This window comes from Methanoculleus sp. SDB, assembly GCA_001412355.1.
Taxonomy (GTDB): Archaea; Halobacteriota; Methanomicrobia; order Methanomicrobiales; family Methanomicrobiaceae; genus LKUD01.
Window position 1 is genome coordinate 1 of the sequence record LKUD01000031.1, and the last position, 56520, is coordinate 56520.

The following is a 56520-nucleotide window of genomic DNA, read 5'->3' on the forward strand; positions in this document are numbered from 1 at the left end:
AAACATTCCTTTTTTACTTATTATTCTACATTTAATATAGATTTAAAATAATACATCGGGAAACGCACTGTACGTGGAGAAATGGTGCCTGCGAACACACGGATGCCCGGAAAGGATAACCGGGCTGTTCGCACCGGGATGATTTCCGGCCACCGGAAAGCGTACAAGTGAAACCCCTTTTCGTATTTTTTGACCGGCCGTCTTCACTGGACTGCCGCTCCCGCCCCCGTCGCAACCCTCATCACTCCTGCCATCCGAATCACTCCCCGATTACCATGGAGTCTGCCATCGCCGACGCCGACCAGCTCTCCTGCCTCGTCCACCTCATCGCATACCCGAGCGGCTCCCTCGAGGCTGCCTACTGCCCGACCGGGGCCGCCGCGTGCCACTCCATCGGCATCTGCGCCTACCGGGAGGCCGCTTCCGATGACCCGAGGGGCGTGATCGGCATGACCGACATTTCGGCCCGGCTCAATGTCCGGAGCATGCTCGGGAGCGATCTCCTCACCTTTGCCGTCCCATGGACGGTCTTCCTTCGTGGAGAGTGACGTGGAGGGGAGTTTTATGAGGGGACCGCTCATGGAACGGCTTTTTCCGGAGTGACGGGACCGGACGATGCAAAACAGGCACCCCGACGGCACTCCGGGGGAGGTCCCCCGACACCCTGAACGGGGATGACGTACGTTCATCACCCGGCGTGACCCGGAGAGAGCAGACATGCCGGCAAACCTCCGCCATCGCCCGGGTTCCCGAAATAGTATTCATAATTCCATGCCACCGGTGGATTTTAATGCGATTGTCATCCCAATATATTTCCATGAATATGCGCCGAATCCTATATACCATAGTGATTCTGAGCTTTCTTTTCTGCACGGTTCAGGCGATAACCCTTGAGATTACCGTGCGTGACGACGACGACAACTCCCGTATTGCCTATGCCTACGTTTATATCGATGACGATTATGTGGGAAAGACCGATAGTTACGGTGAATTTACCTACAGCCATTCGGAAGACGACCCGTTTCTTCTTGAAGTGGTGAAATCCGGATACGACGACTGGAGCGAGACGGTTGACGAAGACGAAACGTCGGTGAATGTCTACATGACACCCGACAGCGCCACGCTTCTTGTCTATGTCTTTGATGCCGATACCATCGAACCGGTCAGGGATGCCCGGGTGAAGGTGATCGCGGAGAGCACCGATGAGAGCGAGTCCGAATGGGCAGACAACAGCGGCGAAGCGGAGTTTGACCTGACCCCGGACGAAACCTATGATCTTGAGATCACGGCATCAGGGTATGAGACGGTTTCAAGGACGATCGAGATGGACTCGGGCGAAACGACGCTCCGGTACTGGCTCATCAGCACCGACAGGTTCTCCTTCAGGGTACTGGATGCGGACGATCAGACTCCCGTCCTGAATGCGTCCGTATACATCGACGGATCCCTCGCAGGGACAACCGGAAATGCAGGTGTCTTCACAACACAGCTTTTGAGGGAAAGAACTCATGATATCAGGGTTGAATCCCCGGGATACAGTTCCTTTCAGCAGAATGCCTACATAGACAGTGACGAGATCCTCATGGATATCAGCCTCTCCCTCTCCGTGCATCCGGTATCTGTCGTCGTGTACGACGAAGCGGAGGTGCCGGTGGAGAATGCCGCGGTGCATATCGACGGATCGGCGGCAGGAGTGACCGATCGGTACGGAAAGTTCACCCTCGCAGATATCGTGGAGGGGGCCCACACCGTCACCGTGACGAAGGAGGGCTACAGTACCTGGGAGGAGACCCGCACGATCCGGCAGGATGATGCGGGGATTTCCGTCGAACTGGAACGTGAAACCACCGAAGTCTCCATTCTTGTAGAAAACACCGATCATCAGGTCGTTTCCGGCGCCCTCATATACGTCAACGGAGAGGCGATGGGATTCACCGACGAAAAGGGCCGGGTACGGGAGGATGTTTCGTCATCCGGCGTCTACAATTTCACCGCATTGCTCGAAGGCTACCGCCCGGCTTCGGTCGAAGAAACCATCCCGTTGGGTACGGGAGCGGCGTTCGTCACCATCACACTGGAAAAAGAATATGACATCGGATCGCTGGGGGTATTCGCCATAGCAATCGCCTGTGTCGTTCTCCTCGTGCTCGGGATCCGGTGGTATACAGGGAGGCAGTACCTGCCTCCGCGGCGAAGAGGGGGAGCGCTGTAGGAGCCCGCCCCCTTCGTCCCCTTTTTCACGTGTCCGACCGGCCGGGCGTACATCCGTATTCTTTTTCCGCCTCTCCCCCCCCGGCGTGATTAAACCGCAACATCTATCCTTCGGAGTTTGAAAACGGTGAGATACTTTCCCGGTTATGACATCCGCACGCCGTATTTACGTCTGGTACGGGCTTCTCGCCGCCCTCCTCTTCGGAGCGGGATCTCAGTTCTCCAAGCTGATGCTGACAACGGTGCCGCCCATTACGATGGCCGGGCTTCTCTATGCCGGGAGCGGGGCCGGGTTGCTGCTCGTCACGGCGGGAGGTTTCGTCATCGGGAAAAAAAGGAAGGCATACGAGGCACGCCTGGCCCGCAGCGACATCCCGTGGCTGCTTGCCACGATGTTCTTCGGGACGTTTCTCGCTCCCGTCACCCTCATGTTCAGCCTGCCGCACACGCCCGCCGCAACCGCGGCCCTTCTGTTAAGCTTCGAGGCCGTGGCAACCACAATAGTGGCCGTCCTCTGGATGAAAGAGCCCGTCGGGAAAAGGATGTGGGCGGCGCTGTTTCTGATCACGCTCTCCTGTATTCTGCTCTCGTATACGCCCGATGCCGTGTTCGGGATCTCTCTCGGAGCACTCGGCGTGCTCCTGACCTGCAGTTTCTGGGGGCTTGACAATAACATCATCCAGCGCATCTCGGGCAAAGATCCGCTCCTCACCATTATGGTGAAGGGGCTTTGCATCGGAACAGCCATGCTCCTCGTCGGACGGGCGGCGGGAGAGGCGATGCCCGCTCCCGGTGCCGTACTTGCTTCCATGGCCATCGGGTTCATGGGATTCGGGGGAGTGATGAGCATCTCACTCCTGCTTGCCATCCGCGGACTCGGGTCGGCACGGGCGGCATCGCTCATCTCGCTCTCTCCCTTCTTCGGCGTCTTCTTCGCCTTTGCCCTTTTTTCCGAGATGCCGGGCGAGCTCTTTTTTATCGCCTTTCTCATCATGCTGGCAGGCACCTTCCTGCTCGTCACCGAGCGCCACACCCACGAACATACCCATCCGTCAGTGGTTCACGAACACCGGCACCGGCATGACGACCTCCACCATGATCATGCCCATGAGGACGGCGTCCCCGCGGTGAACGGATCCGGCTACCATTCCCACCTCCACGCCCACGAAGAGATCACCCACACCCATGCCCATACTCCCGATATCCACCACCGGCACCGGCACTGAACCGGTGGCGGCATGCAGTAAAAAGACAGCATTCACGCCCGATCGGGTGTCCGCACCCGGCGATTCGGGATGCCTGCCGTGACCGCGCAGGTCTCCCGGCAATGTTTTTTATGATCGCGGGACGAACAGATCAGGCACGGGGCGGCAGCACCCGGGCAAAGAGCCCGGACTGTGTGTTTCTCCCGGCGGCTGGGGCCCGTAGCTTAGTGGTGGAGCGTCCGGCTCATAACCGGACGGTCATGCGTTCGAATCGCATCGGGCCCATGTTTTCCTTCTCCTTATCCTTTGCCTTTTCCGTCTGGAAAGCGGAAGCAAGGTCGATTCTCCGGAAAACTGCGGATCCGTGCACGTCTTCACCGGCTCATAATATATAAAACCCTTTATAGACGAACCGTACCACATCCCTCTATGAAATGCCCGGTGTGCGGTGAGGACTGCGTCCAGGCCGCCCATGAACTCATCGCGCTGGAGCCCACCGTCTTTGCCCCCTGCCCCGACTGCAAGGGCAGGACGCTCGACAAGCAGGCGCCTCTCCCCGACCAGACCTATGCCTCTCCCTGCTCATGCGGCAAACGCTTCATCGACGAAGTCTATGCGCACATGTATGTCATCATGGTTGAGGAGGGGGTGCTCAGGCCCACCGAGCCCCTCATCCGGGTGGGCACACCGCTTGTGCACCCGGGTTTCGCGATGGTCAGGCCCCCTTACCTCCCCGCCAGATCCCTCGTTCTCCTCTCCCGGATCGTCACCGAACCCTGTGCACAGCGGATTTTTTCGGAGGTCCCGGAGGTCCGCGGCGTCATACGGAGCAGTGACGCGGTGCCGGGACTCTCCGACATCGATTTCGACGGCATCCCCGATACCTATGAGCTGCTGGCGGGTTGCGACGTGCGGGCGAATATCTTCACGACCCAGAACGAAAAAATTGTGATCTACAAACAGCAGTCCACGATACATATCGAATTCCCGCGGGGATTTGATCCGAAAATCATCGAGGTCGGCTCCCGGGTCCGCCATGTGAAGCCCCGGATGTTCGTCGACGCATGCAGCGGTGCGGGCACACTCGGGATTGTTGCGGGCCTGTATGACATCCCCCATGTCGTCTTGAACGATGCATGGTATGCCGCCGCCTTCTGGTCTGCATACAACCTGATGGTGAACCGGGAAAATCTCAACTTCGAAGAGCTGAAGATGTTTTTTACCTACGAAGAGATGAAAACCCGCCCCGTCGTAAAGGATGTGCTAAAAATTGCCGAAACACGGGGGGGTTCGCAGTACTTCGAGGTTTATCAGGGTGACTGCCGGCAGCTCCATACCGTTCTCCCGGACCATGTCGATCTCACGGTCATCGATCTCTTCGAAAAGAAGGAGCAGGAGAAAGTGCAGGCTGTCATCGATAACTGGAAAGCACATGTCAGCGGGGAGGTTTTTATCCCTTAAGAAACGATATATACCGGGGACTAGCCCGGGTGGCTCGGCGTCACCTGTTACCTGAAACCGCCGGTATGCAGGGGGCGAAGTCCGAGGACGGCTGTGGCGATCTGACCAAAGCCGGTATATCCCGCCTGAGAAACCTCGTCCCATGAGGTCGGCGGACAGGGATCAAGACTCCGGAGGGAGTGGCGACCTGCTGCCGCGGGGAACGGTTCAGGCCCGGAAGGGAGCAGACTTACCGTGGACGTACGGCGCCCATGGGGGTGCGGGGCGGAGAAAGGATTGCCGGGAGAAGTCAGGCACGCACTGTCTACCGAGGACGTGTCCCCACATTTTCTTATTATGGCAAAAGTAGCAATAATCGGTGCGACAGGCCATATCGGGCAATTTGCAGCGCACGCCATTACCGAAATTCCGCATGTGTCTGCAATGCTGCTCTTCGGACGTGCAGGACGCGAAGACCTGCTGGAAGGAATCGCACACGATTTTATGGATTCATTCGCTGCAAAAGGCAGGAATCTGTCGCTCTCGTGGAGCACGAATCCGGAAGACCTGCGGGGATCGGATATTATCATCATTGCGGCGGGAGTGCCGCGCCGCAAAGGTCAGGACAGAAACGACCTCGCAATCGAAAACGCACGGGTTGTTGCCGGTATAACGTCGGTGATCGGCCGAATCGCACCGGAGTCGCTCATCCTGATGGTCACCAATCCCGTCGACGTCATGACCGCCGTCGCCCTGAAATACTCGGGGATGGAACCGCGGAGGGTCTTCGGGCTCGGTACGCATCTCGACTCCATGCGCCTGAAATCACTGATTGCCAGCCATTTCAACGTCCATGTCAGCGAAGTGCATACCCGCATCATCGGTGAACACGGCGAAAGCATGGTTCCGCTCTGGTCTGCAACCACTATCGGCGGTATTGCGATTCATAATCTGCCTGCGTTTTCCAACCTGCCCGTGGATGATCTTATCGCCGACGTCAGACAGGCTGGCGAGGACATCATCCGGAAGAAAGGCTCGACGATCTATGGTCCCGGCGAGGCAATCGCGACAATCGTCCGGACGGTGCTCGGCAATGAAAACCGCATCCTTACGGTATCCAGCTACATTAAAAGCGAAGTCCATGATATCGGCGATGTCTGCATCGGCGTTCCCGCCCGAATCAACCGGAGCGGATCGTACCCGATTCCGATCCGGATCGAGAGTGCCGAAGTCACTGCATTCCAGGCATCGGTGGAGAAGATCCGCAGCATCACGACACAGGTCATGAACCAGCTTGAAGCAGATGAGTCTCCATAAGAAAAGCACATCTCAGACGCACTTTTATACGGACTCCACAATTCAAGAACCGCTCACTCCCGAGCGGTTGCGCACCAAAAATGAATGATATTTCAGGTAAGTGTCAGCGATACGATCTCCGCACTGCCGACACCCTGAAGTTCGCGAAGCGATTCCTCGACCCTGTCGGGGGCGCCTTCGCTGTCCGGTACGACGACAGCCACCTTGAGTGCTGAAAGCCCGAAGCCGATAGGCTCCACGACAAGATCCTGAACCGGGACGGTATCCCGGATCGCCGCTTTCAGCGCTTCAAGATCAATCTCGGGTGATTCGGGCATGATTTTTAAAATAATTACTACATCACCCACTATTATGGCCCCCTGAAGTCGCATTTCTTGCAGACGTACGGGAGGCTCTGCTGCCTGCACCGGTAACAACGGTAGATCATTTCTCCACACCCCGGACATATAAAGTCGGTCCAGCCTTCATCGGCGAGGGGAGCGTTACAGGAGGTACATTTCTTAAATGTCATGGTATTTTCTCCAGAGGAAGTATCTTATAATGTCTCCATCACGCCTATTAAATGTGTGGATGAACCACCGTGCCCGTGACGGGGACCCCGGCAAGTGCCGCACGGACTCTTTCCTCAATCCTGCCGTTGATTATCGTGGTCCTAATTCCGTGCCCGAGCACGTAGGGCAGGAATCCGGCATCCACCTCACTGCAGGGGACGGGCGCCTCGATGCGGGTGAGGAGCCGTGATGCTGCATGCAGGCCGTCGACTGACTTGAGGATCAGCAGATCACACCCGAGGAAACGGGCAACCCAGGCCGCTATCGTGTCCGATGTGACATCCCAGCTGTGCGGCAGCGCATCGGCGTCCCGCAAGGCACAGTACGGAAGAAATACCTCCGTCCCCTTCGGCAGCCTGAGGCGTGATACGGGAGGGACACCGTGCGAGACAAGGGACCACCCCGTCTGCTCCATCGCCGCAACGGCCATCCAGTGAGAGGCATCGTCATCCAGCTCCGTCTCCCGTACCGCGTCTGCAAACCGCCCGCCACCGGGAACAAGCAGTAAATCGCGCCCGCTCCCGATAAGAAGGGGAACGAGCGACGGGAACCGGTCGGAGAGGCTCCCCCCGATCTTTACCACGAGAGGCGCTCTCGTTCGAGAGTTCATGAATCAGGCAGATTATTATGCAGTCTACCACATAATCCTGTTCATTATGCGCCTGCTGCCCGTGCTCCTGCTCCTCTGTGTGCTCTGCCCCGCCGCGGGCGCCGTTATGATCACCGAATTCTGCCCCGACACATGGCAGACGGGAGAACAGGACGAATTTCTGGTTCTTGAGGGAGCCGGGAGCCTTGCCGGGATTCTCGTAAGCGACGGGGAAGGCAGTATCCGGTTTCCTGCGGGATCACGGATATCCGGGCAGCTCACTATCGCCCGGTATGCGACCGCATACCGGAGAACGCACGGGATCCTTCCCGACTACGAGATCTACGATACCGTTGCGGGAGTTCCGGACGTAATCAGGACCGGCGATATGCGGCTCGCAAACAGTCAGGACGAGCTCGTCCTTTCCGAAAATGGTGTTGTGGTGCAGACCGTCGCATGGCCGGCGGATGTCCGGCCCCGCGAAGGACAGGTGCATGTCTGTGAGGAGGGTATCTGGGACTGCCGGCCGTTCTTTATCGGGCAGTCACGCCTCTCGCCTGCCACGTACCATGACGTGTCACTCACTGCATTCGTCTCCCCTGACTGCGCACGAACCGTCCTGGAGCAGGCGATTGAAGACGCCGACCGGTATATATATGCGAACGTCTACGAAATGACCGATCCGTTCATTGCCGGACGCCTTGCGTCATGCGCCTCATCGGGCATCACAGTTGCCGTCCTTCTTGAAGGGGGGCCGGTCGGGGGAATACCAGACGGGGAAAGTGCGGCGGCTGCAGAACTCATCCGGAGCGGGGCGACCGTCCTGCAGATGGGAACGACCGACACGGCACACGCCCGGTACCGTTACACCCACGCGAAGTACCTGCTCACCGACGGTGATTCGGTGCTTCTCACGAGCGAGAACTTCAAGCCCGGCGGATTTCCCGGTGACGGTATCTCCGGAAACCGTGGATGGGGAGTGTATATCGAGGATCCGGGAGTAGCGCGGTATTTTGAAACGGTCTGGCACGAGGATGCCGAAGGAAACGACATAACACCCTTCGTTCCGCGGGATATGGCACCCGGTGACACGGGAGGAGGTGCATACACCGCGGGACACTCTCCCGCTTCATTCTCCGGCACCGTTGTCACGCCGGTCATATCCCCGGACACAAGCCGCTTAATCCCCGGACTGATCGACAGTGCCACCCGGACGCTCGATATCGAGCAGGCGTACATCACCCCCTGGCCGGAATCCGGAGAGAATCCGTATCTTGCGGCGGCGATCGATGCTGCCCGCAGGGGCGTCAGGGTTCGGGTGCTCCTTGATTCCTCCTGGTTCAACACCGACGGCAACAATGACAACGACGAATGCGTAGCGGCGATCAATGCGCTCGCACGTGAGGAAGGGCTTTTACTCGAGGCACGCTGCGCCGGGCTGGAGGCGCTCGGCCTCGAAAAGATACACACCAAGGGCGTCATTGTTGACGGCGAACGGGTGCTGGTCTCAAGCATCAACTGGAACGAAAATTCACCGTGCTTCAACCGCGAGGCTGGCGTTATCGTCGATCATCCGGGCGTCGGCGCCTACTTTACTGCCGTCTTTGAGGAAGACTGGACGGCTTCGGCCCCGGCAACGGGGAAAGGCGTCGACTGGACCAAATGGGCGGCCGCAGCAGGGATTGTTGCGGTGCTCGCAGTGCTCGGATACCGGCGGCACCGGCTCTGATCCACCCGAATCCCGATGGGGATGTAACCCCAAAAATACGAAAAGAGAGCGTTTGGCTGTGTCGAAGCTTCCCGTGCCCCGTCACAAAGAAGGAAGAAACGGTGTTAATCGAAGGTCCATCTGCAATTTCTCGCGCACCTGCAGACATCACAGAGCGTAATCGTGACATCGTCACGCATTACTGCGTCTGCCCAGAGATTTACCATGTCATTCAGATCCGGGGAGAGATCTCCGGGTCCCCCGCCCCGTTTTCTGCTCATGTATTGTGAGATAGCCGCTCTGCTCACACCGAGTCGCTTTGCAACCTCGCTCTGGCTGATTCCCTGGTCATTGACCAGACGGTACACCATCTCAGCACGCATTCGCGGCAGGAGATTTCTTGCGAGGGAATCGCAGACCATGATGTCGCACGGCACAGTACTCATGTTGTCGCCATACAGGTATCGGGCTTGAACTGATATATAATCTGTCGTGCATCCCTGAAGTTGAACTTCTCGATGATGAGTTTGTGTTCCTTGAGTTTCTTAAGCGCGTAGCGCACCGTACGCGGTGCAAGACGGCTTTGCGTTACGAGATCCTTGTGCGTCATCTCTCCTCCTTCTGCAAGGAGTATCAGAATTGTCTGGGATGACGGCGGAAGCCTTGCCTCAGGCATACCTAATATGTTAACACTGTTAAGTTAAAAACCTATCGACTAATATAATATTCGGGTGAATGTTATTCCATGCTCGATCCCCGGGAGCGAACAGCCGCTTTACTCCTCGCAGGCACCGTAGCCGCGCTACTGCTGATACACCTGTCTGTTCAGGCGGTCGGTCCGGAGAGTTTTGCCGCGCCGTACACGGTATCCTCGGCGGAAGGTGATTATGTAACCCTCACCGGTACCGTTGGGGGGCTCCGCACGACCACGACCGGCGGCCACCTCCTCTTCACCCTCGGAGAGACGGAGATATTCGTCCCTGAGAGTGTCGCATCAGCGGTTACGGCAGCAGAAGGGGACATGATTGAGGTCGCCGGTACCGTGCAGACATACCGCGGCACAAGGGAGATCGTCATCTCCTCACCCTCCGGCATCCGGATTCTCCGTCGTGCGGACGACTCAGGGTTTCCCTGAATCAAAAATATCGGCATCGCTGTCTATTTTAAAAGAGGGCTTCCGGAAATCCTTTTTTTTCCCCGTCTCCTCCGGCTCACCGGATGTATCCTGCCGCGATCTGACCGCCTTCTTTTTACGGCCGTCAACTCCGCTGCCCGTATCAAGATCACCCGAAATGATCCGTTCCCGTACCATATACCGGTACTATGCACTCGAGCATGATAATATACTCTCCCACCGGCCGAAATGAAAAATCAGGGAGTGGCAATGGGGGAGACCGCCCAAGCCGGAAGGTCGGGGGTAAAACCGAGCGCCCACATGATAATGGTGAACATGAATACGGTCAGGAGTGCCACCCCGATAAGATTGATGACCCAACCCGAGCGAATCATGTCATGCATGCTGATATATCCGCTCCCGTAGGCCACGGCATTCGGTGGTGTCGCCACCGGCAGCATGAATGCCATTGACGTGGCAATGGCGGCGGTTATCATGAGCATAAACGGGTGGATGGCCATCGATACGGCGGTCACGGCCATGATCGGCATCATCACCGAAGCCATCGCCGTATTCGAGGTCACCTCCGTGAGAAGTGATATCAGAAGGCCGATAATGATGATGACGATGATAATGGGGAGAGCGTGAAACGCGGAGAAATATCCCACGATAACATTTGCGAGACCACTCTTGATGAATGCCGTCGAGAGGCAGATGCCACCGCCAAAGAGGATCAGAATGCCCCACGGTATCTTCTTCGCCCATTCCCAGTTCATCGTATAGATGCCCGCACTCCGGTCGACGGGCAGGAGGAAGAGAAGAATCGCTCCGAAGATTGCAATCGTCGAGTCATGAATGCCGGGGAAGACCGTATTGAGGCCCGGAATGACCAAATCGCCTATCACCTTTTCCGTCCGGAATATCCAGGCAAAGGCGGTGAAAACAAAGACAAAGAGCGTCCATTTCTCGCCCCGGCCCATCGACCCCAGTTCCCGGAGCCGTTCGTCGATGATCTCCTTGCCATGGGCAATCATCCGGGGCATATGGCGGTACGGCCCGTACACGAGCCATGCCCACGAGAACGGGATGAAGACGCATGCCAGAGGAAGCCCGAACTTCATCCACGTGAAGAAGTCGATAGAGGGAGCGCCGGGAAAGAGCGTCTCGAGCTGGGCAATGAATATGCCGTTCGGCGGAGTCCCGATTATGGTGGCAATCCCGCCGATTGTCGCCGCATGGGCAATCGAGATGACGAGGCACTCGGAAAAGTCACGCTGTTCCTCGGTCATATCTTCAAGCGCCACCTGCGCATCGGGAAGGATCGTGGCGATTATGGCGATGGCGATGGGGATCATCATCATCGCTGTCGCGGTGTTTGAAATCCACATCGAAAGAAACGCGGTGGCGACCATGAACCCGAGCACAAGGCGCCGGGGGCTCGTGCCCATCGTCCTGATAATGTGAAGAGCGATGCGTTTATGCAGTCCCCACCGCTGCATTGACATCGCGATAATAAACCCGCCCATAAAGAGAAAGATCGTCTTGTCAGCGTAGGGAGCCGCCGCTTCCCCGGGACTCAGAACCCCGAGCAACGGGAAGAGGACAATCGGAATGAGGGCGGTGGCCTGGATCGGGATCGCCTCGGTCACCCACCAGACCACCATCAGCGTCGTTGCCGCGGCCACATACTGGGCCGGGACGGGAAATACTGCAGGGTCAAAGGGTAGCAGAATTACAATAAAAAATAAAATAACCCCAAGAATTTTCCCGATCGTTTTTTTCATCGTATATATGATTGGAATTCAGAATATAATAATATTCCATTTTTTATCCGCCGGTAATGCGTTCAGGCGTCCGGTACACCAAATCCGGATGCGGAAATGCTCCAACGGAGTAATTCCCGCACAAGGCTTTCCTCATGGGAGCGGGACAAGCTCCTCGTCGGCAGACCGCCACCGGGGATCGACGATACAGAGGAATATGAGGTCTGATGCACCGGTGTTCCTGATATGCTGGACGGCACCGGGCGGAATGTACACGAGCGTGTCCGGATAGACCCGGGCAGTTTCGTCTCCGATATACATCGTTCCCTCCCCGGCGAGAATATAGTACACTTCGGCCGAAGCAGTGAGGCGGTGAGGCAGGGTCGCTTCTCCTGCAGGAACGCGTGCCCGTGCGATACTGCAGTTCAGCTCCGGTTCCCCCTCCCGGTCGGGATGCAGGATCTCGGCAAGCAATGAGCGGTCCATCACCCGTGCATAGGGGCCGTTACGGCAGTCTTTTACATACAATCGTTCATCTCCGGGGAGTTCGCAGTACAGAACACACCCGCGCTCCATTACTCTTGCGGCGGGGGCGGAAGTACCCGGGAGCGGAATAAGACTTAACCCGGTTTGCATCCGATAGATATGAAAACCGACCGAAGCGCCCCGCTATTTTGCGGAGAGGGAGTGTTCAGGGACTATGGAATACTGGGAACTGGAAGGTATCGCACAGGGATCGCTTGCGATCATGAATCCGACGAGCGGGCCGGGAATCTGCGAAGCACTGGCACCTGCCGGCCTGTCTCCGGGGGACCGCGTGATCGATGTGGGATGCGGAACCGGAACCGTGCTGGCCCTGCTTGCCAAAGAGTACGGCATTTCCGGAACAGGAATCGATCTGCGGGAAAAATTCTGCCGGCAGGCGGAACAGAACCTGTGGAAGCAGGGGCTTGCGCACCGGGTCAGGATCCTCTGCGGGGATGCCGCCGGGTATATTCCGGACCAGACGTTTGACTGTGCCGTCTGCCTCGGTGCGTCGTTTATCTGGGGAGGCATAGAGTCGGCCATTGCGGCACTCAGGAAGATGGTGCATACGGACGGGTGGATCCTCATCGGGGACAGGTACTGGAGAAACGAGCGTGTCTCCCCCGAATTCGCACGTGAATGGCCCGATATACTCACCGAATACGAGTTCCTCTGCCTGACGAGGGCGGAGAGATGCACGCTCGCGGGAGTTGTACGGTCGGGAGAGGATGACTGGGACCGGTACGAATCGGCGATATGGCAGGCATGCCGCAGATGGCTGAACGACCATCCCGCCGATCCGCGCCGGGAGTCAGTCAGGGAGTATCTGGACCGTATTCAGGAAGAGTATCTCGGCTACGGGCGGGAGCATGTCGGATGGGCGATGTACCTCCTCGCAGCGGGAGGCGATTCGGAAACCGTGGAGTCCGGATGAAACGCTATTCATTTGTAGCCCGGATGCCTGACCGGCCGGGTGCATTGCACCGTGCCGCGGATATCATCACGGAGTTTTGCGGCAACATCAACCGGATTCACTACGACAGGCGGATTGATCCGCGAACCGTCTTCTTCGAGCTGACGGCTTTAAAAGCCGATTACGAACGGATACTCTCGGAACTTTCGGACATCGGCTATCTCCAGACATCCCTCGAAACCCTCAGCTTCCTGAAATTTCTGGTCAGCCTTCCCCACCGTCCGGGGGCACTCGACGATTTTCTCACCTATACGACACAGGCCGGGGCAAATATCTCCTCTATTGACTTTGACGAGAGGGGCAGTCATCCCGACCGCGTGACCGTAAGCCTGAATGTCGAGGAGAGCGAGGCCGCACGTGATCTCCTCGACCGGCTGAAATCGCAGTACCCTCTTGAGATCCTCGAATACGACACGACCGGTGAAAAGCTCGACAACACGGTATTTTATGTCAGGTTTGCCCAGAAACTCCGGCCACTCATGGAAAGCCCGGACGAGCCGTTCCTGCTCTCCTTCCTCCATAACATCAATCATATCGTCCAGGAGCTGACCGGCCGGGGTGAAAATCCGGTACAGGTATTCGAAAATATTCTCACGACGGGCGAAACGCTGAACCGCACGACCGGAGACGGATTTTATGCGGATGTGCAGCAGATACACGTCGCACCGGACTGTACGATCACCTGTTTCCAGCTCCCGTGCGGAGGCAGTATCTACATCATCGACACGCCGGAAGACCGGGTGATGGTCGACACCGGATATGGCATTTACTATGCCGATGTCGATCTCATGCTCCGGGAGTTCGGGCTTGGCGACCGGGAAAAGACCAGCCGTCTCATTATTACACACGCAGATGCGGACCACTGCGGTGCCGGCGGCCTTTTCGGCATACCCGCGCTGATGCATCCGGGAACTCTCGAAATCATCAGGCGGGCAAACCGTGCCTATGGCTCACGGAGCGAGAACTCCGTTCTCGAAGAGGTCTACACGACGATGATCGGGCTCTTTTCCCGTTTTGCACCTCCGCAGAAGGTCGAGCTTCTGCCGGTCGAATCGCAGGGAACCCGGGGAGTGTTTCACATCATCGACACCATCGGCATCGGCGATCTTGAATTCGAGATTCTTGAAAGTCCCGGCGGGCACCTCTACGGACAGATATTTATGTACTGCCACCGTCAGGGCATCCTCTTTACGGGAGACAGCCTGATGAACTTTGCCAGCCTGACCGGAGAACGCCGGAAATATAATTCCCTTGCAGATTTTCTGGTGACCTCGGTCAATGTCGACAGTGACCTGGCCCGCACGGAGCGCCGTGCCCTGCTGGATCTTGCAGAGGAAGCGAATCAACGGTTGCGAGCGGAAGGACGTTCATGCCTGATCTGCGGGGGGCACGGCGCGGTATCGGTGCTCCGGGACGGCAGACTTGAAGTCGCAGCGGAGACCGAACACTATACGCGGCAAAAAGGGCTCTGAATATCCGGAAAACACGGTCAGCTGGCCTCGTACGTGCCCGCATCCCCTCCTGCCATCTCGTCTGCCGATGAGACCATCCCCGTTATGGAGCCATCCGGCTCTTTGAGGAGGGTCGTATGCCAGAAGAGGGTTACTTCACTCCCGTCGCGTGCAAGTACGGGGCTCATGGAATAGGCGGGCGGAGCGGCCGCCCCTGCCATAAGCTCCGTGAAGTGTGCCCGCTGGCGGTCACGAATGCGATGAGGGACCAGCATCCCGAACCAGTCCCTGCCGATCAATTCATTTTCGGAATAGCCGAGGAGTGCGCATCCCCTGCGGTTCATACGCTCAACCCGCCCGTCCGCGGCAATAACCGCCACCATCACTCCGGCCGTGTCGAGGTATCCCTGTGCCCTGTCCCGCTCCAGACGCAGCGATTCCTGAACCCGAAGACGTGCGATGACATTGCCCGCCTGTGTCGCCACGGATTCGAGTGCGTGCATGCTCCAGGCCGGAAACGCTTCACAGGTCTTCGACGCCGCAATCATGCACGCTGTCATCACGCCATCATCGATTACAGGGATGCAGGCAACCGCTTTCAGGCCCGGCACCTCACGGTCGATCTCCAGCCAGACCGGGAGAGGGAGAGGGATTCCCGGGGGGCGGTTCGCATGCTCTGCCGCCCGGAGGCAGTGCGCGGTTATCTCGCGGCACTGGACGGCAGTGATACCCCCGGTGCCACTGAATACGGGTTCCTTTCCGGATCCCGGATCCGCCATCATCACCGCTGTGTCAATCTCCGGGACATCAAGGAGAGCGGCAAGGCAGGAAGACACCGCCTCCGCAAAACATCCGGCAGAACCGAGCGTGATGGCAAGATCCCGCTGAGCCCGGACAAGTGCCATGGAATGGCGCTGATCGCTGATATCACCGGCAATGATGAGAAGATATTTCGGGCGTCCGCGTGCGTTCCTGATCGGGATGATGCGCATGTGCAGGAAACGGTCGCCATCATCCCCCGTCTTCACCCGTATCTCCTCAATCTCCACCGGGGACAGCGTATCCAGTGCCTGCCGGTCCGCCTCCCGTATCCGGGCCCCCGTATCCGGGCCGAAAAGATCTTCCGCATGCAGTCCTGAGATGTCGGTTGCGGTCATTCGAAAGAGTTTCTCGGCCGCCGTGTTGCAGAATACAAAGGCCTCGCCCTCAAGTTCGCGAACCATGACGATGCCCGGCATATTCTGGACAATGGAGTGGAGGAAGGATTTCCACTGGGAGATGCGCTTCACTGCGGCATTGCGTTCCGTCACGTCGCGGCATACAAGACGATATCCGGAGAATTCTCCGATTTCGTCGTACATCGGCCTGCCGCTCGCCTCAAGGACCACCGGCCTTCCGTCCTGAGCCCGCATCGTACACTCGACACATGAGAAGGAACGGGGGGGAACCGGCGAGATAATCTCCGGCACTTCGCCAGGCTCCATGTATGCGGAGAAGGGGGAGCCCGTCATCTCACCGGGCAGATATCCGAGCACATCGGAAATACGGGGGCTGACAAATGTGATGCTGCCGTGCTCGTCGATATTGAGAATGACATCATTGATCTCTTCTACAAGCGTACGGTAGGTAATTTCCCGTTCACGCAGCGTCTCCTCGGCCTGCTTCTGGTCTGTTATATCCTCCAGGATGACGGTCACTCCCGGACTTCCGTCATAAAAAACCGTCGGGATGATCTTAAACCGGAAAAAACGCTCCTCGCCGACCCTGAGGATACGCAGTTCCTCGAGCACCTCCGCGCCCCCCATCGCCTCACGGAGTTTCGCCCGGATAAGGGGGTGGTCGAATGCGGCAAGGTGCGAGTCACGCACTTCGCGCCCGATTATCTCCTCCCGCGATGCTCCGGTGAATGTGCAGAGCGCATCGTTCACCTGCACAACAATGAAATCGCGGTCGAGAACCACGACAAAATCTGAGGAGAAATTCAGCATCGCAGAGATCGGGACACGCTGGGACGGGAAAAACACCTTCGCCTTGCCGTAGGTTTTCATCTCAGCCTGCCCGGAGATGAGAAGCATGTCAAGGTACCGCGAGACCGTATTCCGGTTGATCTGCAGGTCGCGAGCAATGTCCGTGACGGACATCCCACGGGGATTATCCTTTAAAATATCAATTATCCGGGAATTCTCTTCCGAAATAGGCATTGCTCCCATACAACATACCGCATATCGGGATTTATGGCTTTCGTTGTCGCACGCCATATTGCATGATTTAATGCATGGCATTGAACAAAACTTTTAAATATTTTTTTCCACAACATATGAATAACCAGAATCACGGTTCTGGTGATTTATCATAAACGCGTTCGCCTCAATACTAACCCCCTGTTTCGAAAAGAGCCCGACCGGGGAAACGGGCTCTGACCGAAACGATTCCATCATGACACAGGGCATCTCCATTATGCCGCCGATCACCTCCGCATTACACACCAGCATGTAATACTCCTCTCAACAGCACACACAGACTCCCGGGCAGGGCGAACGCGTATGCGCCCGGAATAAACATGCCCCGCACATTTCTTCGTACCCATGACCCGTACCTCCGGGACGCGCGTATCCCTCTACTGGAACAAAAGTGAATGTGTGGCCGGGGCGGTGAGCGATACTGATTAACAATAACCATAATCTCCAGCCGTTAACACTCTGAATTTCAGCTTAAATTAACAATGGAGTGGACAGAATGCGTTAACGCTGAAATATCACAAGACAAACCTCATATATATAATTCTCGAAGTACTCCGTTACTATCAACCCAGGAGACGTTTCCGTGGTCACCCCCCCATCGCACATTGAATATCGTGACATTCCTCTTTTTTTCGCAGCCTACGATACCGTAGAGATGCCCATCTGTATCAGTGACGGTGAAGGGAAGATCCGGTGGATCAACCAGGCCATGGAAGAATGGACCCGCACATCCCGTGACACCGTTGCCGGGATGGAAAATGGCATATTTTTCACTACCATCATCGCCCCTCTTCTCCATGACGGGAGCGCCTTCGCCGCGGAAATCGAAAACGCCGGTGCGCGGGCCGAAACAGTGAGGCACCGCATCTGCCATACACACGAGGACGGGGCCGAACGGCGCTGGTTTGATTTTTCCAGCGTGATCGTCCGGAATGGCACGCAGGCCAGCGGAAGGATCGATATCTTCAAGGATATCACCGTCCCGGTCAGCCTCAGGAGGGCCGAAAAACACCAGAAAGTTCTCCAGGCCCTGGTAGCGGAGATATCCGCGATGCTCGTCGCAACTCCGCTCACTGCAATCGAAGATACGATCAGGAAAGCGCTCAGGCGTCTTGGTGAGGGAACCGGAGTATCCCGGTGCCACCTCTTCCTGATGCGCGAAGACGGCAGCGGCAGAACATTCGAGTACGAATGGGATGCCCGCGCCGCATCCCCGGGTGAGGGATTGTCAGGAGTGACTGTCTTTCCGTTTCCCCGGCAGCCGGAGACCGGTGCGGGGGGACGTGTTCTTAAAACCGTAAGCATGAACGGAACCCTCCAGAGCCACGCCGTACCGCTCCACGGAAGGACACTGGGGGGTTTCCTCTGCCTTGACATGCCCGCGGGCGATCTTCCGCTGCTCACCCACAACCAGCACCTGCTCAGGATGACGGGAGACATGTTCATCAACGTGCTGGAAAGTCTCCAGACGGACGAGGGGCTGAGGCGTCACGACACACTCTGTGAATCGGTAATGAACGCATCGGGCAGCCTGCTGCGGTCGGCGGGCTGGGAGGATGATATTACCGGCGTGCTCAGTACGCTCGGAAAAGGCGCGGGCGTACACCGCGTCTATCTTTTCGAGGTGTGCCATGAGGATGAGAACGGCATGCGCCTCTTCGAGTGGCATACACCCGATTTATCTCCGGGCATTGCACCAGGGGATAATGATGTGCCGTGGAAGGCCGGCGGGATGGAGGCATGGTCCGCAGCCCTCGCTCTTGGGCATGTGATCACCGGGATCACGGCAGATTTGCCGTCCCGTATACGGAGTATCTTTTCAGAACGCCACGTAAAATCATTTGCCATCATCCCGGTTCGTACCGGGGAAGGCTGTTTCGGATATATCGGTTTCGAGGACTGCCAGACTGCCCGCTCCTGGACCCGGACTGAGATCGAGGCACTCAAAACCGCCGCCGACTCACTCGGGCTTATGATCCTGCGGAAGATGAAGGATCAGAAGGTGAAACAGTTCAATACCCAGCTGACCCTGATCAACGGAATTGTGGGCGCGGCTGCTTCGGTCAGCAGTCTTGAGGATATTATCGGGGAGACACTCCGGAGTACCATGAAGTTCCTCTCGGTTAAGGCCGGTGCGGTCTACCTCCTCTATCCTGAGAAACACGAGGGTCAACGGTTCCTGATTGAACGACAGGGCCCGAAACCCGAATTCCCGGCGAAGATAGACGCTCTGACGCCCGCGATTGCTCCGGTTCTCGCAGGCACACCGGTCTACGAGGCAGCGGCCGGCGAGGGACACCCGCGATGCGCATGGATACCCCTCGTGGGCGGCACGGCAGCTCCCGTGGGCGTCATGGCCCTTCTGCTCCGGGATGATCACCCGTTTGCAGCCTATGAAAAGCAGGCGCTCGATGCTGTGGGAAGAGAATTCGGTGCCGCGATTACACGCGGTTTCCTGCAGGAGAGACTGGAGGACTCCATCGAGAAAGCAAACCTCTACCTCGATATCATGGCGCATGACATCAAAAATGCGACAACCGTTTCGATCATGTATGCCGATATGCTCAGGGAGATGGTGCACGGAGAACCGCTGGAATTCTCAGAAAAGCTTATGGACAGCATCAGGAGGACTGTTGAGATCACCGACCACGTCTCGACCATTCGTCGCCTGCACGAAGAGGCCCCGGTGCTCAAACCCATGGATCTCGATGCAATCATCAAAAAAGAGATCACCCGGTTCCCGAAGACGACGATCCACTATTCTCCGTCGAGTTTTCTCGTATGCGCCGACGATCTCATCAGCGAGATCTTCTACAACCTCATCGGAAACAGTGTAAAATTCGGAGGTGAGGACGTTGAAGTCTTTATCAGGGTTGAAGAGCGGCAGCCGGGCTACGAGATCACGGTGGAAGATACCGGACAGGGTATCCCCGACACCTTGAAGAACGTGATCTTCGACCGGTTCCAGCGCGGAACAAAGAAGGCCGCCGGGAAAGGCCTCGGCCTGTATATCGTCAGAACCCTTGTCGAGCGATACGGCGGCACCATCTCCGTGCATGATCGGGTTCCGGGCCATGCCGGGCAGGGCGCTTCGATCCGTTTCACCCTGAAAAAGGCCGAATAAGACGATTGAGCACCCCCCGCAGAAAGAATAACACTCTTTTATTAGGAGTTACGGCATAGATTGGTATACGCTTATCCAGAACCCACCGTCTTTTTCCGGACGAGACGAAAACGTTTCATTCACCCTTTTACCCGGGCGACCCGATTATGGACCTTAGAACAAAAACTCTCATTTCATTCAACATCACGCTGATTATCATCATAGTTATCACTCTTATCCTCTCCTCAACACTCTTTCTTACCAGTTATACGCAACTTGAAGAAGAACAGATCAACAAGGACCTTGCACGGGTTCGAAACCTGATGGACATTCAGATTGAAGATATCAACCGGATTTGCGGGGATTATGCATCATGGGACGATACGTATGCCTATGTAAGCGGTGATAAGGCTGACTATGTCGCGGTGAACTTTGTTGCGGAAACCTATGAAAATCTCGGAATCAACGTGATACTCGTCAGCGATTCCCATATGCACATCATCTATGAAGGCGCCTATGATCCGGGGCTCCAGTCCTTTGTACCGGTGCCGGAAAATCTCCGTGTGTATCTGGATTATGACAGTCCGCTCTATCACGATCCATTGTCCCGGACGTACGCTGCCGGGATCATCAGTCTGCCCGAAGGGCCGATGCTGATCACCTCACGTCCCGTACTCACAAGCGATCAATCCGGCCCCCCGAACGGATTTTTTATCATGGGTGCCTACCTTGACGATACCCGCATCACCGCACTTTCCGATGCCATCGGTCTTCCCGTTTCCATCTCCGCACAAAACGATCGGAAATTCACGAAGTCCGTCGAACCACGGAACGAATGGTTTTCCACTGGATTTACCCCGTTTGAGGATATTCTCGGAAATGAGGCATTTGTTATCAGTATCGAGGAACCGCGGGATATTTATAATCAGGGAAAGAACACCCTGGCGAGCTTTATCTTCATTCTCCTTCTCTTCGGCCTGATCTCGGGCATTCTCACAGTACTGGTCATCGACCGGAGCCTCCTCTCGCGCCTCAGTCTGCTTGCAACACACGTATCCGCTATCGGTACGGACGGGGATGTGAGCCGCCGTGTCGAAAGCGCGGGAGATGATGAGCTCTCACATCTCGGGGAGGCTATAAACCGGATGCTGGCAACGATTGAGCAGATCCAGGAGACCCTGCAGGAGAGCGAGGCACGGTATCGGGGTATCGTCAACGACCAGATGGAGTTCATCTGCCGATACCGCCCTGACGGTGTGGTTACCTTTGTCAACGATATCTTTTCCGCGTATGTGGATGTTCCCGCATCATCAATCGTCGGCCGGAAATTTACCCAGACGCTCCTGTCCGATGACCTGCCCCTGTTTCAGGAGGCGCTCACGGCGGTGACGCCGGATGCGCCTGCCACCGATGTGGAATTCAGGGTTATTCATCATGACGGCGCCGTGCGCTGGCAGCGGTGGGCGGTCAGGGCGATTTTTTCGCAGACAGACCGGATATCCGAATACCAGCTGATCGGACAGGATATCACCGAGCTGAAAAATGCCGAAGAGGCGTTGCGGGAGAGTCAGCGGATGCTCTCCACACTTATGAGCAATCTGCCGGGCATGGTATACAGGGGCGCGAATGACTCTCAATGGACAATGACATTTGTCAGCGATGGCGCACGCGATCTTACGGGGTATGAGCCTGAAGAGCTGACAGGCAGCGGCCGGGTCGCATTTGAAGACCTCATTCACCCTGAGGATATCCCGGATGTCTGGAAGACCATCCGGGATGGGATTGCAGAGAGAGCGCCATTCGCCATGAATTACCGGATTATAACCCACTCAGGTAAGGAAAAATGGGTGAGAGAACTCGGACGGGGCGTATACGGGAAAGACGGCGAACTTCGTGCACTTGAAGGATTCATCATGGATATCACCGCGATCAAGAAATCCCGGGACGCCATTTCCGAAGCGAACAAAAAACTCAATCTCCTCAACAACATCACCCGCCACGACATCCTTAACCAGCTCACCGCGCTTCTCGGCTATATCGAACTCTCGCGGTCCGACATCACCGATGAGGGCGTCCGGCACTACTTTGAAAAAATGGAGAGAGCTGCACGGACAATCCACGAACAGATTCTTTTCACCCGTGATTACCAGCAGCTGGGTGTCATGGGTGCGCAGTGGTCACCCGTCAGGTCAGCCATATCCGAAGGTATGGCACGTCTCGATCTCAGTACCATCCGTCTTTCGGTTGATGTGGACGATATCCGGGTCTTTGCGGATCCGCTTCTCTTCAGAGTCTTTTATAATCTCGCCCATAACAGCCTGATCCATGGGGGACCGGGGCTGTCGGAGATCCGGATTTCCGGTCATGAGACCGAGAGAGGATACCTGCTCCTCTACGATGATGATGGCGAAGGCATATCCCGTGAGGATAAAGATAAAATATTTAACGCAGGATACGGAAAAGTCACCGGATACGGGTTATTTTTAATCAGGGAAATCCTCGCCATCACCGGAATCGGGATACGGGAGAGCGGTGAAGAGGGAGAGGGTGCGAGGTTCGAAATCCTCATCCCTCCCGGGGCGTACAGGCTTGCGGCCGGGCCGGAGCATGCGTAAACGGGAGGAATGCAGTACCGAGCATTTTTTCCATCGCGGGGAATATAACCTATCCATGCGTACCTATTTCATCGGAGCCCTTATTGTGGGTCTTCTGCTTGTATGCGGCTGCACCGGCCCGGCTGCACCGCCCGCTACGCCCGTACCGACCACGGAGCCGGCACCCCCGGTGTCCACAGAAACGGCCACTCCCACACCGACTCCCGCCCCCTATGAGGACGCTCTCGCACTGGGAAGCTCCTTCCAATACGGAACGGACGAAGAGAAGCGGGAGATTACCATCTACCGCGCATTCACCGTCCCCACCTACTGGTGGCATTCAACCGACACCGGATCGAACTGGGAGACAAAACCACTGAATGCCGAAAACAACCAGTTCCTCTTCGTATCCCTCAAAGTGAAGCATCTCGGTACGAAGAAGGAGATCGGTGCCCCACATCCTGCCAGTATCAGCGTTTTCTTTGATGGCGCGCTCTACCCCTCGTGGAGCGGTCGCGACAACGACTCCCCGTCGATCATCGATCTCGGCCTCCCGGCGGACGATTATTACGGCGGCATTCTCCGGCAGTACGAAACGCGGGACGGGTTTATCATCTTCGAAGTCCCGAAAACCCTGACACCCGATGCCGCGTACCTGCTCATCAACCTCGGCAACCAGTACGACGCCCCTGTCTGGAGACTTGGTTAATGCAGGGGGGAGTGCAGGGCGGCAGGTAATTCTTCCTTTTTTCCAACGACGACCGAGGATTCCTCAAGCATGAGGTTCACACGCTCGGCGTGACCGGCCCGCCGGAAATCGGTGCGAAGCGAAACGACCGGTATGTCGAGCGCATACGCGTATCCCATCTCCCATGAAGTCCCCGAATCAGCGTCCGCCCCGTCGATGACCGCCACCACATAATCAACCGCCCGGAGTGTCTCGAGATGCCGGGCGAAGATGGCACGGTGCTCGTCGCGGTTCCGGGTATGGCTCGTGTCGCCGACCTCCTGCGGGAGGTAGACATCAAAGCAGTGCGCTGTCAGTAGTGTGTGAATTTCACGGTTATACGCCTGCTCCGCTTCGGAAAACAGCGGCGCTGCAAGATAAAGCCGGTATGCCCCAAAGGTTTTCACATCGAGTGCCCGGATTTCCGGGAACCGCGCCAGAAACGCCCCCCTCCCCTCTTCTGCGATCCGGGTGCGGTGGGTACGGTTCACCCCGCAGGCAGGTGAGGCATCGACCCCGATGATGGCAAGCGGCGCACCCCTGCGGTCGATTATATCCCTGACGTGGCGTTCCTGCTCATCGAGTATACGGGAAAACGCTTCGGTATCGAGGCGGTCCCGGTAGCTTCCCGGCTTCCTGCCCCTGCCGAGATACTCGGTCTCCGGACAGGGCATCAGCACCATCTCGATGCCGAACCGGCGGCACCGCTCACTGCATGCTGCGAACGCGTTTATGTCCTCCTGCCGGGTAATACCCTCAGCGCGGAGGGACGGGTCCTGTACGCAGGGGCACATCAGTACATACATTGAAGAGAGATTCGCGCTCAACCGTCTTAGATGATACCGCTCTTTGCCTTTCGCGACAACTCCTGCGACCCGAAAAAATGCACGGTGAAAAAGCTGGAGCGGGCAGGGATGGTCACCGTCGTTACGAGTCCCGTAAAAATCCCTAAGTACTCCCTTATTCTCGACCCGACCGCCGTGCAGGCGATCTCCCCCGCCGACCGCGGCGTGCCGTCGATCACCGCGCTTGACTGTTCATGGGAGGTCCTCGATACGGGTATCGTCCGGCGTTTCCGTGTGCGACGGGCGCTTCCCTTTCTTGTCGCCGCAAACCCGGTGAATTTCGGGCGCCCCTTCCGCCTCACGTCAGCCGAAGCATTCGCGGCCGCACTCTGGATTCTCGGTGAACCCGAACAGGCGACGGCGGTGCTCCGCCGGTTTGGCTGGGGTGAGCGGTTTCTGGAAGTGAATGCGGAACCACTCGCCGACTATGCCGCCGCCGGGACAAGTAGCGATATCATCCGGATTCAGTCCGAATATATCGGCGGGGAGTGAGGCGGAATCCGGCAGTCAGCCGGAGGGGAATGGACCGGAAATGCTAAAATAGAAGGGGATAGCACTACGATTATGGGTCCGGCACCGCCGTGAAAGCCCGGGAGGGACGATTATGCGCAGGCAAACGATCGCCACCTGTATCTTTTTCGTACTCGTTCTCCTCGCTGCATCTGTGGGATGCACGGAGTATGCCCCCTCTGCCCCGCCCCCTCTTCCGACACCGTCCGATGTACCGATTCCCACTGCCACCCCGACACTTCCCGAACCGGTGCATACCGCGCCGGAGAGTGGTACAGGGGGGGGCAATGTTTATCAATATAGATAATCAATAGAGATTATCTGTAGGTGGTTTATGCACGGCATCATCGAAGCAGACGGACTGACAAGGACCTTCGGGGATGTGACCGCGGTGGATCACGTCACCCTCACCATTCCCCGGGGGGAACTCTTCGGCCTTCTCGGACCCAACGGCTCGGGAAAGACGACCATGAACAAACTGATGACAGGACAGATTCACCCGACGTCAGGGACCATCCGGGTGATGGATATGGATGTCGCGGAGCGTCCCCTCGATGTCCGTGCGAAAGTCGGCATCATTCCTGAACAGGAAACGCCTCCCTCGTTTCTTACTGCGGAGGAGTACCTGCATTTCGTAGGGAAAATCCGGGGCCTGACGGACATCGAAGAGCGGGCGAATTCGTGGTTTAACATACTGGAGTTCCGGGATAAAAAGGAAGTGCTCTGCAAGGATCTTTCCCGGGGAACGCGCCAGAAACTGATGGTGGCACAGGCATTTCTCCATGAACCTCCCCTTGCCTTCATCGACGAACCCCTCATAAACCTCGATCCGATCATGCAGCGGACCGTAAAGGACTTTCTGCAGGAATATGTCTTTAATGGCGGCACGATCTTCTTTTCCACCCATATTCTCGGCATCGCCGAGGAGATCTGCACCTCCTTTGCAATCCTCTCCGGAGGATCCGTTCTCCACCACGGCACCATCGATCAACTCCGTGCAGACAACCGGAAACTCGAAGGATTCTTCCTCGAACAGGTAAAAGGACCGGCATATGCGTGAACTCTTCGTCGCGATGCTGAAGGAGGAGTGGCGGATCCACTCCACGATGACCGGAAACCTCGGTTTTGCGCTCTTTCCGGTCATGATCGCGGGATTCACCTTCATGGCCGCGTGGATGCTCCCCCTCATTCCCGGGATCGTTCCCCTTGCCACCCTTGCATTCATCGTCCATGCACTGTTCGCGCTGATGGGCGTGATGGTCGGGAGCTTCGGGATCATGGGGCGGGAGTTCATGAACCGCCGTTTCGGGCAGGCCAGCCTTGTTGCCTACTCATCGCGGAGCCTTCCCGTCTCTGAAAGCCGGATATTTTCCGTTTTTATTATAAAAGACGTGGTATTCTACCTTTTCCTCTGGGTGATCCCCGCCGTGCTGGGAATCGCCGCGGCAACTCCCTTCATCGGCCTCAGCCCGAGCCTTCCTCCCCTCCTCCTGCTCACATTCACCCTCTCGTTCCTCGAGGGGCTTGCAATCGTTTTTTTCCTCTCGACAGTCTATGCCCGCTCCCCCCGGATCGCCGGGGCGCTCATCGCGGGTGCGGCCTTCGCCATCGGCTTAGCGTCTCTTGCGGGCATCGGGCCGGCTGTGCTGCTGCCACCCTATGCATTTCTTCTTGCACCCTCCTCCCTCATGCTCCTGGCTTCGCTCGCCCTGATCGCTGTTCCTGCCGCATGTTCCATCGCATGGGCGACGATCGACTATCCCGACGCCGCACGCCGGTTCCCGAACACCCTGACCGGCCTCGTCCGCAGGTTCCGGTTCTTCTCCAATCCCTGGTTCGTGGCAAAGGATGCGCTCGACCTCATCCGTAGCGAAGGAGGGGTTGCCAAGCTGATTTTTTCATTCCTGATGCCGCTCGCACTCATCTGGGTATTTCTCTCCGTTCTCTTCCGGTTCATTCCGGGGATCAGCCCGCTGATCGTCTTTGCCGTCCTCCTCGGCGTAATCTCGTCGACCACGTACAACTGGCTGACAGAATTCGAGTCGTTTTCATCGTACGCGTTTCTGCCGGTTGACGTGCGGACCGTTCTCATGAGCAAATTGCAGAGCTACGGGGTCATCAACCTCGTTTCCCTCGCCGTGCTTCTCGTCATCGCCTTCGGCACCGGTGAAGGGGAGCTCATCATTCCCGCGGTTCTCGTCTTTGTCTCGGTTTCGGCATACGCCCTTGCGGTGACCGTCCGCCTCACCGGACTGCATCCATCCGCCATGCTCTACAACGCCCGGGTGTTTTTCACCTACATCGCCGCAATCGCGCCCTTACTCCTGATACTCATCTTTTCGTCGATTGTTCACCCGTGGATCGCGGCGGCGGGAATACTACTTATCCCGGTCGCATGGATCCTGATTGCCCGCGCCTCCGTCCGGTGGACTGCCTGGGAGATGCCGAGCTACTGAATGCCGGCGGGGAGACCTCCTCTCCCCCGAACATTTTCGGGGCAGGTTTTTTGGGGCGGACCGGGCGACAGCATTATTATACGGGGAGCCGGAAACGGTTGAATGGCATATGACCTCTCCTGCCCCGTCGTCCTCTCTCCGTAACCGCTTCATCGGCATCGGTATTATCGCCGCATCCCTCCTCTTCTTCACCTGGTACGGGATGAACCTGACCTGCGGGTGCACGGTTGGGCCCGGAGAGGGGGTGCTCGAAGGACAGGTCACCATCGGCCCGCTCTGCCCGGTCGAGCCCTGCAGCGTCCCGCAGGAGACTGTTGAGGCGGCGTATGCAGCCCGAAAGGTCACCATTTATGCGCCCGACGGGACCACGGTCGTCCGGACGCTGTCCATCGATCCCGAAGAGGGATACCTCACCGCCCTGCCCCCCGGAAGATACGTCGTCGACATTGCCCGAACCGGCATCGACCGGAGCGATGACGTCCCCCGGGACGTGACGGTTCGGGCAGGGGAGACAGTGAGGGTGGATATAGCAATCGATACGGGGATCCGATAGCCTGAAAGATTTAATCCCGTGGAATAGAATACCCTCCCCGGGAGGAATGCTTATGACGAAATATCTCTGCGACGTCTGCAACGTTTACGAGTATGTTGTTGAAAACGGCGATGCCGACCTTAACATACCGGCGGGCACGCTGCCTGCCGATTTCCCGGATGACTGGGAATGCCCCGTCTGCGCCGCGGATAAAACCCACATGCAGCCGGTGTGAAAGGATTTATAATCTTTTTCTGTTTTATCCGGTTCCGGGAGAGGAAACGCATGACACGATATGTCTGTGATGTCTGCACGATCTTCGAGTACATCGTCGAAAACGGGGATGCAGAGACACATATCTCCCCGGGAACATACCCGGCCGATTTCCCCGATGACTGGAAGTGCCCCGTCTGCGGGGTGGACAAGACGCACATGCAGCCCGTTCGTGAAAAAAAGGAAGGAACCCCCGCCTGAGAGAGCGGGAGAGGTACCCGGTGAAAGAGTGGTATTTGTCTTACTCTTCGTCCGAAAATCCGCACTCCAGGTGCGTGCCGTCACAGAACGGCTTTCGGTGTGAGCGGCCGCACCGGCAGAGCGTGTAGTGCTCCGGGATGACTGGCTGTTCACCCCCCGGATTCTCCAGTGCGATGCCCCCGACTACATCATACTGGCGATCTTTCTGCACCCGGATCGCGGGTTCCCTCACCTCGTCTTTTCCGCTTTTTCCGTCGCGGGCGTACCAGAGTGCCCCCGAGGGGCATCTGCGGACGACACGCTCGACCTCATAGGCATACCCCTCGTCCGGCTTGATGCGCGGCGATTCTCCGGGCCTGAACACCAGCGGAAGATATTCGGTGCATATGCCTTCGTGGCAGCATGCCCGGCGGTTTTCATAGACCGTCACCTGTTTCCCTTCGTATGTATCGATGCGATCCGGCAGGCCGCCTTCCTCCGTATCCCCGCAGAAACCGACCTCGCGGTGGGTGCCGTCACAGAATGGTTTCTTCCGTGACTTCCCGCACCGGCAGAGCGCCATCGTCGGCTTCGTCCCGATGGCATCGCCCTCCGTGTCCAGCAGGTGTCTGCAGTTCTTCACAATCAGAGGGCCGTCCTTTACGACCTCGATGAAGGGTGCGGCAGTGTCGCTGCCGGTTTCGGATGCCTCGCTCATAGAATCACCTATACACGGGGCTGGTGATGATGCTTGTGCTGTTACGGGTGAGCCGGCGCGGCACTGCGGCAGTCAGAGTACCGAATACCGGCCTTCTCCGGCAACAAGCCTTCCGGGTGCCGTCTGCCACCCGTCCCCTGCGAGGGTGGCGATGACCGTATCATGGTAGGCATTCCCCGACCAGCCGAGAATCCACCATTCGTTCCTCCCCCCGGCGCTGACCGATACCGTAAGGGCGTCTGGGAAGGCGGCATCATACCGCGAATAGAGCAGGGTATCGTATCGTGAGCATACGAGCGGCATTGACGGGGAATGCGGAACATCACAGGCCACGGATGTCAGGTTTTGTTTCGGGAGAAGCAGCGGCTCGGTGCCGTCCGGGTGATGCGTGGCGATAGAAGAGGGCGACGGAACGGATATCGAAAGAATTATTGGAGATTCTCCTGCATTTCCGGCATTCCGGGGACCCGTTGGGCCTTCATCCCCTTCCGGGAGCGGATCGGGCGTGCGAGGCGGACGGGGAGTGATCGCCGTGGCCGAGATGCGGAGCATGCGCATCTCCCCGTCCTCAAGGACGGCCAGGTCCCATCCGGGAGGAACGCCGGCAAGCTTTCCGTCTGCGATGGCGTCGGCAACCGGTGAGATCCCGTCGCGGGCGGGAAGGGGCAGAATGATGGTTGCTTTGGTGACGGTGGTGGCGGCATCGAAGGTTGCCTCCCAGGCATACTCATGGGAGAGGGATCCCATGTACCAGTACGCACCCACTGAGGCAGCAAGGACAATAACGGCGGCGAGGCCAACCAGCATGATTCTGAGCAGATTCATTGTTCCATTCCGGTTCCACATGCAGGGGAAATCCTGCGAGATATCATCGTGCGGATGCAATAATCGTTGTGGTGGAGGGAGACATCAGTTTCACGCCGCGCACGGCTCCTCATTATACCGGACATCTGCCGTTACCCCTGATGTACCGAAAAGGTGTTGACGATGCTCGTAAAAGCCGGATACCTTCACCTCAGCAGGCAGCACGCAGAGGATTGCCACGGGTATAGTCACCGGATTGCCGAAGTCCGCATCAGGGAAAAGCGCTATGCCGTCAGGGCGGGTGAACTCTCGGCAATCCTGCGGGGATATGGAACCGCCCGCATCGAACATCTCGGACAGCGCTGGGTCGGGCACCTCGGGGGTGAAGCTGGATCCGCTTACTCTTCGCAATCCGGCCGCGGCGTGATCATCGAACTCGACAGCGGCGAACGCTACGCGCTACCGGCCGGGGGTATCCGTGCCGTTCTGACCGGATCCGCATCATACGCACAAATCTCCGAAATCGCATCCGCTCCCCCCGCCGGATGGGTGCACTCGGGAGTGCAGACGGAGCTTCCTGCCTAAATCCTCACATCCGGATGCCCGAAGGCTGAAGCTGCCGCCCCCAGCAACGGCGCGTCGCCACCGAGTGAACTGACGTGGAGCGACGGCAAGAGAAGATACCGGTCGCGATAACGCTCGATAAGGGGGAGGAGGATGGAGGAATTCTCCCGCATAACAGGCCCGTCGAATATAATGCGCTCCGGTTCATACGCAACCGTCACCCCTGAAACGCCGCGTGCATTAATCCGGCCGAGCTCATCGGCAAATGCACAGGCACACGGGTCACCCTCGCGAACGGCCTGAAACAGTGCGGCGGCAGTTGCCACATTCCTGCCACCTTCGGGATGGCACTCTTCCACCCTGCACCAGCGGTCGAAAAACGAGGGGATGCTCCGGCCGGATGCATACGCCTCCCAGTGCCCTTCATGACCGCAGCCACACGGCATGCCATATCGCGAGTCGACATACAGATGCCCGATCTCGCCTGCATTCCCGTGCAATCCGCTAAGCAGCCTGCCGTTCACAATCGCTCCCGCGCCAATGCCCGTTGAGATCGTGATATAGACGGCATTCTCGCACCCGCGCGCATTACCGAGCCATCGCTCACCCACGATACCGGCACGGGCGTCATTCATCAGGTACACGGGAACCCTCCACCGCCCGGCGAGAGGTTGTACGAGTGCAATCCTGTCAAATGCCATGTTCGGCGAAGATACCACCTCACCCCGGACGGTATCAAGCGGTCCGGCAGCACTTACGCTCACGGCATGAAAAGAGGCGGTCCCATCGGGCGGCACGATTGAAGCTATCATATCACTGATGCGGTCCGCAACAACGTCGCCCGAACGTCCCGATGACGGTGTGGCCGCCTCCGCCCGGCAGAGGATGCGCCCTCCGGCGGCAACCAGCGCAACGCGTAGCCGGGTTGCCCCGAAATCGACGGCAATTACTTTCTCCGTCGCTTCCTGATCCAGATATGCCATATCCGTACTTCCCAAGAGAGATCGGCATTCACCGGATTTAACTGCTGGTGGCCGGAATCCCGGCCTGCCGGAAGAGACGGCAGGAAGGAAACCGAGGCTTTATAGTGTCGTGAACGATACGGAGGTCATACCGTCGTGATTGCTATGGCCGAACAGAAACGCGTATCAACCGAAGAAGCAAAAAAAATCGGAGAAGCTCTGGGAATCCGTTGGGATAAATTCGATGTCGAACAGTTCAGGGTGGGAATGGATGTCGAATTCGAACACGGCACTCGGGACGCGCACACCAATGTCACCAACGATGATCTGATGACAACCGGGAAGATTGCTCTCGCTCACCTCAATGAATTTCCTGATTACTACGATCGCCTCGAAAAGATGGAAGAGGAAGCAAAAGAGTACTGGAAAAACCGGTGAAATCCCGAATCACGGGAACCGGGGCTGGCGAGGAGGGATTTTTGTCAGGAGCGACGGATCTTCCTCCCGAACCCTGCCGCCAGAACCGCGAGCGCCATACCCGTAATCAGACCGGGTTCGCCGGCTGATGCCGGCGTCGGAGCCGTTTCGGGTGCCATTTTTATCAGAAACGATGCACCTGCATCCTCAGACACACTCCTCCTGAGCCCTCCGATTATATATCCGCCATCGGGCGTCTGCTGCACCGATGTGACGACGGCATCCGGAATCATCCGCGTCCATTCGGTCTTCCCGTTCGCTGCCGTGCGCAGGATCATGAATCCGCCTGCAGAACCGGGGGATTCCGGGGCGGGACCGGCAATCAGGCATCCTCCGTCCGAAAGAGGCGTGAGGATGACAACGGACGAAAAATATCCCGTCACAGGCCGCTCAGAGCGAACACTTCCGTCCGGTGCAATCACGAGGAGGAATACCGCACCACCCGCTGTGGACGATGTTACATCGTCGGCACCCGTTGCCGCGCCCATATATCCGCCTCCGGATACAGGCTGAACGGCTGTAATTTCCTCGTACTGCGGATACTGCTGTTCACGAACAATAGCGCCGTCATCACCCGCGACGAGGAGGAAGGCGGAGGTTCCTTCCGGTGCGGCGACACTTCCTCCCACGACGGCTCCGCCGCCCGGAAGCGACCGGACGGATCGGGCATGATACCGGTCCGCGCCGTCACCGGAAGGGAGCGGAAGAATCCACTCTTCCTCCCCTTCGCCGGAGAGACGGATCAGCACACTCCGATCGGCCTCGGCCACAAGGACTGCTCCGCCGTCGGCGGTGTCAATCGCACGGATGGTCCGGTTTTCTCCGGGTACGTACGTCCATCGTGGCTTTGCGGCCGGGCTGGCAGCGATGATCTCCTGCCGGTCCGTGACGAGGAGAAGACCGTCCGCCGGCATTTCCCTGACAAAGATATACGCAGTTGATACGATTTCTCCCTGAATGTATGCGATACGATCCGGATAGCCCGTTTCATTCAGAAATACAACGGCGGCACCGAGTGCCGCTTCGCCTCCGGCCACGTAACCGCCACCCGGAGGAGCCTGCACGGAATACAGGATGATTTCGGTGGAATCAAATATACGGAACCATTCATCAGAGGGCGGGGAGCCGGCTGATGATATCGTGACGAGGCAGATGGCGAGCAGCACTGCCAGTGCGCACCACCTGTATCCCACAGGTGTGTTCCCGAATTTTTGTACCATCATTACTTCCCCGGTATGCCTTCCAGCCTCATGAGTGCTTCGTCCCTTTCCCCGAAAATAGTGAGAAGAGGATCCCCCTCACCGAAGAAACGCGAGGCAGGAGACGATAACTCTCCGGCCGGATCGCCGCGTATCCGTCGCCAGTTCATGCCGGCAGCTGTATGCAGGATACAGTACGAGGAAGACTGCGAGGGCTGCCAGCACGGGGGCAGGCGGGGTGCAGGCAATGAGACAGACGCCGAGTGCCCCGGCAGAGAGCATCAGGCACAGAAACAGAACCGCCCACCCGCCTGACCTGCCGAGACTGACCACGGTCGTCCGTGCGGTTCCGAGGTCCTCCGCATAATCGTTGATCTGGTGGGCGACCAGCGCTTCCATGCAGACTGTCGTAGCAATGAGGGCTGCGACGAGAGAAACGGATGCTCCGGGGGTACCGCCGGCGAGTGCGAAACCGGCAAGCACGGGCAGACCGCCGAACATCAGTCCGTGGGTCACAATGTCGACGATAAGACGATCCTTCAGGCGGAACGGCTCCGCGGAGTACAGGGTGAGGGCTCCGGCACACAGGGCCGTGAAAATCCATCCGACCCATCCCGCAGAAATGGCGAGAAACGCCGGAACAAGGAGAAGGAGGAGCATCAGCCGCCGTGTCCCCCGCGGGCTCACCCGTCCGGCTGCAAGCGGATTCGTGTCCGTGGCGGCCTTACCCTGATGATTCCGGTCAATTTCAACGTCATAATAGTTATTCACCACAAATCCGTACGCGGTCAGGCAGAAGAAGGAGAGCCCGGTGACAAGGAGGGCAGACGAGAAACCCCCCGCACAATATGCTCCGGCAAGCGGGAAGAGCAGATAAAATTTTATCCAGTCCGGAATCCGCATCATCCGGATATATCCTGAAATCCCGTCCATTCACCAGATATATGCCCCCGGAGGTGATAAATCATCATTATTTTTTCCGTGGAGCCGCGGCAGGTATCCGCACCTGCTGCTGGCGGATTCATACCTATAAATAGGATGCTCTTCTTACTGAATCTTATACGACAACAGGACAGGTGTATTAAAGGATTTCTGGTGAGGAGACATGATTAAGGTCGCAATTAACGGATACGGCACAATCGGCAAACGTGTAGCCGACGCGGTGAACGCCCAGCCCGACATGGAAGTAGTCGGTGTTTCGAAGACACGCCCCAGTGCGGAGGCATATATCGCGAACATGCGTGGATATCCTCTCTACATCGCAGACATCGCGAAGCGGAACACCTTTGAAGATGCGGGCATCCGGGTTGCCGGAGATATCGAGGAGATGCTCAAGCACGCCGATGTGGTGGTTGATGCCACGCCGGGTGGCGTGGGCAAAAAAAACAGGGCGCTCTATGAACTCTATAATCTCAAAGCGATCTGGCAGGGAGGGGAGGACCACGACGTCGCGGGTTTTTCGTTCAACTCGTCGTGCAATTACGAATCCGCACTCGGGCGCGATTTTGTACGGGTCGTTTCCTGCAATACGACAGGACTCTGCCGCATCATCAAAGCGGTCGATGAAGCCTTCGGAGTGACCAAGGTCCGCGCCACGATGGTGCGCCGCGGATCGGATCCCGGAGGGATTAAAAAAGGGCCGGTGGATGCGATTGTCCTCAATCCCGTGACCATTCCCAGCCATCACGGACCCGATGTCCAGACCGTGCTTCCGCATATCGATATCGTGACGCTCGCCATGATCGTCCCGACGACCTTCTGCCATATGCACGTGGTGCAGATGGATCTTGGCGCCGATGCAACACGGGAAGAGATCCTGAACATCATCGAAGAGCACCCGAGAATGGGCCTTGTCCGCAAAGGGACCGGGATTACGAGCACCGCCGAGCTGAAGGAATATGCCTCCGATATGGGACGGCCGCGATCCGACCTCTGGGAGAGCTGCATCTACGAGGAATCGGTCTCCGTCGTGGGCAAGCGTGAACTCTACCTGTTCCAGGCCATTCACCAGGAGGCGGATGTCGTCGTGGAGAACATCGATGCGATCCGTGCCATGATGAACGGCACACCGGATCCCCTCGAATCCGTTGCGATGACAAATAAGGCGCTCGGTTTCACACCCCTTTGAGGGGTGAAAAGAGGGATTCGGGCACGCAACAGACACGGGGATGCGGAATGCGGTTGCCGGTTGCGGGCCGTTCTGCCGATGGACCCGGAGGTTTCCGCGCATATAAGCAGGGCAGGGGAAGAGCGGCGCTTTTCCTCTTCCACCGGAATAACCATTAACACCCCGCGTCACCCATATTTTTTAATGGATCCGTACTCGCTGGTCGCACGAAATACCGTTGAGATCGTTACCGGGGATGAACTGAAGGCAGTCCTAGCGCAGCCCGTCAAACGTGTCTATGCCGGCTACGAACCGAGCGGTGAGATCCATCTCGGCCATCTGGTTACGATAAACAAACTCATCGACATGCGCGACGCAGGATTTGACGTCACCGTTCTCCTCGCGGATCTTCATGCCTTCCTCAACCGGAAAGGCACAATGGAGGAGGTCCGTGCCCTGGCCGAGTACAATCGCCGCTGTTTCGAGGCCGTGGGGCTGACGGGAGTTGAATTCGTACTCGGATCCGATGTTCAGCTGAATCCCGAATACGAACTCCGGGTGCTTGAACTTTCCCAGCAGATTACCCTGAACCGGGCGAAGCGCAGCATGGACGAAGTCGGCCGGCAGATGGAGCACCCGACCGTTTCCCAGATGGTATACCCGATCATGCAGATGGTGGATATCGAGACCCTCGGGGTCGATGCGGCGGTTGGCGGGATTGACCAGAGGAAGATTCACATGCTCGCCCGTGAAAATCTTCCGGCTGTCGGAGGCAGGGCACCGGTCTGCATTCACACGCCAATCTTAAACGGCCTCGACGGGAAAAAGATGTCCTCGTCGAGCGGGAACTACATCTCGGTCGCCGATTCCGAAGCAGGCATCAAACAAAAGATCAAGAAGGCCTTCTGTCCGCCGGAGACTGTCGAGAACCCCATCCTCCAGCTCCTGCAGTACCACGTCTTCCCGCGGCTGTCCAGGATCACACTCCGGCGTCCCGAAAAATTCGGGGGGGACAGGGAATTTCACAGCTATGAGGAGATCGAGCAGGCGTACGGTTGCGGGGATGTGCATCCGATGGATCTGAAAAACGCCGCGGCGGATGGCCTTATCGAAGTGCTGGGCCCGGTACGGGAGTATATGGAACGATAATGAGCATCGACGGGCTAATGAACCGGTTCGACCGGGAAGTGGAGAAAATGGGCGTCCGCGTGAAAGACGCCGACCAGATGAAAGTCATGGACAACGTCTTTGACGAGGTCACTCTCCTCGCCCTCTACCGGCTCGTGCATAAAAAGCATATCTCCGTCATCGGCGGATCAATCTCAACGGGAAAAGAGGCGAACGTCTTCTACGGCGAGAAGGACGGGCGTCCGATTGCAATCAAGATATACCGGATCCGGTCCGCAAATTTCAAATCCATGAGCGAATACATCACCGGCGATCCCCGGTTCGCCTCCGTCCGAGGCACGAAGAAGGAGATGGTCTTCACCTGGACACGGAAAGAGTACGCCAATATCCAGCGTGCCCGTGAAGCGGGTGTACCGGTTCCCGAACCGCTGACATTCGACAGGAACATCCTCCTTATGGAGTTCCTCGGATGGGGGGAGACGCCCTACCCGCAGCTCAGGTCGGCCGAACCGGAAGATCCGGAGGACGTCTACAAATTCATCGTCAGGATGATGAAAATACTCTACCGGGAAGCGCGTCTGGTTCACGGGGATTTGAGCGAGTTCAATATTCTCTATGGAGACCGCCCGTACATCATCGATCTCGGGCAGGCAGTAACCCCCGACCACCCCCGCGCCCACTCGTTCCTGGCGAGGGATATAAAAAATATTACCCGGTTTTTCAGCCGGTTCTGCGACGTCCGGGAAGAACGCGACGTATTCATCGACATTGTCGGGACCGAGCGGCTTGCGCCGTGAATCCCGTGAGAGGAGGGAGAACCATGACACGACAGGAAATTAAAGTAACACAAAGCCGCATTGCGGTATTGATTGGAAAAGGCGGTAAAACAAAGCGGGAGATTGAAAAAAAGACCGGTACGGTTCTTACGATTGATTCTGAAGAGGGAGCAGTGGCCGTTGAAGCGGAGGAGACGCTGTCCGTTCTGAGAACGGTGGAACTTGTACGTGCCGTGAACCGCGGTTTTTCCCCCAATCGTGCATATGTGCTGCTCGACGATGAGGACCTGATCCTCGATGTCATTGACCTCTCCGGAATCTGTACGACGACGAAACAGATGGAGCGTGTCCGTGGCCGCATCATCGGAAAGGAGGGACGGGCACGGGAACAGATCGAGTATATGACCGGCTGCCTCATCTCCGTCCTCGGAAAAACAATCGCGCTCATCGGGCTGCCGGAACAGCTGAAACTTGCCCGGACAGCGATTGATATGCTCGTCAAGGGTGTCCCCCACGAGACGGTCTTCACATTTCTTGATAAGAGAAAGAAAGAGGCAAAGCACGAAATTCTCGAATACTACTATTAGGCGGTCTCGCGTCGTGATCTACCCGGCATTCATCAGAGCCCTCCCGGGAAAACCGCACTGCGCCTGGGGGTCGGGGGACTGTTTCCACTGCAATCCAAAAAGCCCGGGAAGAGGGCAAAGGACCGACAGGCGCAAATACTGTGATTTCGAGCGGAAAAAAGGGGGTCAGGCGTGAATATCGCGGATCTTCCGATACCGCCCGCATTGATTGCAGAGTACGAGAGGCGGGGTATCCGGACACTCTATCCGCCGCAGGCCGAATGCGTGGAAGCGGGGCTCTTTTCCGCCGCAAACCTGCTCATTGCCATTCCCACGGCAAGCGGAAAGACACTCGTCGCCGAGCTCGCGATGCATCACCAGATTGCCGGAGGTGGGAGATGCCTCTATATCGTCCCCCTCAAGGCTCTCGCCAGTGAAAAATACGAGGAATTTTCGGGGAAGGGAGTCTCGGTCGGCATTTCCACGGGTGATTTTGACAGGCGGGACGAATTCCTCGGCAGGAATGACATTATCATCGCCACAAGCGAAAAAGTCGATTCGCTCCTGAGGAACCATGCCCACTGGCTGGCCGGGATCACGCTGCTCGTTATCGACGAGGTGCACCTTATCGATTCCGACGACCGGGGCCCGACGCTTGAGATGGTCATCACGAAGCTCCGGTTCCAGAATCCCGATATGCAGATAATCGCGCTCTCGGCTACGATCGGCAATCCCGAGATACTCGGGGGATGGCTTAATGCGGCAGTTCTCACCTCCTCCTGGCGGCCGGTGGCACTGAAAGAGGGCGTATACTACCGGAAAGCAATCACCTTTGCCGACGGGACGAGAGAGGTTCCCGCCATATCAAAACACGACGACATCAACCTCTGCGCCGATACGATCGAGGAGGGGGGGCAGTGTCTGGTCTTTGTCAGCTCCCGCAGGAATGCCGAGGCATTTGCGAAACGGGCGGCGCAGACAATTCCTGCCGCGAGCCCCGAGCTTGACGCTATTGCCCGCATTCTTGAAGCCGCGGCCGAGACCGATATGGGAAAGGTACTTGCGCTCTGTGTCCGAAACGGGGCAGCCTTCCATCATGCCGGCCTCACGCGGACGCAGCGGGCTGCCGTCGAAAAAGGGTTCAGGGAAGGGAACATCAGGATAATATCCTCCACCCCGACTCTTGCCGCGGGTATCAATCTTCCCGCACGGCGTGTCATCATCAGGGATTACCTGAGGTTTCAGGGAGGGCAGGGGATGGTGCCCATTCCGGTCCGTGAATACCGGCAGATGGCCGGAAGGGCGGGGCGCCCTCACCTCGATCCCTACGGGGAGGCGGTCCTGATGGCAGGCCGCGAGGAGGCGGTTGACGAACTCTTTCAATCCTTCATCGAGGCGCCGCCCGAAGACGTGACATCGCGCGTTGCACATACGGATACCCTTCACACACACATCCTCTCCCTGATCGCAACCGGGTTCACCCGTTCGCGTGAGGATCTGGTCGACTTTATGGAGCAGACGTTTTACATTCACCAGAAAAAGAAGCACCGCCACCTCACCGCAATTGTCAACCGTTCCCTCAGGTTCCTCACCGACGCCGGGATGACCGACGAGACCGGCGGGGTGCTTGCGGCAAGCAGATACGGCACGCTCGTCTCCCGCCTCTATATCGATCCGAGGAGCGCCGGGATGATCACCGGGGCCCTCCGCGAGATGAAGGATTTCACTGACATCGGTCTCCTGCAGCTCCTCTGCCGGACGCCGGACATGTATACCCTTTTCGTGCGCAAATCAGACGTTCCTGTCCTTGAGAAATTCTATTTCGACCACGAGGAGGAGCTCTGGACGGAGTTTACCTACGAGGACGGTGAACAGTACTTCCAGAGTCTGAAAACCGCGATGCTGCTCTTCGACTGGATCGCCGAGGTCGGAGATACCGCCATCTGCGAGCGGTACGGCGTTGGGCCCGGTGACATCTACAATGTCGTCGACGGTGTGTCCTGGCTCATACATGCGGCGGGAAGGCTCGCCGCAATGACGGAGCCGGCATATGCGGACCCGGTGCGTGAACTGGAGATGCGCGTGAAGCACGGCATCAAACGCGAACTGCTGCCACTCGTGGCACTGAAAGGCATCGGGCGCGTGCGTGCACGCCGGCTGTTTAATAATAACATCACCACGCCCGATGAGATGCGCCGGGCCGGTCTCGACGCTGTCGCGGCAATCATCGGGCGCGGCATTGCAGAGCAGGCCCTCTCCCGGACCGGGGATCGTGCACCGCACCCGGCGGACAGCGAAGATGAGCCCGATGGAACGGAAGAACAGGATACGGGTATTCAGTCCACCCTGTTCCAGTTTGAAGGGGGTGAGGGAGGATGACAACGACGTACCGTATCCTGCAGGCAGTATGGGCGATTGAGAGCCCGGAAATATTTCTGGAAACGCTTCGTGATATTGCGGATCATACCAGAACACGGATCGTCTGCTTTAATGCGGACTCCATGGCAGGTACGGGGCACGTGCGAGCAGCCATTCATCACGCATGGCGCTCCTGGTCATCGGGAAATGCAATATCCAATTCGTTCGAGATGGAAGCGCTCCTGTACGCAGCCGGAAGCAGGCAATGCCAGGAAGCGTCGGCTTTCGGTATTCACGCAGGGTATAACAGATGCTACATCGTCCTCTGCCCGGCATCCGATGACGCACAATCCGCTCTCGCCGTGCATGTACGGTTTGTCGACGAAGACTGGGAGCGGACCTCTCCGGAAAAGCAGGACGTCCTGTGCCGGCTCTTCGGGATTACCGATGCGGAACTGGCAGTCACGGGGCATGCCCGTCTCAAAGAGCTCGTGGAAGAGCGTGTTGCCCTTCTCGATGTATACCGGTAACCGCCCCGACGGCGATGCCTGCCTACCGGGAAGCATGGGTGAGGATATGGCGTATCTCGGGGATGATGAGAGTGCTGGTGGCGAGGGTGACCGCTCCCGTGGAACCCGGGACGCAAAAGACAGCTTTTCCACCGGTTACTCCCCCGATTGCCCGTGAGAGCAGGGCACGTGTTCCAATCTCCTCGTAACTCTTCAGGCGGAACAGTTCGCCGAAACCGTCCATTGTCTTTTCGAGAAGCGGGACGACCGCCTCGATCGTGCAGTCATCATGCGTAAGACCGGTTCCCCCGTTGACGATGACAAGATTCGCATGTTCGAGCGCGTCCAGCACCGCTTGCCTGATAACGGGTATCTCGTCGGGAACGAGGGCATAATGCACGACTGAAATGCCGGCGCCGGAAAGCAGGTGCCGGATCACTGCACCGCTCCGGTCCTCATCCTCGGTCCGGGACGTCGAAACGGTAACGACTGCACCGTGTATTGTGATATCCTGAATATGCGATGGATCCATCAGATCGAATCGTGTGTACGGAAACCCCATTAAATCTTGGGAAGAACATCCGGGGACGTAACGAAGATCTGCAGGAAGCGACCCCGATGAGCCGTAAAAAGGAAGAACCGCGGTAACTTCAATGGGGAAAAGCCAAATATTAGCCTGAATTGGAAATAACGTAAATAAAAGGCCAGGAAAAGCCGGTTAAATGAGAGTACTAACTATGCCGGACCCCTTTATTTCCACTGGAGAAAGAACCGAAAAGGGGAGATGTCCATAAGACAGGAACGATGTGGGAGAAGGAAATCCGGACTCAAATGATCATGAATATAAGAGAGGTGAGTATGGCGGGACCCCTTTGTTTCCACTGGAGACCTGGAGACCTGCCACGGCGGACCCCGGCATCCGAAAATTCGGGAGTGGTGCTGTGCCGGCATGTATCCGCACGGGCTTTACCGTGGCGACGCAGCAGACGAAGAGCGGAAGACGGGATGGGAATACCGGGATGGCATCGGCGTTCAGCCCGGTGCTGCCGGCGATAGTCTGCGCTGTCGGGTGCATCGGGACGATCAGCGCCGGGAGAATTTCCGGTAACCGCCACAATCCCGACACGGGCCTTCGGTCAATCCGGTACGGTGTCACGAACACGGCAGGTGCTTTCCTGAGCAAGACTTGCGTGGGGGCTCGCTCTTCCGGGTTTTCACCGGTCCCGGGAGATGCCATCCGGCACTCCCTGCCGGAAGTTCCGCCGCTCAGGCCGGCTGAGACGGAGACGAAAGTCGATGAGAAAGAATTGAAGAGGGAGAGTACCGATCAATTTCAATTACTTAATATACCAGTGCAGAGAGAACATTACAACAGGATATTCTCATCAGGTGAAGCTACAGCTCCGCCTGTTCTTCTCATCTTTCCAGACGAAACAAAGGGGGCGGGGTCTTCTCCTTCCTCTCTGATTGCAATTCACTCCCATATCTTTCTCCTCTCCTCCTTCAGGAACCTGTGTCCGCACTTTAGTCTTCTGTTTAATTCGAGTGGAAACAAAGGGGTCTTCCAGATAGAAAAGATCATTTATTACGTACCGACTACAATAGGTTCACCTCTCAGGCGGATGCCGGTGGGTGATACATGACTGATCATGAAAACCATTCTATGGGGTTATTCAGGAAATATCTCGATAATAATAATATATTTAAAAATCGCGAGGTGCTCCGCCACTCCTACCGGCCGCACATTCTCCCCCACCGGAGACCTCAGATCGACAGCATTGCTGCCATCATCGCACCGGCTCTCCGCAACGAAACCCCCTCAAATATCCTGATCTATGGGAAGACCGGCACCGGTAAGACCGCATCGGCACGGTATGTCGGAGCCGAACTAGAGAACGCAAGCGTCGAAACAGGAACACCGGTCCATGTCATACACCTGAACTGCGAGGTAATCGATACGCAGTACCGGGTTCTTGCCCAGATAGCGAACAGCATCGATGAAGCTGACTCGTACGCCAGTGATCGTCCGCGAATAAGCATCCCGATGACGGGGTGGCCGACGGACCAGGTTTACATGGAACTGAAAAACCAGCTCGACGCACTGGGTGGGGTGCATATCATAATACTGGACGAAATCGACAAACTCGTAAAAAAGAGCGGGGATGAAACCCTGTATAACCTCACCCGGATCAATTCGGATTTGAAGAATTCAAAGCTCTCCATGATCGGGATCTCAAACGACCTGCTCTTTACGAACTTCCTCGATCCGCGCGTCCTCTCTTCACTTTCGGAAGAGGAGCTTGTCTTTCCGCCCTATAACGCTATGCAACTCTGTGATATTCTTCAGCAGCGTGCCGATATGGCCTTTATTGATGGTGCGCTCGGGGAGGGGGTAATCCCCCTCTGTTCGGCACTTGCGGCGCAGGAACACGGGGATGCCCGAAGGGCGCTGGATCTGCTTCGTGTCTCGGGAGAACTGGCAGAACGGGAAAACGAGCAGCAGGTGATGGAGCGTCATGTCAAGATGGCGCAACAGAAGATCGAGACCGACAGCCTCATCGAATGTGTCTCCACCCTTCCCACCCAGAGCAAGGCAGTACTTTATTCGATGGTTCTTCTTTATAAAACCCATAACGAGATCTTCACCACCGGAGAGGTGGCGCAGGTGTACCGTGATGTGGCCCGTCTGCTGGATCTTGATGTGCTGACGCACCGCCGGATTACCGACCTGATCTCGGAGCTGAATATGCTGGGCGTGATAAATGCACGTGTTGTAAGCCGCGGGCGGTACGGCCGGACAAAGGAGATGTGGTTCAGCGCCGGTACGGAAAAAATCTGGGACACGCTCCTCAAGGACGAACGCCTCAACGACCAAAGATTGAAAACAATCGACACCCACCGCATAAAGGCATTATTCAGGTGATGACATGGACGAAAAGGATCGGATGCTCCTCACGCTCCTCGACCAGAACAGCAGGATGCCCTCCCGGGAGATTGCCGAACTGGTCGATCTCGAAGAACAGGACGTCAATGAGCGGATACGCCTGATGGAAGAAGCCGGAATCATCCGGCAATATACCACGGTCATCGACTGGGAGAAGGCCGGCGATGGAGAAGTAGCGGCAATTATCGAGCTCAAGGTGAGTCCGGAGCGTGATTTCGGTTATGACAAGGTTGCAGAGCGGATAGCACGGTTCAGGCAGGTCAGGTCGGTCCGCCTTGTCTCCGGTATTTATGACCTGGAGCTGCTCGTGATTGGCAGGACCATTCACGAAGTCGCACGATTTGTTGCGGAACAGATCGCACCGATGGATCATATCCGCGAAACCGCAACGGTCCTCATCATGAAGACGTACAAGGAAAACGGTCATATTTTTTACGAAACAGAGAAGGGGGAGCGGCTGCCTCTCTCCTTTTAAGGGTGTGCCATGACAGATCGTGTGTCGCGGAAGGCGCGTGAGATTCCCCCATCCGGTATCAGAAAGTTTTTTGATCTGATCCAGGACATGGAGGACGTAATATCGCTCGGTGTGGGCGAACCCGATTTTGCCACGCCGTGGAATATCTGCGAGTCGAGCATTTACTCCATTGAGCAGGGTACAACCTCTTACACCTCCAACCGCGGCATGCCTGCGCTCTGCGAGGAGGTCACCCGCTATCTTGACCGGAGGTTTCACCTCACCTACAATCCCAAAAACGAGATAATCATCACGAGCGGAGCGTCCGAGGCGCTCGACATCGCTGTCCGGGCCATTGTGGATCCCGGGGACGAGGTGCTTGTGGCGGAGCCGTGTTACGTCGCGTATGCACCGAACGTCATGCTCGCCGGAGGACACCCGGTTCCGGTTCCCTGTCGCGAGCAGGATGCGTTCCGCCTTACCGCGGATGCGCTTCTCGAGGCAGTTTCGTCCCGGAGCAAGGCTGTCATGATCAACTTCCCGAACAATCCTACCGGCGGCGTGATGGATGCAGCGTCACTCCGGGCGATTGCCGATATCATCACCGATCATGACCTGATCCTGATCAGTGACGAGATCTACGCGGAACTGAGTTACGAGGCACAGCATGTGGCGGCGGCCACGGTGGGCGACCTCCGGGAGAGAACGATTACCATCAACGGATTCTCCAAAGCCTATGCAATGACCGGCTGGCGTGTGGGGTACCTCTGTGCTCCCGAAGCTCTCACCGACGCGGCACTTAAAATTCACCAGTACGTCATGCTCTGTGCACCGGTGATGGGGCAGGTGGCTGCGCGGGAAGCGCTGCGTCACGGCGACCGCGCACGTGACGAGATGATCAGTGAATACAAGATGCGGCGGAACCTCTTTATTCGCGGCCTCAATCGCATCGGCCTTCCCTGTCATATGCCCAAGGGGGCATTCTACGCCTTTCCCTCGGTCGGGATGACCGGACTCTCCGATGAGGAATTCGCCGAACGTCTTCTCACGGAGCAGCATGTCGCCGCCGTACCGGGGAGTGTGTTCGGTGCTTCCGGAAGCGGTCATATGCGGTGCAGCTACGCCACGTCCCGGGAGAATCTCGTCAGCGCACTGGACCGGATCGAGACATTTCTCTCCACACTCTGACGGGAGTACCTTTCCTTCGGCGACTTTTTGCACGTCTTTTTTTTCATTTGTCCCACACAAAATACCGACAACCCCTTTATTTCCACTGGAGATAGAGAAAAAATATTCTCTCTCCCCCCGTAATGACTCACCCGGAGCTGAAGTTTTTCCGCCTGAATATCCACAGTACCGGGGGGAAACCACGTAGGGTAAAAGCAGTATTTTTTTATTTCCGGTACGTCCTGCAAACAGGATACTGCAGGGGTATATTCAGGAATTGCCTGAGTGATCTACCATATCTTCACCACAGTTCTGATCCGTTTTTTCGATCCCGGTGATCCCCGGGGGGGGATCGACCCCTTTATTTCCACTGGAACATCTGAATTCCCCGATCCGAAGAACCCTGCACCCAATCATCTCACGTCAGCCGCTTCCTGTCCGGACAGCACCCTGTGGATCCGGGGCATATCGCCCCCTCATGCTGCACGGCGGGGAGATGTCAATGTTTATACCGGAGAATCACCCCATCCTACTTGAGAGAACAATGAGTTGTACAGTCATCGTCGGCGGATTTTTTGGTGATGAGGGAAAGGGGAAGGTTGTTGCCCATATTGCCCATAAGGATCACCCCTCTATCATTTCCCGGGGCGGGGTCGGCCCGAATGCGGGGCACACGGTAAAGGTCGGGGAAAGAGAGTATGGTGTCCGGATGATCCCGTCCGGCTTCGTTTATGAGAATGCCCGGTTGTGTATCGGGAGCGGGGTACTGGTTGATCCGCGGGTGTTTTTTCAGGAAGTTGAGCTTCTCGGAGTACGCGATCGCATCTTCGTAGACGGCCGGTGCAGTATCATTGAGGAAGAGCATATCGCCCGTGACAAGGGCGATTCCCACCTTGCAAAGACCATCGGTTCGACAGGAAGCGGGTGCGGGCCTGCCAACGTCGATCGGGTAATGCGCACCGCACGGCAGGCGAAGGACCTGCCCGAACTTCGCGGCTATCTCACCGACGTCTCCCTTGATATCAACACTTCCCTTGATTCGGGAGAGTTTGTCCTCCTCGAAGGCACGCAGGGGTTCGGTATCTCGCTCTACTTCGGCACCTATCCGTACGTGACCAGCAAGGATACCTCGGCCTCGCAGATTGCGGCAGATAACGGCGTGGGACCGACGAAGATTGATGAAGTCATCACGGTCTTCAAGGCATACCCGACCCGCGTCGGCGAAGGGCCTTTTGGTACGGAAATGAGCCGCGAAGAGTCGCACCGCCTCGGGATCGAGGAATTCGGGACGGTGACGCACCGGGAACGGCGTATCGGCGTATGGGACGCAGCGATGGCAAAATATTCGGCGATGGTGAACGGCGCCACCCAGGTTGCCATCACGGGAATTGACCATATCGATATGGACTGTTTCGGTGCCACGTCGTACGACCAGCTTTCAAAGAAGGCACGGGATTTCATAAAAAGCGCAGAAAACGATATCGGGGTTCCGGTAACGCTGATCTCCACCGGTCCCGATATCTCCCAGATCATCGATCTAAGGGATGATATATGAAAAAGTCAACGGTTGATATTCTCTGCTGCCCAGTCTGCAAGGGAGATCTGGAACTCCGGATTGTCAGAGAGCTGACACGTGAGAGTACCGAGGACGAAATCCTTGAAGGAGGGCTCTGGTGCAGAAAATGCGGCGTTGAGTATCCCATCCGGGAAGGAATACCCGATCTCCTTCCGCGAACGGGAGAGAACTGTTAAAAATCCATGGATATCTGTGAAATTCATCTGAACAGAAGAGGCATCAATTCGATTGAGACCCCTCCCCAGGTTGAAGTCGAGGCGGGATCCAGCCTGTTAGTCCGGCTCATCAATGACGGAAGCCCGGTGCATGTAACACTCACCTCTTCGAATGCCGGAATGTTCACCGATTTTTACCATGAAAACCTTTACGTCCGCGATATCCTTGACTTTCGAATAGCTACGCGCGAGGATGCCTATGCCGGATTCTTCGATATCGGGATCATCACGGGGTACGGGACGAAGCGATCCCAGTTCAGGGTGCTTGTGAAGAAGTATTCCGAACATCAGCAGCAGGCACCCGACGTGGAGCCTCTGCGACCCCCTGTGAGCACAGCGCCGTTTCCGTGGCTCCTCCTCCTTCTTGTCGCCATTGGCACCATTGCGTATGCCGGCTGGCTTACCACGGGGGAGACGCTCCTCTCCCACCTCACTTTCATCGTCCTGCTCTCCGGGGTCTACTTCGCATGGTATTCCCGGCGCTAGTCCTCTGGGCCGCGCTGTTCCTCGACCGGCTTGCAGGCGACCCGCGAAACACCCTGCACCCGACTGCCTATCTTGGGCGGCTGATCGGATGGTGGGGGCGACCCGGCCTGTATCGCCCCGGGCTTCAGCGCGTGGCAGGTGTCCTGGGCACTCTCCTCACGGCGGGGCTGTTCGCCGCCCCGTTCCTCTTTTTTGATCTCTTTGCGCCGGTGCCCCTCTATCTTATCGGGGCTCCGGTGCTGCTCAAACTCTGTCTGGCGTGGCGATGCCTCGAGGAGCATGTCGCCGCGGTGGAAGAGGCGGTGGCGCGGGACGGGAAGAGCGGCCGTGATGAGGTGCGGCTGCTCGTTTCCCGTGACACGTCCGCTCTCGGGGGAGAGGGGGTGCTCTCTGCTGCCTATGAATCGATGGCTGAGAATTGCGTCGACTCCATCATTGCACCCCTCTTTTATTTCACGCTGTTCGGGCTTCCCGGCGCTGCGGTGTACAGAGCGGTGAATACCATGGACGCGATGCTCGGGTATACCGATCACCGCCGAAGTATCGGGTGGTTTCCGGCCCGCTCCGACGATATTCTCAATTATATTCCCGCCCGGATCACCGGCCTGCTTCTTCTCCTGTATTTCGCGATGCGGGGGCGGTTCAGGCCGGCGCTCCGGACGCTTGCTTCTGATGCACACCGGCGTCCGGGAATCAACGGTGGTATTCCCATGGCGGCGATTGCGGGGGGTGCGGGAGTCAGGTTTGAAAAACCGAGATATTATACTATGGGCGAGGCCGAGCGGAGCCTTACCGAGGGCGGACCCGAAATCGTTGGGGCGGTTCGGGCTGCAACCCTCTGTGCCGCCGTGCTTTTTTCCGTTACCCTTGTATTTATTGCCCTCCCTGCTCTATAGTGAATGACAATGAAACTGGAAGACCTTCGGTTCGGGACTGAACTGATTAAACGGGGATTTGCCTCCATGCAGAAAGGAGGTGTGATTATGGATGTGGTCAACGCCGAGCAGGCCCGCATCGCCGAGGAGGCCGGTGCGGTAGCCGTCATGTCGCTTGAGAGGGTGCCTGCGGATATCAGGAAAGCCGGAGGTGTGGCGCGTATGGCCGATCCCGAAATCGTGCATGAGATCATCGATGCGGTCTCCATTCCTGTCATGGGGAAGGTGCGGATCGGGCATTTTGTCGAAGCGCAGATTCTCGAGAATATCGGAGTCGATATGATCGACGAGAGCGAGGTGCTGACTCCTGCCGACGAGGAGTACCATATCGTGAAGACCGGATTTACCGTTCCGTTCGTGTGCGGCGCTCGGAATCTCGGCGAAGCGCTCAGGAGAATTGCCGAGGGAGCGGCGATGATCCGAACAAAGGGGGAAGCAGGCACCGGTAATGTGGTTGAGGCGGTTCGCCATATGCATGCGATCATGGGCGAAATCCGCGAGCTGCAGGGCATGAATGATGCAGAGCGTGCCGCACGCGCCCGTGAGATCGAAGCGCCGTTCGAGCTTGTCAGGGAGACTGCGGAACGCGGCCGCCTGCCGGTGGTGAACTTCTCCGCAGGCGGCATTGCGACACCCGCGGATGCGGCACTTATGATGCAGCTCGGTGCCGATGGCGTATTCGTCGGATCGGGCATCTTTCTCTCGGAAAACCCGGTGAAGACTGCGCGGGCAATCGTCGAAGCGGTGAATAATTTCGAAAATCCCGCGGTTCTTGCCGAAGTCAGTCGCGGGCTCGGCGATCCGATGAAAGGAATCGACGTGCACACGCTGAAAGAGGACGAGGTGCTCCGGTTCCGTGGGCGTTAGGATCGGCGTTCTCTCGCTTCAGGGGGATGTCAGCGAGCATATCTCGGCATTCCGCCGGACACTTGCCTCCATGGGCGACGGCACCGGGCGGGTTGTCGCGGTACGCCATGCAGAGGAGATCCCGCCCCTTGACGCGCTTGCCATTCCGGGTGGGGAGTCGACGACCATCTCGCGGCTCATTGACAAGAATGCCATGCGGAGCCCGATTGAGAACTTTGATGGCGGAATATTCGCGACCTGTGCCGGTATGGTCCTGCTTGCCCGTACCGTTGATGATGTACGGGTCCGGCCGCTCGGTCTCATGGACATGGAGGTGGCACGGAATGCATTCGGTCGGCAGCGCGAATCATTCGAGGCAATAATTCCGGTGAAGGGCCTAAAAGACCCCTATCACGCCGTTTTCATCAGGGCACCTGTCGCAACGGCGACAGGGGGCGCTGCGGAGCCGCTCGCGGCATTCGATGCGGGGATTGTGGCGATCAGAGAAGGGCGTCACATGGCGCTCTCCTTCCATCCGGAACTGACACCCGATATTCGCCTTCACCGGATGTTTCTGGAAAACCTCGGCGAATTATAACCGGTTTTCCGGTTACTTGCTTTTTTCGGCTGCATGCCGGGTCGTCTTTCCGGATGTTCCGCCAAGCAGTCCGGGGCCGTATCCGTTAAGTAGGAACCACGTGAAATGCTTAGAGCGGAGTTATGACTATGGCAGAAACGCGAGAACCGAAAAAGGTCGTACTTCACACGACCAGCGGGGATATTATTATCGAACTGTTTTCCGATATGCCGATTACAGCGGGCAATTTTGTGAAACTGGTGAAAGAAGGATTTTATGACGGAATTGTATTTCACCGCGTCATTAAAGGTTTCATGATCCAGGCGGGCTGCCCGCAGGGCACAGGCACGGGTGGCCCCGGGTATACGATTCAGGACGAGTTTGTCAGGGGGCGTTCGAACCGTCGCGGGACCCTCTCCATGGCAAACACCGGACGCCCGAACAGCGGCGGGAGCCAGTTTTTCATCAACCTGGTGGACAACACCTTCCTCGACTGGGATAATCCGAGCACCCCGTCCAAACACCCCGTCTTCGGGATCGTCGTCGGGGGAATGGATGTCGTGGATGCGATCGGCAGCACCGCGACCGACCGGAACGATCGTCCCCGCAAGGAAGTACGTATCACAAAAGCGGAAGTCATTTCCTGACACAGGTGTCGTGTCCGGGGAGCCGGGGGAAGGGTGAACGCGCGCAGCATGTCCGGAAATCGGGCAGGGCACATGGCGGATATTTCGCGGCGGTGATCGGTGCCGTCTCCTCCGACCGCTTTCCGGACGCCACGACAGCTGTTTCCCGGCATCCCGGATTCACGGACGACATTCTTTCCGGGAAATAATCATAGATTTTTTAGGTATGCAGGGAAACTGCATTATCATCCATGAAACACCGGATCGCCCTTCTTCTCCCCGCTCTCCTCATCGCTGCCGCGTTCATTCCGGCTGCCTGCACCGGAGCGGCGGCGGACGCACAGGAAAACCCGTTTGTTGCGTTCTATTTCAGCGGAGTGGGATGCAGCAACTGTGCGCAGGTTGACCCCGTTGTTTTCGGGGAATGGCTCACCGAATTTCCCGATCTCATCCTTATCGAGTATGAGACACAGAATCATCCTGAGAATGCGGTGGTGCAGGACGCGTTCACCCGGAGTTATGGCATTCCACCCGGTACTCCGCTGCTCGTGGTCTCACCTGAGGACTGGTTTTTAGGAAAAAGCGCGATCCTCGGGGACGGACGGGATAAGCTTTCCCGGCTTCAGGAAAATCCCGGCTCCCGTGGCGCTGCATTCCGGTTTGATCGTATCGTTTTCACGGATCTTGATGGCAGGCCGACAATCTGGCGTGGGGATCGTGCACTCATGCGGATCGGAACGGGAGGGGACGGCGAAATGCTTCGACGCCTTCTCGCCACGTCCGATCCGGCTGCAGGGCTGGATGGGGCCGTTTACAGCGAAACAGCACCCGTTCCCCTTGCGGTTGCCGGATCATCGGTGACGTTTGCCCATGCGGTGACACTCGGCTCCTGGATCTACCTGTGGAACGGGCCGGACGCTCCGTCCCCTGCTGCAGGAATCCCTTTTCCCACGCCGGAGGAGTCGTCCGGAGCGGCGCCGGTGACGGATACCCCTCCCCTCTCCGCAATCGCCGCCCTTGCGATTGTCGATGCGATAAACCCCTGCGCACTCTCGGTGCTGGCGGTGATCCTCACGGCGATCGTTGCCCGGAATCCTGAGAATCCGCTTTCTGTGTTCCGGGCGGGTATGGCTTTCGTGGGAACCGTCTTTCTCGTCTATCTCCTGTATGGTGCCGTCATAGTAGCAGGTTTTTCGCTGCTGTCAGGCACATCACCGCTCAGGCCGGTGCTCCCGGCAGTACTTGGCGCAGGCGCGGTGCTTCTCGGGTTCGTATATCTCCGGGCCGCGGCCGTACCCGGTACCGGCGGAATGCTTGCGGCCCTTCCGGGGCGGATCCGCTCACTGGTGGCGCGATGTGCCGAGGGCGCGGGTTCGGTGCCGGGTGCCTGTGCTGCGGGAGCAGCGGTCTCTCTCTTCCTTCTTCCCTGTACGATGGGGCCCTATCTCATCGCAGGCGGTCTCATCGGAACCGGTGACACTCTGCACGCTGCCCTCGCGCTCCTCCTCTACAATCTGATCTTCATCCTGCCCATGGCTGCGGTGACGCTCGGAATTTCCCTTGGTATCTCCCGAATCGACGCCGTATCCGGGTGGAGGGATGCACATGCCCGCATTCTGCGGGGAGCGGGCGGCATCCTGATGGTGGTGCTCGGAACCGGCCTTGTCGCCGGATTGATATAAAAAAGGGGAAATCCCGGATTACACGGGAATATTGGCTGTCTTACTGTGATTTACCCTGTTTCGCGATGGCATCCATTGCCGCCTTCACCGCCTCTTCGTCACCAAGATAGTAATGGCGGATAGGCCGGAGGTCGTCGTCAAGCTCGTACACGAGAGGCATGCCGGTCGGGATGTTCATGTGCGGAATATCATCGTCTGAAATGGAATCGAGATGCTTGACGAGAGCACGGAGGCTGTTGCCGTGCGCAGCGATGATCACCCGTTTTCCTGAACGGATAGCCGGGGCGATCTCCGATTCCCAGTAGGGGAGGAACCGGGAAACGGTATCCTTCAGGCACTCGGTGAGCGGCACCTCCTCCGGTGCGAATCCTGCATACCGGCGATCGGATGCCGGCGATCTGGGATCGGCCGGATCGAGAGGCGGTGGCGGGATAGTGTAACTCCTGCGCCAGATAAAGACCTGCTCATCCCCGTACCGTGCCGCAGTTACGGCCTTGTTAAGTCCCTGCAGCGCCCCGTAATGTCGTTCGTTGAGCCGCCAGCTCCGGTATACCGGTATCCACATCAAATCCATCTCATCAAGGGTGATCCAGAGGGTCCTGATTGCCCGTTTCAGGACCGAGGTGTAGGCGACGTCGAATAGGTATCCCTCCTCCCGGAGCATCCTGCCTGCGGCATGTGCCTCCCCGATGCCCTTTTCCGAGAGATCAATGTCAGTCCATCCGGTAAACCGGTTCTCCTTGTTCCAGATGCTTTCGCCATGGCGTAGCAGGACGAGCGTGTGCATGTGCAATTCGTCTCCCTTTCATAGTGGGGAACGGGTGCTAAAAAGGATGTCCCCGGGGGAGTGCATGCGGGGAAAGGCAGTCCGCTCCCCGAAAGGGAGAGAAAATCTAATGCACCATTCTTTTCAAATACTCTCAGTGCGGCGGGATTCTTCGCCCGGTGGCACGAAAACCATGACGGATCAGGGGATCAGGGAAAATTCTCCCGATACGGCAGCGCAGCAATACCGGCTGATTGAGGAGGCCGTCCGCCGGATGAGTGCTGTGAACACGCAGGCGGCTCTCGGCGAGGCAATCGCCGCGGAGATCATCCGGTACTCCATGTATGATCTGCAGGTAATCGGCGGAAATATGAAACGGGAGACCGACAGGCTCCCCTCCCCGTACCGCGAGAAGGTCAGACCGTATTTCGAGAAGCAGCTCTTCGGCACCTACCACCGCCTTCTCTCCATGCACCGCTCCGGCGCTCTCGCACGGAGGACGGCACCGATCACCGACAGGGAGACGTTCCTCGGGTATCTCAGGATGGTGCCGGAAGGGTGCTTCGGCGATACCGATTCCTCGGGCACCGACTTCTATTTCGGCGACCCTGTCCGATCCCTCTTCTATTACCTCCTTGCCGGGTTTGCAATGTTCGTGCTCGACGAGCCCGGCCACCCGGTCGGCACCCCGTTTCCCGGAGGCTTTGTCGTGGAGAAGCGGGGGCGGGAGTACCTCTGCCCGATTCGCGACAAGGAGGAGGAGGTGCCGTTTTCGATCTGCAATTTCTGCCCCGCAAAGCAGATGGAAGGAGTGTAGGGAACTGTTGTTCGGGCTTCCCGGCCCCTCCTTCGGCGGGACCGACTCCTACAGTCCCAAAAGGCCGTAATGGGCGACAATACTGAGGTTGTGACCGACAACGCAGGCATGGAGTGTAACGTGAGTGCCGACCCACACCTCACCGATCGGCAGATCAGGGAGCCATGCCATCATACCGGATCCGACCGCGACGACACCTGCGATATAGATGCACTTGATAATCGTGAAATCAGCAATCTTTCCGGTGTACGGAGCCATAAACGGGTTCAGCTCGATTCCCCCGGCACTGATATTGATGTACGACGTGGCGACATCGAACATGCAGAGAACGAACAGAAGTGCAGCAGCAATGATCAGGAAATGCCTCCGGGTGATGCTGCCATGGTGCATATATATTCAATCGAGAAAGAAATCCCGTGAAGTGAAAATAATATGCCATGCGATGGTGCCTATCGCTGGGATGTTACAGAACGGCAATACTGTCGTACATTAAAAGAAAGCGGCAAAAAGTGGCAGATTCCGCTCCGCATCTCCGGCAGGTGTCCGAAAGGGAGGGGATAGCTGTGCCGGCCCCCGGGTGTGCACCACTCACTGGCGCGGGGTTTTCCTGTATACCATGCCCTGAAAGAGGGCGATATTTCCCCCGTTTTCGTCGGTCACCCGGACATCATAGACGGCAAGTTTCGGATTTCTGGAAAATTCCGTTGCATCGGCGTAGAGGATGCCCGACCGGGCGGCCTGTATGTATGAAATGGTGGCATTGATAGCGGCCGCGGGAATCCCGTGCGAGTTGGAAGCAGCTGCGAATGCCGTGTCCGCAAGGGTGAAGATAGCCCCCCCGTGGACCGTGCCGTGGCTGTTCTTATGCCGCTCCGTGATCGCCATCTTCACCCGTGCCCTCCCGGGCGAGACGGCCAGAAGTTCGATTCCCGTCTCCCTCGCAAAAGCGTCGGAGAGGAAAAAATCACTGCTTTCCTGCATCGTTCCTCGCGGAGATCATAGGTATGTCTGGTATAAAGATGCATCCGCAACGAAATATATATTCAGGAATGGAGGTGATTCGGGGATCACCCGAATTATTTTTTCACTCTCTTCTTTACGTCCTGTGCCATCTCTTCGACGGCCTCTGCGATCTCTTCGATGGCAGTCTCGAGCCGTTCTCCGGCGTCCCGTGCCTTCCGGCCGAGATGCGCCCTCCCCTCCTCCGTCCCGAAGAGCGTTTTTGACAGGGACGCGATGTCGCTGATCGCCTTGTTGACCGAATTCCTTGCTTCATCGACAAGATTGTCGATGACAGGCTCCGCCTCTCCCGCACCGGCGCTCTCCGCCGTCTTCTCCTGTTTCGATTCGGTCTCCTCGACCCAGATGCCGTTCCTGAAATAGCCGCGTGTTCCGGTCATATATCCCTGTAGGCGGTGCGTACCAATGAATCTGATGGATACTGCCGGGATGTCCGCGTATCCGAAAAAAAGAGTGGGTTACAGGAAGAGGGGGGCAAAGACCACGGCGACGATCGACATCAGCTTCAGGAGGATGTTGATCGCGGGGCCGGATGTGTCCTTGAAGGGGTCGCCGACCGTATCACCGGTAACGCCCGCCTTGTGTGCATCCGAGCCCTTGCCGCCAAAGTTGCCGAGCTCGATGTACTTCTTTGCGTTGTCCCACGCACCGCCGGCATTGGCCATAGTGATGGCAATCATAAACCCGGCGGCAAGCGATCCCGCAAGCAGACCGCCCAGTGCACCGGGCCCGAGCAGGAGTCCGATGATCAGCGGCGCCGCGATGGCGATGATGCCCGGTGCGATCATCTCTCTGAGTGCCGAGTTGGTGGAGATCGCGATACATGACTCGTAATCGGCTTCTGCCGTGCCTTCCATCAGGCCGGGAATCTCTTTGAACTGGCGGCGCACTTCAATGACAATCTGGTATGCCGCCTTGCCGACCGCCATCATCGTCAGCGACGAGAAGAGGAACGGCAGCATGGCACCGACCAGCACGCCGATGAAGACGGGGGTGTCGAGGATGTTGATTGTCTGGAGGTTTACGGCCTGTGCATAGGCTGAGAAGAGGGCGAGGGCGGTGAGCGCGGCGGATCCGATGGCAAAGCCCTTGCCGATGGCTGCGGTGGTGTTGCCGACCGCATCGAGGGTGTCGGTGATCTTCCTGACACCGGCTTCCTGGTGGGACATCTCTGCGATCCCCCCCGCGTTGTCAGCCACCGGCCCGTATGCATCGACGGCAAGCGAGATGCCGAGCGTTGCAAGCATGCCGACCGCGGCAAGTGCAATACCATAGAGTCCTGCGAACTGGTGGGCAAGGAAGATCGCGATGCCGATGACGATTGTGGGGAAGAGCGTGGATTCCATGCCCTTCGCAAACCCGGTGATGATATTGGTTCCGGCCCCGGTTTCACAGGCCTTCGCGATCGTGAGCGTGGGGGAACGTTCGTAGGAGGTGTAATATTCGGTAATCTGACCGATAAGGAATCCGGCGATCAGGCCGCCGACGGTTGCCACGAATACGCCGAAGCCGTATTCTCCCAGCAGCATATTCGTCACGCCGTACGTTGCGAGAATGACAAGACCCAGCGCAATTAGGAGCCCCTTGTTAAATGCCATGTGAATGGCGCTCTGCTCCGTCTTGTTCGTCCGGACGAAGAAGGACCCGATGATGGAGGAGACGATACCGAGCGCCGCGATGGTTACCGGCACCAGTATGACATTCATCATGGGCACGTTCGGGAATACGGTTGCGGCGGTTGCCGCGCCGAGAAGCATCGTTGCGATGATGGATCCGACGTAGGATTCGTAAAGGTCGGCTCCCATACCGGCAATGTCGCCCACGTTGTCACCGACATTGTCGGCAATCACGGCGGGATTGCGGGGGTCGTCCTCGGGAATGCCGGCCTCAACCTTCCCCACGAGATCAGCCCCGACATCTGCGGCCTTCGTGAA

The 56520-nt window shown here is 57.5% G+C and carries 61 protein-coding genes and 1 tRNA gene (1 of these 62 only partly in view); 41 read left to right on the plus strand and 21 right to left on the minus strand.

The features are described 5' to 3' along the window. Positions 1–275 precede the first annotated feature (275 nt). The 6 genes from APR53_08555 to APR53_08580 all read left to right on the plus strand — a co-directional run bounded on the left by APR53_08555 (position 276) and on the right by APR53_08580 (position 6173). Positions 276–548 carry a hypothetical protein gene (locus tag APR53_08555; protein KQC05020.1) on the plus strand — a complete coding sequence of 91 codons (273 nt, stop codon included), beginning with the start codon at positions 276–278 and terminating at the stop codon, positions 546–548. A gap of 269 nt (positions 549–817) precedes the next feature. Next, positions 818–2212 (plus strand): hypothetical protein, encoded by a 1395-nt coding sequence (locus APR53_08560; GenBank protein ID KQC05021.1) that lies wholly within the window; start codon positions 818–820, stop codon positions 2210–2212. A gap of 145 nt (positions 2213–2357) precedes the next feature. Further along, the gene (locus APR53_08565) at positions 2358–3437 is read left to right on the plus strand and encodes a multidrug DMT transporter (protein ID KQC05022.1); all 1080 of its coding nucleotides are present in this window, start codon (positions 2358–2360) and stop codon (positions 3435–3437) included. A 192-nt stretch (positions 3438–3629) separates the two neighbouring features. Next, a tRNA-Met gene (locus APR53_08570) sits at positions 3630–3701 on the plus strand. Positions 3702–3845: 144 nt separating this feature from the next. Further along, positions 3846–4877 carry a hypothetical protein gene (locus APR53_08575; GenBank protein ID KQC05023.1) on the plus strand — a complete coding sequence of 344 codons (1032 nt, stop codon included), beginning with the start codon at positions 3846–3848 and terminating at the stop codon, positions 4875–4877. A gap of 336 nt (positions 4878–5213) precedes the next feature. Continuing rightward, a complete protein-coding gene (locus APR53_08580; GenBank protein ID KQC05024.1) occupies positions 5214–6173 on the plus strand; it encodes a malate dehydrogenase in 960 nt (319 codons plus the stop codon). Positions 6174–6265: 92 nt separating this feature from the next. Here APR53_08580 and ef1B read toward each other — a convergent pair whose 3' ends face one another. Continuing rightward, a complete protein-coding gene (gene ef1B / locus APR53_08585) occupies positions 6266–6520 on the minus strand; it encodes an elongation factor 1-beta (GenBank protein ID KQC05025.1) in 255 nt (84 codons plus the stop codon). Positions 6521–6731: 211 nt separating this feature from the next. After that, positions 6732–7334 (minus strand): uridylate kinase, encoded by a 603-nt coding sequence (locus APR53_08590; protein KQC05026.1) that lies wholly within the window; start codon positions 7332–7334, stop codon positions 6732–6734. Positions 7335–7377: 43 nt separating this feature from the next. Between APR53_08590 and APR53_08595 the strand changes: the two genes are divergently transcribed. Then, positions 7378–9042: a phospholipase gene (locus APR53_08595; GenBank protein KQC05081.1), complete on the plus strand. Its 1665-nt coding sequence runs from the start codon at positions 7378–7380 to the stop codon at positions 9040–9042. Between the two features lie 104 nt (positions 9043–9146). Here APR53_08595 and APR53_08600 read toward each other — a convergent pair whose 3' ends face one another. Beyond that, the gene (locus APR53_08600) at positions 9147–9467 is read right to left on the minus strand and encodes a Fis family transcriptional regulator (GenBank protein KQC05027.1); all 321 of its coding nucleotides are present in this window, start codon (positions 9465–9467) and stop codon (positions 9147–9149) included. After that, positions 9464–9697 (minus strand): MarR family transcriptional regulator, encoded by a 234-nt coding sequence (locus APR53_08605; GenBank protein ID KQC05028.1) that lies wholly within the window; start codon positions 9695–9697, stop codon positions 9464–9466. The genes APR53_08600 and APR53_08605 overlap by 4 nt, the downstream gene beginning before the upstream one ends. Positions 9698–9766: 69 nt before the next feature. On the opposite strand from APR53_08605, the gene APR53_08610 reads away from it, so the two are divergent. Further along, positions 9767–10156, plus strand: a complete 390-nt coding sequence (locus APR53_08610; GenBank protein KQC05029.1) for a hypothetical protein — start codon at positions 9767–9769, stop codon at positions 10154–10156. Here APR53_08610 and APR53_08615 read toward each other — a convergent pair. The 3 genes from APR53_08615 to APR53_08625 all read right to left on the minus strand — a co-directional run bounded on the left by APR53_08615 (position 10142) and on the right by APR53_08625 (position 12426). Further along, the gene (locus APR53_08615) at positions 10142–10333 is read right to left on the minus strand and encodes a hypothetical protein (GenBank protein ID KQC05030.1); all 192 of its coding nucleotides are present in this window, start codon (positions 10331–10333) and stop codon (positions 10142–10144) included. The genes APR53_08610 and APR53_08615 overlap by 15 nt on opposite strands. A 59-nt stretch (positions 10334–10392) precedes the next feature. Next, positions 10393–11919: an anion transporter gene (locus APR53_08620; protein ID KQC05031.1), complete on the minus strand. Its 1527-nt coding sequence runs from the start codon at positions 11917–11919 to the stop codon at positions 10393–10395. Between the two features lie 132 nt (positions 11920–12051). Beyond that, positions 12052–12426 carry a mannose-6-phosphate isomerase gene (locus APR53_08625; protein KQC05082.1) on the minus strand — a complete coding sequence of 125 codons (375 nt, stop codon included), beginning with the start codon at positions 12424–12426 and terminating at the stop codon, positions 12052–12054. 172 nt (positions 12427–12598) lie between these two features. Here APR53_08625 and APR53_08630 point away from each other — a divergent pair, with 172 nt between their 5' ends. Then, on the plus strand, positions 12599–13357 hold the full coding sequence (locus tag APR53_08630; GenBank protein KQC05032.1) for a methyltransferase type 12: 759 nt from the start codon (positions 12599–12601) through the stop codon (positions 13355–13357). Continuing rightward, the gene (locus APR53_08635; protein KQC05033.1) at positions 13354–14868 is read left to right on the plus strand and encodes an MBL fold metallo-hydrolase; all 1515 of its coding nucleotides are present in this window, start codon (positions 13354–13356) and stop codon (positions 14866–14868) included. The genes APR53_08630 and APR53_08635 overlap by 4 nt, the downstream gene beginning before the upstream one ends. Positions 14869–14885: 17 nt before the next feature. Here APR53_08635 and APR53_08640 read toward each other — a convergent pair whose 3' ends face one another. Further along, positions 14886–17057, minus strand: a complete 2172-nt coding sequence (locus APR53_08640) for a hypothetical protein (protein KQC05034.1) — start codon at positions 17055–17057, stop codon at positions 14886–14888. An 84-nt stretch (positions 17058–17141) separates the two neighbouring features. Beyond that, entirely contained in the window at positions 17142–17339 is a 198-nt protein-coding gene (locus APR53_08645; protein ID KQC05035.1) for a hypothetical protein, read from the minus strand. Between the two features lie 331 nt (positions 17340–17670). Here APR53_08645 and APR53_08650 point away from each other — a divergent pair, with 331 nt between their 5' ends. The 3 genes from APR53_08650 to APR53_08660 all read left to right on the plus strand — a co-directional run bounded on the left by APR53_08650 (position 17671) and on the right by APR53_08660 (position 23493). Beyond that, positions 17671–20211, plus strand: a complete 2541-nt coding sequence (locus APR53_08650; protein ID KQC05036.1) for a hypothetical protein — start codon at positions 17671–17673, stop codon at positions 20209–20211. Positions 20212–20357: 146 nt separating this feature from the next. Next, positions 20358–22805 (plus strand): hypothetical protein, encoded by a 2448-nt coding sequence (locus APR53_08655; protein ID KQC05037.1) that lies wholly within the window; start codon positions 20358–20360, stop codon positions 22803–22805. After that, positions 22798–23493 (plus strand): hypothetical protein, encoded by a 696-nt coding sequence (locus tag APR53_08660; protein ID KQC05038.1) that lies wholly within the window; start codon positions 22798–22800, stop codon positions 23491–23493. Before APR53_08655 ends, APR53_08660 begins: the two co-directional genes overlap by 8 nt. On the opposite strand, the gene APR53_08665 is transcribed toward APR53_08660, so the two are convergent. Then, positions 23490–24317, minus strand: a complete 828-nt coding sequence (locus APR53_08665) for a nucleoside 2-deoxyribosyltransferase (protein ID KQC05039.1) — start codon at positions 24315–24317, stop codon at positions 23490–23492. The genes APR53_08660 and APR53_08665 overlap by 4 nt on opposite strands. A gap of 30 nt (positions 24318–24347) precedes the next feature. On the opposite strand from APR53_08665, the gene APR53_08670 reads away from it, so the two are divergent. The 6 genes from APR53_08670 (at position 24348) to APR53_08695 (ending at position 28328) form a co-directional block, all read left to right on the plus strand. After that, a complete protein-coding gene (locus APR53_08670) occupies positions 24348–24848 on the plus strand; it encodes a hypothetical protein (protein ID KQC05040.1) in 501 nt (166 codons plus the stop codon). A 352-nt stretch (positions 24849–25200) separates the two neighbouring features. Beyond that, positions 25201–25926 carry an ABC transporter ATP-binding protein gene (locus APR53_08675; GenBank protein KQC05041.1) on the plus strand — a complete coding sequence of 242 codons (726 nt, stop codon included), beginning with the start codon at positions 25201–25203 and terminating at the stop codon, positions 25924–25926. Continuing rightward, entirely contained in the window at positions 25919–27322 is a 1404-nt protein-coding gene (locus tag APR53_08680) for a hypothetical protein (protein KQC05042.1), read from the plus strand. Before APR53_08675 ends, APR53_08680 begins: the two co-directional genes overlap by 8 nt. Positions 27323–27431: 109 nt before the next feature. Beyond that, complete coding sequence (locus APR53_08685) at positions 27432–27875, plus strand: hypothetical protein (protein KQC05043.1); 444 nt, start codon at positions 27432–27434, stop codon at positions 27873–27875. 52 nt (positions 27876–27927) lie between these two features. Next, on the plus strand, positions 27928–28089 hold the full coding sequence (locus tag APR53_08690; protein KQC05083.1) for a rubredoxin: 162 nt from the start codon (positions 27928–27930) through the stop codon (positions 28087–28089). Between the two features lie 50 nt (positions 28090–28139). Beyond that, positions 28140–28328: a rubredoxin gene (locus tag APR53_08695; protein ID KQC05084.1), complete on the plus strand. Its 189-nt coding sequence runs from the start codon at positions 28140–28142 to the stop codon at positions 28326–28328. 40 nt (positions 28329–28368) lie between these two features. Here APR53_08695 and APR53_08700 read toward each other — a convergent pair whose 3' ends face one another. After that, the gene (locus APR53_08700; GenBank protein KQC05044.1) at positions 28369–29025 is read right to left on the minus strand and encodes a hypothetical protein; all 657 of its coding nucleotides are present in this window, start codon (positions 29023–29025) and stop codon (positions 28369–28371) included. 72 nt (positions 29026–29097) lie between these two features. Next, the gene (locus APR53_08705; protein KQC05045.1) at positions 29098–29871 is read right to left on the minus strand and encodes a hypothetical protein; all 774 of its coding nucleotides are present in this window, start codon (positions 29869–29871) and stop codon (positions 29098–29100) included. A gap of 141 nt (positions 29872–30012) precedes the next feature. Between APR53_08705 and APR53_08710 the strand changes: the two genes are divergently transcribed. Then, positions 30013–30414 carry a hypothetical protein gene (locus APR53_08710; GenBank protein KQC05046.1) on the plus strand — a complete coding sequence of 134 codons (402 nt, stop codon included), beginning with the start codon at positions 30013–30015 and terminating at the stop codon, positions 30412–30414. Here the strand turns inward: APR53_08710 and APR53_08715 are convergent. Then, entirely contained in the window at positions 30411–31376 is a 966-nt protein-coding gene (locus APR53_08715; GenBank protein KQC05047.1) for a hypothetical protein, read from the minus strand. The genes APR53_08710 and APR53_08715 overlap by 4 nt on opposite strands. 144 nt (positions 31377–31520) lie before the next feature. On the opposite strand from APR53_08715, the gene APR53_08720 reads away from it, so the two are divergent. Next, complete coding sequence (locus tag APR53_08720) at positions 31521–31793, plus strand: hypothetical protein (GenBank protein KQC05048.1); 273 nt, start codon at positions 31521–31523, stop codon at positions 31791–31793. 44 nt (positions 31794–31837) lie between these two features. On the opposite strand, the gene APR53_08725 is transcribed toward APR53_08720, so the two are convergent. Together APR53_08725 and APR53_08730 are read right to left on the minus strand one after the other, a co-directional pair. Next, positions 31838–33055 carry a hypothetical protein gene (locus APR53_08725; GenBank protein ID KQC05049.1) on the minus strand — a complete coding sequence of 406 codons (1218 nt, stop codon included), beginning with the start codon at positions 33053–33055 and terminating at the stop codon, positions 31838–31840. Positions 33056–33130: 75 nt separating this feature from the next. Next, on the minus strand, positions 33131–33964 hold the full coding sequence (locus tag APR53_08730) for a hypothetical protein (protein KQC05050.1): 834 nt from the start codon (positions 33962–33964) through the stop codon (positions 33131–33133). Positions 33965–34136: 172 nt separating this feature from the next. Here APR53_08730 and APR53_08735 point away from each other — a divergent pair, with 172 nt between their 5' ends. The 6 genes from APR53_08735 to APR53_08760 all read left to right on the plus strand — a co-directional run bounded on the left by APR53_08735 (position 34137) and on the right by APR53_08760 (position 40496). Further along, positions 34137–35159: a glyceraldehyde-3-phosphate dehydrogenase gene (locus APR53_08735; GenBank protein KQC05051.1), complete on the plus strand. Its 1023-nt coding sequence runs from the start codon at positions 34137–34139 to the stop codon at positions 35157–35159. Between the two features lie 183 nt (positions 35160–35342). Continuing rightward, positions 35343–36287 carry a tyrosine--tRNA ligase gene (locus APR53_08740; protein KQC05085.1) on the plus strand — a complete coding sequence of 315 codons (945 nt, stop codon included), beginning with the start codon at positions 35343–35345 and terminating at the stop codon, positions 36285–36287. Further along, a complete protein-coding gene (locus tag APR53_08745; protein KQC05052.1) occupies positions 36287–37063 on the plus strand; it encodes a serine/threonine protein kinase in 777 nt (258 codons plus the stop codon). Before APR53_08740 ends, APR53_08745 begins: the two co-directional genes overlap by 1 nt. Positions 37064–37086: 23 nt before the next feature. Continuing rightward, positions 37087–37629: an RNA-processing protein gene (locus APR53_08750; GenBank protein KQC05053.1), complete on the plus strand. Its 543-nt coding sequence runs from the start codon at positions 37087–37089 to the stop codon at positions 37627–37629. Between the two features lie 171 nt (positions 37630–37800). Then, the gene (locus APR53_08755; GenBank protein KQC05054.1) at positions 37801–39987 is read left to right on the plus strand and encodes an extensin; all 2187 of its coding nucleotides are present in this window, start codon (positions 37801–37803) and stop codon (positions 39985–39987) included. After that, positions 39984–40496 carry a hypothetical protein gene (locus APR53_08760; GenBank protein ID KQC05055.1) on the plus strand — a complete coding sequence of 171 codons (513 nt, stop codon included), beginning with the start codon at positions 39984–39986 and terminating at the stop codon, positions 40494–40496. The genes APR53_08755 and APR53_08760 overlap by 4 nt, the downstream gene beginning before the upstream one ends. Positions 40497–40518: 22 nt before the next feature. Here APR53_08760 and APR53_08765 read toward each other — a convergent pair whose 3' ends face one another. Further along, a complete protein-coding gene (locus APR53_08765) occupies positions 40519–41007 on the minus strand; it encodes a molybdenum cofactor biosynthesis protein B (protein KQC05086.1) in 489 nt (162 codons plus the stop codon). A gap of 274 nt (positions 41008–41281) precedes the next feature. Here APR53_08765 and APR53_08770 point away from each other — a divergent pair, with 274 nt between their 5' ends. From APR53_08770 to APR53_08830, 13 genes are all read left to right on the plus strand, one after another. Next, positions 41282–42118, plus strand: a complete 837-nt coding sequence (locus tag APR53_08770) for a hypothetical protein (protein KQC05056.1) — start codon at positions 41282–41284, stop codon at positions 42116–42118. Continuing rightward, positions 42115–43398: a cell division control protein Cdc6 gene (locus tag APR53_08775; GenBank protein ID KQC05057.1), complete on the plus strand. Its 1284-nt coding sequence runs from the start codon at positions 42115–42117 to the stop codon at positions 43396–43398. Before APR53_08770 ends, APR53_08775 begins: the two co-directional genes overlap by 4 nt. A gap of 4 nt (positions 43399–43402) precedes the next feature. Further along, positions 43403–43894 carry an AsnC family transcriptional regulator gene (locus APR53_08780; protein KQC05058.1) on the plus strand — a complete coding sequence of 164 codons (492 nt, stop codon included), beginning with the start codon at positions 43403–43405 and terminating at the stop codon, positions 43892–43894. Between the two features lie 9 nt (positions 43895–43903). Continuing rightward, complete coding sequence (locus APR53_08785) at positions 43904–45061, plus strand: aromatic amino acid aminotransferase (protein ID KQC05059.1); 1158 nt, start codon at positions 43904–43906, stop codon at positions 45059–45061. Between the two features lie 481 nt (positions 45062–45542). Then, complete coding sequence (locus tag APR53_08790) at positions 45543–46595, plus strand: adenylosuccinate synthetase (protein ID KQC05087.1); 1053 nt, start codon at positions 45543–45545, stop codon at positions 46593–46595. Continuing rightward, complete coding sequence (locus tag APR53_08795; GenBank protein ID KQC05060.1) at positions 46592–46792, plus strand: hypothetical protein; 201 nt, start codon at positions 46592–46594, stop codon at positions 46790–46792. Before APR53_08790 ends, APR53_08795 begins: the two co-directional genes overlap by 4 nt. 6 nt (positions 46793–46798) lie before the next feature. Beyond that, positions 46799–47317, plus strand: a complete 519-nt coding sequence (locus tag APR53_08800; protein ID KQC05061.1) for a hypothetical protein — start codon at positions 46799–46801, stop codon at positions 47315–47317. After that, positions 47299–48213 carry a cobalamin biosynthesis protein CobD gene (locus APR53_08805; protein KQC05062.1) on the plus strand — a complete coding sequence of 305 codons (915 nt, stop codon included), beginning with the start codon at positions 47299–47301 and terminating at the stop codon, positions 48211–48213. Before APR53_08800 ends, APR53_08805 begins: the two co-directional genes overlap by 19 nt. Positions 48214–48222: 9 nt before the next feature. Further along, the gene (locus tag APR53_08810; GenBank protein ID KQC05088.1) at positions 48223–49119 is read left to right on the plus strand and encodes a pyridoxal biosynthesis protein; all 897 of its coding nucleotides are present in this window, start codon (positions 48223–48225) and stop codon (positions 49117–49119) included. Beyond that, complete coding sequence (locus tag APR53_08815; GenBank protein KQC05063.1) at positions 49109–49696, plus strand: glutamine amidotransferase; 588 nt, start codon at positions 49109–49111, stop codon at positions 49694–49696. The genes APR53_08810 and APR53_08815 overlap by 11 nt, the downstream gene beginning before the upstream one ends. Before the next feature lie 128 nt (positions 49697–49824). Next, positions 49825–50322 (plus strand): peptidylprolyl isomerase, encoded by a 498-nt coding sequence (locus APR53_08820; GenBank protein KQC05064.1) that lies wholly within the window; start codon positions 49825–49827, stop codon positions 50320–50322. Positions 50323–50327: 5 nt separating this feature from the next. After that, entirely contained in the window at positions 50328–50510 is a 183-nt protein-coding gene (locus APR53_08825) for a hypothetical protein (GenBank protein ID KQC05065.1), read from the plus strand. Between the two features lie 42 nt (positions 50511–50552). Beyond that, a complete protein-coding gene (locus APR53_08830; protein KQC05066.1) occupies positions 50553–51983 on the plus strand; it encodes a hypothetical protein in 1431 nt (476 codons plus the stop codon). A gap of 40 nt (positions 51984–52023) precedes the next feature. On the opposite strand, the gene gpmA is transcribed toward APR53_08830, so the two are convergent. Beyond that, positions 52024–52770, minus strand: a complete 747-nt coding sequence (gene gpmA, locus APR53_08835; GenBank protein KQC05067.1) for a phosphoglyceromutase — start codon at positions 52768–52770, stop codon at positions 52024–52026. Positions 52771–52942: 172 nt separating this feature from the next. Here gpmA and APR53_08840 point away from each other — a divergent pair, with 172 nt between their 5' ends. Then, on the plus strand, positions 52943–53566 hold the full coding sequence (locus APR53_08840; GenBank protein ID KQC05068.1) for a hypothetical protein: 624 nt from the start codon (positions 52943–52945) through the stop codon (positions 53564–53566). A 48-nt stretch (positions 53567–53614) separates the two neighbouring features. On the opposite strand, the gene APR53_08845 is transcribed toward APR53_08840, so the two are convergent. The 4 genes from APR53_08845 to APR53_08860 form a co-directional block, all read right to left on the minus strand. Next, positions 53615–53956 (minus strand): hypothetical protein, encoded by a 342-nt coding sequence (locus APR53_08845; GenBank protein ID KQC05069.1) that lies wholly within the window; start codon positions 53954–53956, stop codon positions 53615–53617. 198 nt (positions 53957–54154) lie between these two features. Next, positions 54155–54547 carry a phenylacetic acid degradation protein gene (locus APR53_08850; GenBank protein ID KQC05070.1) on the minus strand — a complete coding sequence of 131 codons (393 nt, stop codon included), beginning with the start codon at positions 54545–54547 and terminating at the stop codon, positions 54155–54157. 95 nt (positions 54548–54642) lie between these two features. After that, positions 54643–54966, minus strand: a complete 324-nt coding sequence (locus APR53_08855) for a hypothetical protein (protein KQC05071.1) — start codon at positions 54964–54966, stop codon at positions 54643–54645. Positions 54967–55044: 78 nt separating this feature from the next. Next, on the minus strand, positions 55045–56520 hold the 3' portion of the coding sequence (locus APR53_08860; GenBank protein ID KQC05072.1) for a potassium transporter. 555 nt of this gene lie beyond the right edge of the window; the window shows 1476 of its 2031 coding nt (coding positions 556–2031); its start codon lies beyond the right edge, outside the window; its stop codon occupies positions 55045–55047.

Excerpts from the sequence above, each read along its gene's own strand:
- APR53_08555 (KQC05020.1), top strand. The coding sequence starts at position 276 with ATGGAGTCTGCCATCGCCGACGCCGACCAGCTCTCCTGCCTCGTCCAC.
- APR53_08560 (KQC05021.1), top strand. The coding sequence starts at position 818 with ATGAATATGCGCCGAATCCTATATACCATAGTGATTCTGAGCTTTCTT.
- APR53_08565 (KQC05022.1), top strand. The coding sequence starts at position 2,358 with ATGACATCCGCACGCCGTATTTACGTCTGGTACGGGCTTCTCGCCGCC.
- APR53_08575 (KQC05023.1), top strand. The coding sequence starts at position 3,846 with ATGAAATGCCCGGTGTGCGGTGAGGACTGCGTCCAGGCCGCCCATGAA.
- APR53_08580 (KQC05024.1), top strand. The coding sequence starts at position 5,214 with ATGGCAAAAGTAGCAATAATCGGTGCGACAGGCCATATCGGGCAATTT.
- APR53_08590 (KQC05026.1), bottom strand. The coding sequence starts at position 7,334 with ATGAACTCTCGAACGAGAGCGCCTCTCGTGGTAAAGATCGGGGGGAGC.
- APR53_08600 (KQC05027.1), bottom strand. The coding sequence starts at position 9,467 with ATGAGTACTGTGCCGTGCGACATCATGGTCTGCGATTCCCTCGCAAGA.
- APR53_08605 (KQC05028.1), bottom strand. The coding sequence starts at position 9,697 with ATGCCTGAGGCAAGGCTTCCGCCGTCATCCCAGACAATTCTGATACTC.
- APR53_08610 (KQC05029.1), top strand. The coding sequence starts at position 9,767 with ATGCTCGATCCCCGGGAGCGAACAGCCGCTTTACTCCTCGCAGGCACC.
- APR53_08615 (KQC05030.1), bottom strand. The coding sequence starts at position 10,333 with ATGGTACGGGAACGGATCATTTCGGGTGATCTTGATACGGGCAGCGGA.
- APR53_08620 (KQC05031.1), bottom strand. The coding sequence starts at position 11,919 with ATGAAAAAAACGATCGGGAAAATTCTTGGGGTTATTTTATTTTTTATT.
- APR53_08630 (KQC05032.1), top strand. The coding sequence starts at position 12,599 with ATGGAATACTGGGAACTGGAAGGTATCGCACAGGGATCGCTTGCGATC.
- APR53_08635 (KQC05033.1), top strand. The coding sequence starts at position 13,354 with ATGAAACGCTATTCATTTGTAGCCCGGATGCCTGACCGGCCGGGTGCA.
- APR53_08640 (KQC05034.1), bottom strand. The coding sequence starts at position 17,057 with ATGGGAGCAATGCCTATTTCGGAAGAGAATTCCCGGATAATTGATATT.
- APR53_08645 (KQC05035.1), bottom strand. The coding sequence starts at position 17,339 with ATGCTGGTGTGTAATGCGGAGGTGATCGGCGGCATAATGGAGATGCCC.
- APR53_08655 (KQC05037.1), top strand. The coding sequence starts at position 20,358 with ATGGACCTTAGAACAAAAACTCTCATTTCATTCAACATCACGCTGATT.
- APR53_08660 (KQC05038.1), top strand. The coding sequence starts at position 22,798 with ATGCGTAAACGGGAGGAATGCAGTACCGAGCATTTTTTCCATCGCGGG.
- APR53_08665 (KQC05039.1), bottom strand. The coding sequence starts at position 24,317 with ATGTATGTACTGATGTGCCCCTGCGTACAGGACCCGTCCCTCCGCGCT.
- APR53_08670 (KQC05040.1), top strand. The coding sequence starts at position 24,348 with ATGATACCGCTCTTTGCCTTTCGCGACAACTCCTGCGACCCGAAAAAA.
- APR53_08675 (KQC05041.1), top strand. The coding sequence starts at position 25,201 with ATGCACGGCATCATCGAAGCAGACGGACTGACAAGGACCTTCGGGGAT.
- APR53_08680 (KQC05042.1), top strand. The coding sequence starts at position 25,919 with ATGCGTGAACTCTTCGTCGCGATGCTGAAGGAGGAGTGGCGGATCCAC.
- APR53_08685 (KQC05043.1), top strand. The coding sequence starts at position 27,432 with ATGACCTCTCCTGCCCCGTCGTCCTCTCTCCGTAACCGCTTCATCGGC.
- APR53_08690 (KQC05083.1), top strand. The coding sequence starts at position 27,928 with ATGACGAAATATCTCTGCGACGTCTGCAACGTTTACGAGTATGTTGTT.
- APR53_08695 (KQC05084.1), top strand. The coding sequence starts at position 28,140 with ATGACACGATATGTCTGTGATGTCTGCACGATCTTCGAGTACATCGTC.
- APR53_08700 (KQC05044.1), bottom strand. The coding sequence starts at position 29,025 with ATGAGCGAGGCATCCGAAACCGGCAGCGACACTGCCGCACCCTTCATC.
- APR53_08705 (KQC05045.1), bottom strand. The coding sequence starts at position 29,871 with ATGTGGAACCGGAATGGAACAATGAATCTGCTCAGAATCATGCTGGTT.
- APR53_08710 (KQC05046.1), top strand. The coding sequence starts at position 30,013 with ATGCTCGTAAAAGCCGGATACCTTCACCTCAGCAGGCAGCACGCAGAG.
- APR53_08715 (KQC05047.1), bottom strand. The coding sequence starts at position 31,376 with ATGGCATATCTGGATCAGGAAGCGACGGAGAAAGTAATTGCCGTCGAT.
- APR53_08720 (KQC05048.1), top strand. The coding sequence starts at position 31,521 with ATGGCCGAACAGAAACGCGTATCAACCGAAGAAGCAAAAAAAATCGGA.
- APR53_08725 (KQC05049.1), bottom strand. The coding sequence starts at position 33,055 with ATGATGGTACAAAAATTCGGGAACACACCTGTGGGATACAGGTGGTGC.
- APR53_08730 (KQC05050.1), bottom strand. The coding sequence starts at position 33,964 with ATGGACGGGATTTCAGGATATATCCGGATGATGCGGATTCCGGACTGG.
- APR53_08735 (KQC05051.1), top strand. The coding sequence starts at position 34,137 with ATGATTAAGGTCGCAATTAACGGATACGGCACAATCGGCAAACGTGTA.
- APR53_08740 (KQC05085.1), top strand. The coding sequence starts at position 35,343 with ATGGATCCGTACTCGCTGGTCGCACGAAATACCGTTGAGATCGTTACC.
- APR53_08745 (KQC05052.1), top strand. The coding sequence starts at position 36,287 with ATGAGCATCGACGGGCTAATGAACCGGTTCGACCGGGAAGTGGAGAAA.
- APR53_08750 (KQC05053.1), top strand. The coding sequence starts at position 37,087 with ATGACACGACAGGAAATTAAAGTAACACAAAGCCGCATTGCGGTATTG.
- APR53_08760 (KQC05055.1), top strand. The coding sequence starts at position 39,984 with ATGACAACGACGTACCGTATCCTGCAGGCAGTATGGGCGATTGAGAGC.
- APR53_08765 (KQC05086.1), bottom strand. The coding sequence starts at position 41,007 with ATGGATCCATCGCATATTCAGGATATCACAATACACGGTGCAGTCGTT.
- APR53_08775 (KQC05057.1), top strand. The coding sequence starts at position 42,115 with ATGACTGATCATGAAAACCATTCTATGGGGTTATTCAGGAAATATCTC.
- APR53_08780 (KQC05058.1), top strand. The coding sequence starts at position 43,403 with ATGGACGAAAAGGATCGGATGCTCCTCACGCTCCTCGACCAGAACAGC.
- APR53_08785 (KQC05059.1), top strand. The coding sequence starts at position 43,904 with ATGACAGATCGTGTGTCGCGGAAGGCGCGTGAGATTCCCCCATCCGGT.
- APR53_08790 (KQC05087.1), top strand. The coding sequence starts at position 45,543 with ATGTTTATACCGGAGAATCACCCCATCCTACTTGAGAGAACAATGAGT.
- APR53_08795 (KQC05060.1), top strand. The coding sequence starts at position 46,592 with ATGAAAAAGTCAACGGTTGATATTCTCTGCTGCCCAGTCTGCAAGGGA.
- APR53_08800 (KQC05061.1), top strand. The coding sequence starts at position 46,799 with ATGGATATCTGTGAAATTCATCTGAACAGAAGAGGCATCAATTCGATT.
- APR53_08805 (KQC05062.1), top strand. The coding sequence starts at position 47,299 with ATGGTATTCCCGGCGCTAGTCCTCTGGGCCGCGCTGTTCCTCGACCGG.
- APR53_08810 (KQC05088.1), top strand. The coding sequence starts at position 48,223 with ATGAAACTGGAAGACCTTCGGTTCGGGACTGAACTGATTAAACGGGGA.
- APR53_08820 (KQC05064.1), top strand. The coding sequence starts at position 49,825 with ATGGCAGAAACGCGAGAACCGAAAAAGGTCGTACTTCACACGACCAGC.
- APR53_08830 (KQC05066.1), top strand. The coding sequence starts at position 50,553 with ATGAAACACCGGATCGCCCTTCTTCTCCCCGCTCTCCTCATCGCTGCC.
- gpmA (KQC05067.1), bottom strand. The coding sequence starts at position 52,770 with ATGCACACGCTCGTCCTGCTACGCCATGGCGAAAGCATCTGGAACAAG.
- APR53_08840 (KQC05068.1), top strand. The coding sequence starts at position 52,943 with ATGACGGATCAGGGGATCAGGGAAAATTCTCCCGATACGGCAGCGCAG.
- APR53_08845 (KQC05069.1), bottom strand. The coding sequence starts at position 53,956 with ATGCACCATGGCAGCATCACCCGGAGGCATTTCCTGATCATTGCTGCT.
- APR53_08850 (KQC05070.1), bottom strand. The coding sequence starts at position 54,547 with ATGCAGGAAAGCAGTGATTTTTTCCTCTCCGACGCTTTTGCGAGGGAG.
- APR53_08855 (KQC05071.1), bottom strand. The coding sequence starts at position 54,966 with ATGACCGGAACACGCGGCTATTTCAGGAACGGCATCTGGGTCGAGGAG.